The organism is Pseudomonas sp. R19M (assembly GCF_050312585.1).
In the GTDB taxonomy this organism is placed as follows: Bacteria; Pseudomonadota; Gammaproteobacteria; order Pseudomonadales; family Pseudomonadaceae; genus Aquipseudomonas; species Aquipseudomonas palleroniana.
Genome location: NZ_JBNPJV010000073.1, coordinates 1 through 57278 on the forward strand (window position 1 = coordinate 1; position 57278 = coordinate 57278).

Genomic DNA, 57278 nt, shown 5'->3' on the forward strand with positions numbered 1-57278 from the left:
GTCAGTTGACCTCTCTGCTATCGGGAGCAAGCCCCCTCTTGTTTACAGTGGATATCAGGCACCGAATCCGACAATGGCCTTGGTCTCCAGGTACTCCTCAAAACCTTGCACGCCATACTCGCGGCCATTCCCCGAACGTTTATAACCGCCAAAGGGCGCCATCGGGTCCCAGGCCGGATGGTTCAGGTGCACCTGCCCGGCGCGAATGCGCGACGCCACGGCACGCGCAAGCTGGATGTCCTGCCCCTGCACATGCGCGCCCAGCCCGTACACCGTGTCATTGGCGATGGCGACGGCTTCATCGAGGCTGTCATACGCGATGATGCAGAGCACCGGGCCGAAAATTTCTTCCTGGGCGATGCGCATGCTGCTCGCGACATCGGAAAACACGGTCGGGCGGGCATAGAAGCCTTTGTCAAAGCCCGGTACGCGCCCGGGGCCACCGCAGACCCGTTTCGCGCCTTCGGCGATGCCGGCTTCGATCATGCTCTGGACACGCTCGAACTGTGCCTGGTTGGCAATCGGGCCGAGTACGGTGTCCTCCGACTGCGGGTCACCGACGACGATGCCATTGGCGGTGGCCGCTGCCAGCGCTTCGACTTCCGCCAGCCTGCTCCGGGGCACGATCATCCGCGTCGGTGCGCTGCAGGATTGCCCCACGTTGCGAAATGCCGACATCACGCCCAGCGGCACGGCCTTGGCAAAGTCTGCATCGGGCAGCAGCACATTCGGCGACTTGCCGCCCAGCTCCTGGGTCACGCGTTTCACCGTCGGCGCGGCCGCTTGCGCCACCAGCGCGCCGGCGCGGTTGGAGCCGGTGATGGAAATCATATCGATGTCAGCGTGCGCCGCCATGGCGGCGCCTACCTCGTGGCCACTGCCATTGACCAGGTTGAACACCCCGGGCGGCAGGCCGGCATCGTGCACCAACTGGGCGAACAGCAACGCGCTCAGCGGCGACAGTTCGCTGGGTTTGAGCACCACGGTGCAGCCGGCGGCAATCGCCGGGGCAACCTTGGCGGTGATCTGGTACAGCGGCCAGTTCCACGGGGTGATGAGCCCGCATACGCCGATGGGTTCGCGCTCGATCGCGGTGCTGCCTTCCAGCGTCTGGAAGCGATAGTCGGCCAACAGATCACGTGCGACGCGCACGTGTTCGGCCGCCAGTGGCACCTGCATGGCCCGTGCGAAACCTATCGCCGCCCCCATCTCCAGGCACAGCGCCTGGGCCAGCTCTTCCTTGCGTTCCAGGATCAGCGTATGGATCTTGCCCAGTACGCGGGCGCGCTCCGCAGGGGCGCAAGCCGCCCAACCGGGAAACGCCTCACGCGCCGCTGCAACGGCGCGATCGACATCTTCGGCGGTGCCGCGCGCCACCTGCGCCACCTCCTGTTCGGTGGCCGGGTTGATCACCCCGAGGCTGGCCGGAACAGCCGGCGAAACCCACTGGCCATTGATGTAGAACCTGGCCAATACGTGGGCATCGACGCTGGGGTGGTTCGAAGAGTGTGTAGTCATGTTCAACGGGCTCCCTGGAGCGATAACGGGCGTTGCGAACTTATTTCACCGCGTAAACCTTGCGCACATACACCGAGCCGCGCCAGGCACAGGGCGCGCCTTTGGCGACGAACACGGTGTCTCCGGTGTTGACCGTCAGATCGACACCCTCAGCGTCCTGAAGCGTCATGTTGCCTTCGATCAGGTACATCAATTCGTGCAGCTTGTGCGGGCGGCCGTGGCGGGCATAGGGCGTCGAGTCCCAGATGCCGACGCGCAGTTCGGTGCTGGCGTCGTCGAACAGGTTGTTGGCGCGGCATTGCGGCGCAGGGCCGATCAGGATGTGTGTGTCGGGTGCGGCTGACGGGTTGAGCTGGGCACGCGGATCGAGCCAGGTCAGGCCGGGGCGCAGCGGGGCGTCGGCGAGGTCCACGGCGCAGAAGGCCCAGCAGGTGCCTGGAGTCGCCTGCAGGGTGAGGCGGGTGCCACGGCCGATGACCGCGCTGTCGCCGACGCCCAGTTCCAACGTCTGCTCGGCGCTGTGCAGCAGGACTGAGCCTGCGTGAATCACCAGCGTTTCGCTGTGGGGGAAGTCTTCGATCACCGCTTCGCCGCTGAACGCGACCAGGCCGGCAGACACGCCGTCGTCGCTCAGCCAGGCCAGCCGGCGGGTGTCGCCGAAGGGGTCGAGCGTGCTCAGGGCCGCGTTGCGCAAGGGCGTGTCGACAGGACTGCCGTCAGCGCGAGCGAGCATAAGGATACGGGGGGGGAACATGGGCAATACTCCAGGAGAAATCAGCCGACGGCTTGGGTGATCAGGGCAAATGCATGTATGCCTGCGCGGGCTTTGGGCGGTTCACCCTTGGCCATGCGTGCAACCTTGTCGACGCACTTCAAACCGGCCTGCTCGAGCCAGTCGTTGAGGCCGCATTCGGCCGGGATATCGATGCGCACAAAGGCGTCCGGTACCTCGGCCAGCAGCGTGCCGATCAGGTGCTTGGCCTGCTCGAGCGTCTCGGCCACTACCGGGCCGATGCAGCGCCCGCGACCAAAGGGGTACAGCAGTGCAATCGCGCGCAACTGGCCGTCGCGTTCGATGCCTACCGCGTGCTCCACTTGCAGGTCGCGCAGGATCTCGCGGCGGTCCAGGCCGCTACCGGCGCTGGCCAGGTCGATCAGGGCGGCATGATCATCGGCATTCAGCGTGCGGCAGGTTTCGCCTGCGGCCAGAGCGGTCAGTTCGGGAACCTGCACCTGACCTTGATGCTGCTGCACATAGCCAAATTCGACAAACCCCTGGCTGGCATAAAGCGGTGCGCCGGCCAGGGTCGCGTTGAGCAGTGGCGTGCTGGTTCGGCAGGCCTTCAGGGCCATTTCCATCAAGCGTCGGCCGATGCCCTTGCCCTGATAGTCGTCGCTGACGATCACCAGGCCGATCGTTGTGTAATCACCCTGGGGGCAGGCGAACGCCGAGCCGATCAGGCGCTCACTGTCGAGTACCACAAAACCATCGCTGACCCGTTGCAGCATCGCCCAATCTTCCAGGCGGTGTGGCCATTTGAGTTGCACCGACAGGTCATGGGCGGCTGGGAGGTCGGCGACCGTCATTGAGCGATAGAGGTAATCAGGGTGTGGCAGGGCAGCCATGGCGGGCCTCCGTTGAGCACGGGTTGAGGGTCGTTGAAACGCCTGTATCCCACCTGCTTTGCGGGCTGGCAAGAGGGTGCGCAGCATTCGGTAGATTTGCCGTGCGGGAGGGTAACGCCACCATAGTTACTACCAAATCGGAGGGGGTGCTCAGCAGCAAATGCCTCACGGCTGATGGACCTGTCCAGCGCTGTGCACGCAGCGCTTCTTTATAGAAAGGTTGTCCACCACACATTCTGCCGCTGGTCGCCCCCAGCCTTGAGCCTTCGTGCCCAAAAAGGCCCATTAAAGCGCATGAATACGGGCTTCGCCCAAGCCTGGAGCGCGCCGCAAACTCTGCTGGCGCCGGCGGCAAAAACGGTGCTTTGTATTGAGGCGGACGCTTTTTTGACGCCATCTGCTGATTTCACAGTGGTGTAATGAAGCTGTGCTGCAACGAGGCCGACGCGCCGTCAGAGCCGCGAATGCTTGCCACCTTCCACTGACTCCAGGACCGCACCCCCATGAGCTTTCTTCGTCCCAAATTCATTACGTTTGACTGCTACGGTACGCTGACCAACTTCCAGATGGGCCCGCTGACCCGCGAGCTGTTCGCGGACCGCATCGCGCCTGAGCAGATGGATCAGTTCGTCAAGGATTTTGCCGCCTACCGCCTTGATCAGGTGATGGGCGACTGGCGGCCGTACGACGAAATTCTCAAGACCGCCCTGGCACGTACCTGCAAGCGCTGGGGCATCGACTATCGTGAAGAAGGTCAGCTGTATTACGACGCCGTGCCGACTTGGGGTCCCCATGCGGACGTGCCGGCCGGCCTGTCGAAGATCGCCGACAAGATTCCCCTGGTGATTCTCTCCAACGCCATGGACAGTCAGATCATGTCCAACGTCGAAAAGCTCGGTGCGCCGTTTCACAAGGTGTACACCGCCCAGCAGGCCCAAGCCTACAAGCCACGCTTGCAAGCGTTCGAATTCATGTTCGACAACCTCGGCTGCGGGCCGGAAGACATCTTGCATGTGTCGTCCAGCTTCCGTTACGACCTGATGTCGGCCCACGACATGAAGATCAAGCACAAGGCGTTTGTTGCCCGCGGACATGAAGCCGCAGGCAATGCCGCCTTTGGCTACCAGCAGATCACCGATATCGGTGGCTTGCCGGGCCTGGTCGGTCTGTAAACACCAACGTCATCGGCGTACGAGGTTAAACATGGGCAGTGAATCCTATTGGCTCGACACCGCACCCGCCTTCACCGGCGCGCAGTTGGGTGACCTGCCCAGGCAGGTCGACGTGGCGGTGGTCGGTGGCGGGTTTACCGGCCTGTCGGCGGCCAGGGCGTTGGCCATGCGCGGCGCCAGTGTGGTGGTGCTGGATGCCGGGCGGGTGGTCGGCGAAGCCTCGGGGCGCAACGGTGGGCAATGCAATACCGGGGTGGCCCAGGATTATGCCGGGCTGCATGCCAGCCTCGGAGCCGCCAAGGCGCGGGACTATTACCAGGCTTATGAAAGCGCAGTGCAGACCGTGGTGTCGTTGGTGGACCAGGAGCAGATCGCCTGCGACATGGTGCGCAACGGCAAGCTCAAGCTGGCGGCCAAGCCCCTGCATTACGAAGGGTTGGCGCGCACCTGCGAGTTGATCCGCCGTGAAGTCGACGCTGATGTCGAGTTGCTCGACGCCGGCCAGACCCGAGCCGAAGTCCATTCGGCGCAGTTTCACGGCGGCTTGCTGCAACGCAATGGCGTGCAAATGCACATCGGGCGTTTTGGTGTGGGCCTGGCCGAGGCGGCGGCGCGACGCGGCGCGATGATCCATGAGCACACGCTGGTCAATGACTGGAAAGCGCAGGCCGGTGGTTATCAAGTCAACACCGCGCGCGGCTCGCTGCACGCCGGTCAAGTGTTGCTGGCCAGCGGTGCCTGCCAGCACGGTGGGCTTGGCTGGTATCGCCGACGCATCGTACCGGTGGGCAGTTTTGTCATCGTTACCGAAGTGTTGCCCCAGGCGCTCATCGATCAGCTATTGCCGCAGCACCGCGCCTATGTGACCAGCCGCATGATCGGCAATTACTTTCGCCTGACCCCGGATAACCGTCTGCTGTTCGGCGGGCGTGCACGCTTTGCGATGTCCAACAGCGTGTCGGATGCCAAGAGCGGCAAGGTACTGCGGGCCGCGATGCTGAACATGTTTCCGCAGTTGGCCCAGGTGAAGATCGATTACTGCTGGGGCGGCCTGGTGGACATGACCTCCGACCGCCTGCCACGTGCCGGGCAACATGGCGGCGTGTTTCATTCCATGGGCTATAGCGGCCATGGGGTGCAGATGTCAGTGCACATGGGCCAGGTGATGGCCGAGGTGATGGCCGGCAATGCCGCGGCGAACCCGTGGCGTGAACTCGAATGGCCGGCGATACCCGGGCATTTCGGCAAACCCTGGTTCCTGCCGTTCGTGGGCGCCTATTACCGCTTTCAGGACTACTTACACTGAGTTGCCGCTGTTGCCTCACCGTCGTGTGTGTTTCCAGAACGCTCCGGATAACCGTGAGCACTCGAACCTTTTAATTTTCGACAGGTAGCCTTGCCATGACAGACAACAAGACCACGCCCTCGCTCATCTCCGGTGAAGAGAGCCTGCGGGTATTCGAAAGCCTCAATCGCGGCATGTCGCGGCGCAATGCCTTGCAAATGCTCGGCCTCGCCGGTGTAGCGGCGGCCGGTGCGGGCAGCTTGTTCGGTACGGCCGGCAAATTGTGGGCCGATGAAGCACCGGCCGAAGGCAAGGGCAAGCCGGGCGGCAAGATCCGCGTGGCCGGTATGTCCACGTCTACCGCCGACACCCTCGACCCGGCCAAGGGCGCGTTGTCTACCGACTATGCGCGCCAATACATGTTCTACAACGGCCTGACGCGCTTCGATAGCCACATGACCCCGCACCTGGAGCTGGCCGAACGCATCGACAATGTCGACGCCACGCTGTGGACCATCACGCTGCGCAAGGACGTGACCTTTCACAACGGCAAGCCGCTGACGTCCGCCGACGTGGTGTTCTCCCTGAGCCGGCATAAGGACCCGTTGACGGGTTCCAAAGTCATGGCGCTGGTGGAGCAGTTCACCGAGATCAAGGCCAGTGGGCCGAACGAAGTGCAGATCCGCCTCAGCGCGCCCAACGCCGAGCTGCCGTCGATCCTCGCGGTGTCGCACCTCTTGATCGTCCCGGAGGGCACCACCGATTTCAACAAAGGCATTGGCACCGGGCCGTTCACCGTCGGCGAATTCAAGCCCGGTGTGCGTTCGATTGCCGTGCGTAACAAGAACTACTGGAAGCCGGGCCTGCCTTACCTCGATGAGATCGAGTTCATTGCCATCGCCGATGAGCCATCGCGGATCAACGCGCTGCTGTCGGGTGACGTGCACATGATCAACGAAGTCAACCCGCGTTCGACCACGCGCATCAGCGCCAGCCCCAAGCACCGGGTCGTCGATGCGCCGTCGGGCAACTACACCGACTTGATCATTCGTCAGGACCAGATGCCCGGCAAAAGCCCGGAATTCACCCAGGCCATGAAGCTGCTGCTGGACCGCGAACAGATCAAGTCCGCCGTGTTCCGCGGCTATGCGGTTGTCGGCAACGACCACCCGATTTCGCCGGGCGCGCGCTACTACAACAGCGACCTGCCGCAAACCGTATACGACCCGGAAAAGGCCAAGTTCCTGCTCAAGAAAGCCGGCATGGAAAGCATCACCATGCCGCTGGTGGCTTCGCCGGCCGCGACCGGTTCGGTGGACATCGCCGTGTTGTTGCAACAATCGGCCAAACAGGCCGGGCTCAAGCTTGACGTCAACCGCCTGCCCACCGATGGCTACTGGTCCAACCACTGGATGAAGCACCCGTTGAGTTTCGGCAACATCAACCCACGGCCGAACGCCGACGTGATGTTCTCGCAGTTCTTCCAGTCCAAGGCGCCCTGGAACGAGTCGGGCTGGCAGAACGATCAGTTCGACCAGTTGCTGTTGCTGGCCCGTGCCGAAACCGATGACGCCAAGCGCACCCAGATGTACCACGACATGCAGGCGCTGGTGCACGACCACTGCGGCATCGGGGTGCCCGTGTTCATCAGCAACATCGATGGCGTGGACAAGCGTGTGAAGGGCTACGTAGCCAATCCGCTCGGTGGTTTCATGGGCTACATGTTTGCCGAGCAAGTCTGGCTGGACGCTTGAGCACCGCGAGGGCAGGACGATGAATAGCACTACACTGTGGTTGATCGGGCGGCGCATCGGCGCCGGGGCCGTGACGTTGTTGATCGTGTCCATGGTCGTGTTCGCGATCACGGCGGTACTGCCGGGGGATGCGGCGCAACAGTCCCTGGGCCAGTTCGCCACCCCGGAACAGGTGGCGGCATTGCGCCTGAAACTGGGGCTCGACCAGCCCGGTGTGCTGCGCTACCTGCACTGGTTGATGAGCCTGCTCAGCGGTGACCTCGGCATGTCGACCTCCAGCGCCATGCCCGTCAGCGAATTGATGGGCGGCCGGGCCCCCAACACCTTGATGCTGGCGAGTGCCACGGCTTTGGTGTCGGTGCCGGTGGCCATGGTGCTGGGTATCGGTTCTGCCATGGCGCGGGGCGGGCGCATCGACAACATCCTGAGCTTTATCACCCTGGCCATGGTCGCGGTGCCGGAGTTTCTGGTGGCGACCCTGGCGGTGCTGATTTTTGCGGTGAACCTGGGGTGGCTGTCGTCGCTGTCTTATGCGAGTGATATCAGCTCCCCCTGGCAGTTCATGCGCACCTATGCCTTGCCGGTGATGACGCTGTGCTGCGTGATCGTCGCGCAAATGGCGCGCATGACCCGCGCGGCAGTGATCGATCAGCTCGACAGCCCTTATGTGGAAATGGCGCGTCTCAAAGGCGTCGGCCCGATCCGCATTGTGCTGCGCCATGCGTTGCCCAATGCGATCGGCCCGATTGCCAATGCCATCGCCCTGAGCCTCTCGTATTTGCTGGGCGGTGTGGTGATCGTCGAAACCATCTTCAACTATCCCGGCATCGCCAGCTTGATGGTCGATGCCGTGACCAACCGCGACATGGCGTTGGTGCAGGCGTGCAGCATGCTGTTCTGCGCGGCCTATCTGGGCCTGGTGTTAATCGCCGACCTGTGCGCCATCCTGTCCAATCCGAGGCTGAGAAACCAATGAATATGCTCATTGCGAAAGGCAAGCCTGCTTCCTCCGCCCTGGCGTTGGCCAAAGCGTCCAGCGGCCCGTCCTGGCTGGGGCTGCTGGGTGGCGTGGTGTGCCTGGCCTGGTTACTGCTGGCGCTGGTCGGCCCCTGGCTGGCGCCGCACCCGGTGGGCGAAGTGGTGTCTGATAACGTCTTCGACGGCTTCAGCCTGGCTCATCCGTTCGGCACCGACTACCTGGGCCGCGACATGCTCAGCCGCGTGATGGTCGGCGCCCGCTTCACCGTCGGCCTGGCCCTGGTGGCGGCGGTGCTGGCCAGTACCTTGGGCACCTTGTGTGCGCTGGTGTCGGTGGTGTCGCCCAAGTGGCTGGACGAAATCCTCAGCCGCATCATGGATGCCTTCATTTCCATCCCGAGCAAAATGTTCGCGCTGATCATGGTCTCGGCATTCGGCTCGTCGGTGACGCTGCTGATCTGCACGGCGGTGATCAGTTACATCCCCGGCTCGTTCCGCGTCGCGCGCAGCATGGCGGTGAACATCGAGACCCTGGAATACGTGCAGGTTGCGCGTACCCGCGGCGAGGGCCGGCTGTATGTGGCGTGCCGGGAGATTCTGCCGAACATGCTCAACCCGGTATTGACCGACCTGGGGCTGCGTTTCGGCTACATCGTGCTATTGCTTGCCGGCATGAGCTTCCTGGGCCTGGGCGTGCAGCCACCGGACGCCGACCTCGGCTCGCTGGTGCGCGAAAACATCGGCGGCCTCAGCCAGGGTGCGTTGGCTATCGTCATTCCGGCGCTGGCCATTGGCACCTTGACCATCGGCGTGAATCTGTTGATCGACTATCTGTCTTCCCGACGCAGTCGACGTGCGGGAGGCCATTGAAATGACGGAATTGATTCGTGTCGAAGACTTGCGTGTCGTCGCCTGTGGCGAGCACGGCGAAGTGGAAATCGTCAAAGGCGTGAGCTTCTCGCTGGAGCAGGGCCAGGTGCTGGCGTTGATCGGCGAGTCCGGCTCCGGCAAGACCACCATTGCCCTTTCGTTGCTCGGCTACGCGCGACGTGGGTGTCGGTTGTCCGGCGGGGTGGTGCGTGTCGGCGAGCACGACATGCTGGCCGCGAGCGAAAGCCAGTTGCAGAAGCTGCGCGGCAACCGCGTGTCGTATATCGCGCAGAGTGCGGCCGCCGCGTTCAACCCGGCGAAAAAGCTCATCGACCAGGTGGTAGAAGGCGCCCTGATCCACGGGCTGGGTAGCCGCGTCGAGTTGGAGGCCAAGGCGATCGGTCTGTTCCGTGACCTGGCCTTGCCCAACCCGGAGCGCATCGGCCAACGCTACCCGCACCAGGTCTCCGGCGGGCAGTTGCAACGGGTGATGGCGGCGATGGCGCTGATCAGCGACCCCTTGCTGGTGGTGCTCGACGAGCCGACCACGGCGCTGGATGTGACCACGCAGATCGACGTGCTGCGGGCGTTCAAGCGCGTGGTGCGCGAACGCGGCGCGACGGCGGTGTATGTGTCCCATGACCTGGCGGTCGTGGCGCAAATGGCTGACCGTATCGTGGTGCTCAACAATGGCCAGATTCTCGAACAGAGCGCCACCGCGCCGCTGCTCGAGGCCCCGGCGCATGACTACACGCGCAGCCTGCTGGCGGCCGCGCAGCCGGACGCGACGATCCGTCCGCCGTCCGGCATCGCCGAAGACACGCCACTGCTGACCATCAGCGGCCTGACGGCCGGCTACGGCAACAAAAATGCGCAGGGCCTGCCGCTGATCCGTGTGCTCGAAGGCATCGACCTCACCGTGCGCAGGGGCCAGGCGATCGGTGTGATCGGCGAATCCGGCTCGGGTAAGTCGACCCTGGCGCGGGTGGTCGCGGGGTTGTTGCCGCCCGCCCAGGGTGGCCTCACGTTCGACGGCCAGCCGCTCGGAGGCTGCCTTTCCGAGCGCACGCCGGAACAGTTCCGACGCATCCAGATGGTGTTCCAGAACGCCGACACCGCGCTCAACCCGATGCACAGCGTGGACGCCATCATCGGCCGGCCGCTGAAAATGTACTTCGGCCTCAAGGGCAAGGCGTTGCGCGAGCGCACCGAGCAATTGCTTGACCTGGTGCGCCTGCCACGCACCTTGGCCGGCCGGCGCCCCAGCGAGTTGTCCGGTGGGCAGAAGCAGCGGGTCAACCTGGCCCGGGCGCTGGCCGCCGAGCCGGACCTGATCCTGTGCGATGAAGTCACCTCGGCCCTGGATACTGTGGTGGGGGCGGCGATCCTGGAACTGTTGCGTGACCTGCGCCAGGAACTGGGTGTGTCCTACCTGTTTATCAGCCACGACATCTCCACCGTGCGCGCGCTGTGCGATGACATTGTGGTGATGTACAGCGGCCGGAAGGTCCAGGCCGGCAGCCGCCAGACGTTTGCCGAGCCACCGTTCCATCCCTACACCGACCTGTTGATTCACTCGGTGCCGGAATTGCGCCAGGGCTGGCTGGAAACGTGCGGCGCGACCAGCGGCACGTTGCCGCCGGTGGGTGCAAACGCCGGCGGGCTGCAACTGTGCAGCTTCCTCAATCGCTGCCCGATGCGCGTTGACGGCCTGTGCAATAGCGTGCCGCCCAGCCGGCGCGTCTTGGACAATGGCAGTGAAATTCTCTGCCACCATGACGCTGCCCAGTTGCTCAAGACCCAGCAAGGCCGGGTGATTGAAACCTCGGGAGCCTGCGTATGAGTCGGCACCTTGCCCTTTTTGCCCAGCAACGGAGCCAGGTCTGATGAAACCTCGCGTACTGGATATCCTGAAAAAACTGCTGGCGTTCGACACCGTTTCATCGGAGTCGAACATGGCTTTGATCGAGTATGTGCGCGACCTGCTGCTGACTCGCGGCATCGAGTCGCTGATCGTCAAGGACGCCAGCGGGCGCAAGGCCAACCTGTTCGCCAGCACCGGGCCCGAGGGCCAGCCTGGCGTGTTGCTCTCCGGGCACACCGACGTGGTACCGGCGGCAGGGCAGGCCTGGACCTTTCCGGCGTTCGCCGCCACCGTCCAGGACGGGCGGATCTATGGGCGTGGCAGTTGCGACATGAAGGGCTTTATCGCCCTGGCCATTGACGCGATGCTCGAGGCGGCCGATTACCCGTTGAGTCGCCCGTTGCAACTGGCCCTGTCCCATGATGAAGAGATTGGCTGCGTCGGCGTGCGACGCTTGCTGGATGTGCTGCATCTGGCGCCGGTACGGCCGTTTCTGTGCGTGGTGGGCGAGCCGACCAACATGCAATTTGTGCTGGGCCACAAGGGCAAGGGTTCCTACCGCACCTATTGCCGTGGCCTGGAGGCGCACTCGTCGCTGGCGCCTCGTTCGGTGAACGCCATCCATGTGGCTTGCGACTTTATCGCCGCGCTGCGTGAGAGCCAGCAGCAGTTGCAGCACCATGGCGCCCAGGACAGCGATTACGACGTGCCCTACAGCACCGTGCATGTCGGGCAGATTGTCGGGGGCAAGGCGCTGAATATCGTGCCGAACCTGTGCACCCTGGATTTCGAGGTGCGCAACTTGCCGGCCGACGACCTCGAGCAGTTCCTGGAGCAACTGCGCGAGCGGGCCGAAGTGATCGTGCAGGAGGCGAAGAAACTGTCGAGCGTCGCGGCTATCGAGATCGAGACCCTCAACGTCTACCCGGGCCTGGAGACCCATCCCAGCGTCGAAGCGGTGCGCTTTCTCAAGCAGTTTGCCGCGCCGGACACGGGCGCTGCCAAGGTGTCTTTCGGCACCGAAGGCGGCCTGTTCAAGCAGCGCCTGGATGTTCCGGTGGTGGTGTGCGGGCCGGGCTCGATCGAACAGGCGCACAAGCCCGATGAGTTTATCGAGATCAGCCAGATGGAGGCTGGAGAGGTGTTCCTGCACGGCCTGCTCGGTTCATTGAAGGCCTAGCAGAGCCTGCCGTCCTGGGCGCAATTTCAGCAGGCCACGCTGCCCACGCGACGCTTTCGGCATCCTTGTTCGTGGCACCTCCCTAGACTGGAGCGTGTCTCGAACCAGGACCCGACCATGCTCACTACTCGCCTGCAAGACCCCAGCCTCCTTACTGAACTCGCCTATGTCGATGGCCAATGGATCGCCGCCGACAGCGGCGCCACTCTGGACGTTCTCGACCCTGCCACCGGCCAGGTGCTCGCCCGGGTACCGGCCATGGACGCGGTCGACACTCGCCGCGCCATCGAAGCCGCCGAGCGTGCCTGGCCCGCCTGGCGTGCGCGCCCGGCCGCCGAACGCGCCGCGCTGCTGGAGCGCTGGTACCAGGCCATGCTCGATAACCTCGATGACCTGGCGCTGATCATGACCCGCGAGCAGGGCAAGCCGCTCAATGAAGCCAAGGGCGAGATCCGCTACGGCGCAGGCTTCGTCAAGTGGTTCGCCGAAGAGGCGCGCAGGGTCTACGGCGAAACCATGCCGGCACCCAGCGGCGACCGGCGTCTGCTGACGCTCAAGCAGCCGGTGGGCGTATGTGCCGCTATCACGCCGTGGAATTTCCCCAATGCGATGATCACCCGTAAATGCGCGCCGGCCTTGGCCGCCGGCTGCCCGATCATCGTCAAGCCATCGGACCTCACCCCGTTGTCGGCCCTGGCCCTGGCGGTACTGGCCGAGCGCGTCGGCATCCCGGCCGGCGTGTTCAACGTGATCACCGGGCTGCCTGCCGGTATTGGCACGGAACTGACCGGCAACCCGAGCGTGCGCAAGATTTCCTTCACGGGTTCCACCGCCGTCGGCCGCCTGCTGATGCGCCAAAGCGCCGAGCACATCAAGCGGTTGAGCCTGGAACTGGGCGGCAATGCGCCGTTTGTGGTGTTCGACGATGCCGACCTCGAGCAGGCGGTCGCGGGGGTCATGCTCAGCAAGTTTCGTAATGCCGGGCAAACCTGTGTGTGCGCCAACCGCATCCTGGTGCAGGACGGTATTTACGAGCGCTTCGCCGCGCGCCTGGTGCAAGAGGTGAACAAACTCAAGGTCGGCCACGGCCTGGAGGAGGGCGTGAGCATTGGCCCGTTGATCAACCCGGCGGCGGTCACCAAAGTGACGCAGCATATCGAGGATGCCTTGAGCCAGGGCGCGACGTTGTTGTGCGGCGCAATCCCGACTGACGACAGCCCGTTCGTGCAGCCCACGGTATTGGGCGACGCTCACGCAGGAATGCTGCTGGCCAACGAAGAAACATTCGGCCCGGTGGCGCCGCTGATGCGCTTTACCCACGAGGCACAGGCACTGGCCCTGGCCAACGCCACTCCGTACGGCCTGGGCGCCTACTATTTCACCCAGAACCTGGCGCGCTCGTGGCGCTTTGGGGAGGCCCTCGAGTTCGGCATGGTGGGCCTCAATACCGGGATTATCTCGATGGAAGTCGCGCCGTTCGGCGGCATCAAGCAATCGGGGCTGGGGCGCGAAGGCAGCAAGTACGGGCTGGACGAGTACCTTGAAGTCAAAGCTTTTCACATTGGCGGGTTGAACGAGTGAGGCAGGATCCATGAGCAAGGCATTCAGAATCGCCGCCATTGCCGGCGACGGCATCGGTAAGGAAGTGTTGCCCGAAGGGCTGCGGGTAGTGGAGCAGGCCGCCAGGGTTTGGGACCTGAACCTGAGCATCGAAGTGTTCGATTGGGCCCACTGTGATTACTACCTGCAACACGGGCAGATGATGCCCGACGACTGGTTCGAGCAGCTCAAGGACTTCGACGCCATTTACTTCGGCGCCGTGGGCTGGCCGGCCAAGGTCGCGGATCACATTTCGCTGTGGGGCTCGCTGCTCAAGTTCCGCCGCGACTTCGACCAGTACGTGAATATCCGCCCGGTCCGGCTGTTTCCTGGCGTGCCATGCCCACTGGCCGGGCGCGAGCCGGGTGATATCGATTTCGTGGTCATTCGTGAAAACACCGAGGGTGAATACTCATCGGTGGGTGGCAAGATGTTCGAAGGCACCGAACATGAGTTCGTGTTGCAGGAGTCGGTATTCACCCGGCGCGGCGTCGATCGCATCCTCAAGTTCGCTTTCGATCTGGCCCAGAGCCGGCCGCGCAAGAAGCTCACGGCGGCGACCAAGTCCAATGGCATCTCCATCAGCATGCCTTACTGGGATGAACGTGCCGCGCTGATGGCGGCTGACTACCCAGAGGTGACGTGGGACAAACAGCACATCGACATCCTGTGCGCACGCTTCGTGCTGCAGCCGGATCGCTTCGACGTGGTCGTGGCGTCCAACCTGTTTGGCGACATTTTGTCGGACCTGGGGCCGGCGTGTGCGGGCACCATCGGCATTGCGCCGTCGGCCAACCTCGATCCCGAGCGCCGCTTTCCTTCGCTGTTCGAACCGGTGCACGGCTCGGCGCCGGACATCTACGGGCAGAATATTGCCAACCCGATTGCGATGATCTGGTCGGGGGCACTGATGCTGGATTTCCTCGGCAATGGTGATGCGCGCTATCGGGCGGCCCATGACGCCATCCTGCAGGCGATCGAAGCGGTGATTGCCGAGGGGTTGATCACGCCAGACCTGGGCGGCAAGGCGTCGACCCAGGAAGTGGGCGCGGCGATTACCCAGAGGCTGGTGCGCTGACGACGCCCGGGGCCCCTATCCGTTGCCGTGGTAACGGATAGGGGTGCAATCAATAACCTTTGCTGCGATCCACCTCACCCAGCATCGGCTCGCCACACTGATGCCGCCGAATATTTTCCAATAACACCGCAAACGCGCTGTCCGGTTGGGTCATCGCGGCAATATGGGGCGTGAGCAGGATCTGTGGGTGGCCCCAGAACGGATGGTCCGCCGGCGCCGGTTCCTCTTGCACTACATCCAGCACGGCGCCGCTGAGTTGCCCGCTGGCCAGGGCTTGCAGCAAATCCTCTTCCACCAGGTGCCCGCCACGCCCCATGTTGATCAGCGCGGCGCCCTTGGGCAGTTGGGCGAACAGGCGCCGATTGAGAATGCCTTGGGTCTGCTCGGTCAGCGGCAGCACGCACAGCAGGATATCGCACTGGTTGAGGAACGCCGGCAATTGCGCCTCACCGGCAAAACACTCCACACCCGGCAACTGATGAGGGCTGCGTGCCCAGCCCGACAAGGCAAACCCCAACGGCGCCAGCGTCGCGAGGATCTGCTGGGCCTGGGCGCCCAGGCCCATCACACCGACGCGGCGGTTCGCCGCCGGTTGCAACAGGTGCGCCTGCCAGCAGCGCGCCAGCTGTTGCTGGCGGTAGCGCAGCATGTCGCGGTGCAGGCTGAGCACGGCCCAACTGGCGTATTCGCACATGCCGCGGGTGATGCCGGGATCGAGCAAGCGCACCACGGGCAGCTGCGCCGGCAAACGCGCGAGGTCGAGTTGATCCACCCCGGCCGATACCGCAAACAGCACTTTCAGATTGGGCAACAGTTGCTCGAGATCGTCGGGTGCCAGCCAGGCGGCCAGGTAGTCGATCTCGGCGGGGTCGCCGATGTCGGGCCAGGCGCGCCATTCGATGTCCGGTGCGTGCTCGGCAAAAAGTGCCTGCCAGCGCTCGCCGCGTACCGGGTCGGATTTGTAAAGCAGAGCCATGGGCATCTCCGCAGGGTTGAAAGTAGCCCTCATCATCCTCCAGGCACGGCGCAGGATCTGTTGAAACACAGGGGCAAAACAGTTGATCCGAATTTCTCACGGGGCAAGTTCGGTGCAGTTCGTTTCCGCCAGGTCGTACTCTGAGTGGCATCGCAACCGTCTCAGGTTGCCGGTCTCACAATGGGAAATGCCATGAACAGCAGAGTCGACGAAACCCCACATTTGCTCCGCCAGCGCGATCAATTCGTACCTCGCGGCCTGATCACCGCGCACCCGCTGGTGATCGATCGCGCCCAGGGCGCCGAGTTGTGGGACGTGGAAGGCAAGCGCTATCTGGACTTCGTCGGCGGTATCGGCGTGTTGAACATCGGCCATAACCATCCGCAAGTGGTCGCGGCGGTGCATGCCCAGTTGCAGAAAGTCTCCCACGCCTGCTTCCAGGTGGTGGCGTACCAGCCTTATCTCGACCTGGCCCAGCGCCTGTGTGAACTGGTCGGTGGGGAGGATGATTACAAGGCGGCGTTTTTCACCTCCGGCGCCGAGGCGGTGGAGAATGCGGTGAAGATCGCTCGCGCCCATACCAATCGTTCGGCGGTCATCGCCTTTCGCGGCGGTTTCCATGGCCGTACGTTGCTGGGGACCACGCTCACCGGCATGAGCCAGCCGTACAAACAGAACTTCGGGCCATTTGCGCCGGAGGTTTTCCATACCCCTTATCCCAATGCTTATCGCGGCGTGACCAGCGCGCTGGCGCTCCAGGCGCTGGATGAGTTGCTGGCCACCCAGGTTGCCCCGGAGCGCGTGGCGGCGATCATCATCGAACCAGTGCAGGGCGATGGCGGCTTCCTCTCGGCGCCGGCCGAGTTTCTCCAGGCGTTGCGTGCGTTGGCCGACAAGCACGGCATTGTGCTGATCCTGGATGAGATCCAGACCGGTTTCGGCCGCACCGGCACCTGGTTTGGTTTCCAGCACGCCGGGATCCAGCCTGACCTGGTGACCGTGGCCAAGAGCCTGGCCGGCGGTTTGCCGTTGTCCGGCGTGGTGGGCAAGGCCCACATCATGGATGCACCGCTGCCCGGTGGCCTGGGCGGCACCTATGGTGGCAACGCCTTGGCGTGCGCGGCGGCGCTGGCGGTGATCACGGCGTTCGAACAGGAGCAATTACTGGCGCGCAGCCAAGTGCTGGGCGAGCGCCTGCGCCAGGGCCTGCTGGGCTTGCAGGCGCGCTACCCGCGGATTGGTGATGTGCGCGGCACCGGTTTCATGCTGGCGATCGAGCTGATCAAAGATGATTCGGCGCGCACCCCGGATGCCGAGCTGAATCAACGGGTGATCGATGAAGCCCGCGCCGGTGGTTTGTTGGTGATCAAATGCGGCGTGCACCGCAACGTGCTGCGTTTTCTCGCGCCGCTGGTGGCGACCGAGGCGCAGGTCGACGAGGCCGTGCAGATTCTCGATGCGGCCTTGGCACGGGTCTTGAACTGAGCCAGGGCCCGCCTCGGGACCTGATGGCGGCACCGTCCGTGAACCGTTATGGCGCACGGACGACCACACTGCATCATTGGAGGCTTGAACCGCATGGGACTGACCGATTACCGCGCGTTGCTGATCGATTGTGATGGTGTGCTGGTGGATCGCGACTCGGGCGTGCTGGCGGCGTTGCAGCCGCTGCTCGACAGCCGAGGTGGCAAGCCGCCGCCTCGGGAAGAGGTACTGGCCGAGTTCCACACGGTGATCACGGGCCTGTACCCACGTTTTGCCGAGCTTGGCGTCAGCGGCATGTTGTGTTTCGCCCATCGGCAACTGGCTGAGCGCTGGGGGCTGGCGGCCAATTGGGAGGAGGGGATGAGCTTTGCTCGTTCGGCAGGCAACTGGTCGCTGTTCGAAGATGCGCCCGGGGCAATGCTGTACTTGCGCAAGTTCTATCGCCTGCTGGTGCGTGGCGACCGCAATTTCGAAGACCGTGGGCTGTTGTGCGAGCGCCTGGGTATAGAAACCGACGATTTCATCTCACTGGTCGATGCCCAGCAATGGCTTGACCAGCAAGGCCCGCAGGTCCAGCCTGTATTGCATGTGACCCGCCCTTCAGTGGGCGCCGACCTGGCGCTGGATCGCTGCCTGATCGGCCGTCAGCGGGCTCGACAGCCCGTGCCGTGCGCGGCCGACTATTGCATCAACAGCATGGCTGACTTGGTGGCTCAGCATCAGTTGTCGTTACGGCGCTGATCTTGCTAGAAGATTGTCTTACAAACGGCAGTCAAGAGGTACGCAATGGAAGGGCTCGTCAAGCTGGACCGGATCGACATCAGTATTCTGGTGGAATTGCAAAAAGACGGCCGGATGACCAACGTCAGCCTGGCCGATGCCGTTGGGTTGTCTGCAAGCCCGTGCCTGCAGAGGGTCAAGCGGTTGGAGTCAGCCGGGTATATCTCCAGCTACAAGGCGCATTTGAACCTGGCCAAGATCACCGATTCGGTCACGGTATTCACCGAAATCACCCTCAGCGACCACAAGCGTGAAGATTTCGCCAAGTTCGAATCCAACATCCGCCTGGTGGACGAAGTGCTCGAATGCCACTTGATCAGTGGCGGCTACGACTACCTGGTGCGCTTCATGACCCGCAGCATCCAGCACTATCAGGAAGTGGTGGAGGGCTTGCTGGACAAGAACATCGGCATCTCCAAGTACTTCAGCTACATCGTGATCAAGTCACCGGTGTTGAAGGACGGTGTGCCGTTGCGCAAGCTTCTGCGCCACTGACACCGTCCCGCGCAAGACATGGCCGGCGTGCTTGAAGCCGTCCATGCCCTCAAGTGCGTGTGCGCCAGTTCAGAATCAGCAGCGTCAATACCCCTGCCACAATCCCCCAGAACGCCGAACCGATGGAAAACAAGGTAAAGCCTGACGCTGTGACCATAAAGGTGATCAGCGCCGCTTCGCGTTCCTTCGGTTCATTCATGGCGATACTCAGGCCATTGATAATCGAGCCAAACAACGCCAAGGCGGCAATCGACAGCACCAACTCCTTGGGCAAGGCCGCAAACAGCGCCGCCAACGTGGCGCCGAATACGCCCGCTATGCCATAGAACACACCGCACCAGACCGCAGCGGTATAGCGCTTGTTGCGGTCTTCATGGGCGTGGGGGCCCGTGCAGATCGCCGCGCTGATCGCCGCCAGGTTGATGCCGTGGGAGCCGAAGGGCGCCAGCACCAGCGAGGCCAGGCCGGTGGCAGTGATCAGCGGCGAGGCGGGCACGTTGTAGCCGTCGGCTCGCAACACGGCAACGCCGGGCATATTTTGCGAAGTCATCGCCACCACGAACAGCGGGATACCGATGCTGATGGTCGCCGCCAGCGAGAAGTGCGGCGTGGTCCACACAGGTGTCGCCACCTCCAGATGAAAGCCGCTGAAGTCCAGCAGGCCCATCAACCCCGACAGCAGCGTGCCGATGATCAGCGCGGCCAGCACCGCATAGCGTGGTGACAGGCGCTTGATGATCAGATAAGTGAAAAACATCCCCAGTACCAGGCCGGTGCGATGCTGTGCGGCGACAAAAATCTCGCTGCCGATCTTGAACAGAATCCCGGCCAGCAATGCCGCCGCCAACGATGCGGGGATGCGTTTGACCAGCTTTTCAAAGCTGCCGGTCATCCCGCAGATCGTCACCAGCACGGCGCACGTGATGAAGGCGCCGATGGCCTCGCCGTAACTCACGCCACCCAGGCTTGTAATCAACAGCGCCGCGCCGGGTGTGGACCAGGCGATGGTGATCGGTGTGCGGTAGCGCAGCGACAGGCCAATGCTGCACACCGCCATGCCGATGGAGATCGCCCAGATCCACGAAGAAATTTGTGCGCTGGTCAGACCGGCGGCTTGTCCGGCCTGGAACATCAGCACCAGGGAGCTGGTGTAGCCGGTCATCATGGCGATAAAGCCGGCGACGACGGCGGATGCGGAAGTGTCGGCCAGCGGGCGCAAAGGCGCGTGGGTGGCGTTGGACATGTGGGGGGTGTTCCTTTTACCGGAGAAATAGCGGATTCAAGCCTAAACTCAAACGTGACAAGGCATTGCAATACAGCCGACACCGCAAACAGCCGTACAGTGTGTTGGCGTACTGGGTTGTGTACAATGTGCGTTGTTTTTAGGTGATACTTGCCAGCGACCCGTTGTTGCCGTATTACCCTGAAGCTGCCGTATCACCGTTAATTCGCCGCCGTTCTCCAAACCCGAGTGCCCATGAACGAACAGTTGCAACCTCTCAAGAAACAACCGCGTGCCGGCAAGGCCGGTCGCAGCGGAACCCAGGACGATATCGTCTACGCGCATATCTTCGAGGCGATCCTCGAACAACGCCTGGCGCCCGGAACCAAATTGAGTGAAGAAGCACTGGGCGAGATCTTCGGCGTGAGCCGCACCATCATTCGTCGTGCACTTTCGCGCCTGGCCCATGAAGGCGTGGTGCTGTTGAGGCCCAATCGCGGTGCGGTGGTGGCCAGCCCGAGTGTGGAAGAGGCGCGCCAGGTATTCCTGGCCCGGCGTCTGGTGGAGCGTGCGATCACCGAGTTGGCGGTGCAGCACGCCACTGCCGATCAGTTGGCCGAGTTGCGTCAGATGGTCAATGACGAGCGCGACAGTTTCTCCCGTGGCGACCGTGGCGCGGGCATCCGCCTCTCCGGTGAATTCCATCTGAAGCTGGCCGAAGCGGCGAAGAATGCGCCGCTGATCAGCTTCCAGCGCAGCCTGGTGTCCCAGACTTCATTGATCATCGCCCAGTACGAAAGCGGCAACCGCTCGCACTGTTCCTATGATGAGCACACCCAGTTGATCGACGCGATCGAAGCGCGCGACGCGACGCTGGCGGTGAACCTGATGATGCACCACATGGATCACATCGACAGCAAGCTCAACCTCGATGAAGAGAGCGCATCGGATGACCTGCATGCGGTGTTCTCGCATTTGCTGCAGACCAAGAAGCCGGGGCGCTCCTCCATAAAGCTGTAAACCCAATCACATGTGGGAGGGAGCAAGTCCTCCCACACTGTCGTGGGGTGTTGGTGGAGTCAGCGTTGGTGCACCAATTGACCGGCTGCATACGTCTGCAACACCGTGCGGTCATCCCCCAGCGTCATCAACACAAACAACGTCTCGGCAATGTGATTGGCCTGCTTCAGGCGATAGCTCAGCAGTGGCGTGGCGTTGTAGTCCAGTACCAGGAAGTCCGCATCGGTGCCCGGTTGCAAGGTGCCGATCTTGTCTTCCAGGCGCAGTGCGCGCGCGCCGCCCAGGGTCGCCAGGTACAGCGACTTGAACGGGCTCAACCGCGCCCCCTGCAGTTGCATGACCTTGTAGGCTTCGTTCAAGGTTTGCAGGAGTGAGAAGCTGGTGCCGCCGCCGACGTCCGTGCCCAGCCCCACATTCAACTTGTGTTTCTCGGCCATCGGCAGGTTGAACAAGCCGCTGCCGAGGAAGAAGTTCGACGTCGGGCAGAACGCCACCGCCGAGCCGGTCTCGGCCAACCGTGCGCACTCTTCATCGCACAGATGCACGCCATGGGCGAACACCGAACGTTCACCCAGCAGCTTGTAGTGGTCGTACACGTCCAGGTAGCCGTTGCGCTCCGGGAACAGCGCTTTCACCCATTCGACTTCCTGCTTGTTCTCACTGATGTGAGTCTGCATGTACAGGTCCGGGTATTCGCCGAGCAGCTGGCCGGCCAGCGCCAATTGCTCCGGTGTGCTGGTCGGCGCGAAGCGCGGCGTGACGGCATAGTGCAGGCGGCCTTTGCCATGCCAGCGTTCGATCAACGCCTTGCTTTCCTGGTAGCCGGATTCGGCGGTGTCGGTGAGGTAGTCCGGCGCATTGCGGTCCATCATCACTTTGCCGGCGATCATGCGCAGGTCGAGCTTTTCCGCTGCTTCAAAGAACGCATTCACCGACTGCGGGTGCACGCTGCCGAACACCAATGCGGTGGTGGTGCCGTTGCGCAGCAGTTCCTTGATGAAAATATCGGCGACTTCCTCGGCGTGCGCCTTGTCGGCGAACTGGCTTTCGCACGGGAAAGTGTAGGTGTTGAGCCAGTCCAGCAGCTGCTCGCCATAGGCGCCGACCATGCCGGTTTGCGGCAGGTGAATATGAGTGTCGATCAGGCCGGGAGTGATCAGCGCATCCTGGTAATGGGTGATGTCGATATCGGCGGGCAGGGTCGGCAGCAGGTCGCCGGCATGGCCGAGCGCGCTGATCTTGCCGTTTTCGATCACCAGCAGGCCGTCTTCGAAATACTCATAGGAGGCTTCGATCCCGACTTCAGCGGGGTCGGCGATGCTGTGCAGGAGGGCGGCACGGTAGGCTTTGCGAGTCAAAGGCATGGTCATCTCAATGCTTGGCAAAAGGAGTCGAAGCTTGGCTGCGACGGGACGCCGGCAGCAGCTTGGCAATGGGTTCGGCGCTCGCGGTGTGCTGGCCGAAATGGGCGTTATAGGTGGCGATGATTTCACCGGCGATGGAGATGGCGATCTCTGCCGGCAGCTTGCCCTTGACCTCGGTGAGGCCCATGGGGCAGCGCATGCGTTGCAGTTGTGCGGTGTCGAAGCCCCGATCACGCAGGCGGTGTTCGAACTTGACGCGTTTGGTCTTCGAACCGATCAGGCCGAAATACGCAAAGTCATTACGCTTGAGCAGGGCGGCGGTCAGTTCCAGGTCCAGCGCATGGTTATGGGTCATGACGATGCAGTAACTACCCACCGGCAGGTCGGCAATTTCGTCCACCGGCTCTTCGCTGACGATTTTACGCACGCCCTGGGGGATGTGCTGCGGAAACTCCTGATCACGCGAATCGATCCAGCGCACCCGGCACGGCAGGCTCGCCAGCAACGGCACCAGCGCACGGCCGACATGGCCGGCGCCGAACACCGCGATCTGCGCCTGCACCTGGCCCATGAGTTCGAACAGCAGCACCGTCACGCCGCCGCAGCACTGGCCCAGGCTCGCGCCCAGGCTGAAGCGTTCCAGATGAGTGTTCTGCTGACCCCGCACGAGCATGTCGCGGGCGATCTGCATGGCCTTGTATTCCAGGTGCCCGCCGCCGATGGTGTCGAAGCTCTGCGCGGCGCTGATCACCATCTTGGAGCCGGCATTGCGCGGCGTGGAGCCGAGCTCTTCGATGATGGTCACCAGCACGCAGGGTTCACCCTGGTTCTGCAGGTCGGCGAGGGCGCTGATCCAGTTGTTCATAGTCACCTCCAGTCAGATCGTTCCCACGCTCTGCGTGGGAATGCATACCGTGACGCTCGGCGTCACAAGAGCGGACGCCAAGCGTCCAGGGTGGCATTCCCACGCAGAGCGTGGGAACGATCAGGCCAGTTCAGTCTCCTGCGTCTTCGCAGTGGTCAACTGCCGCATCTGCTCACACCCCCACAACACCCGCTCCGGTGTCGCCGGCGCATCGATCTGCGGCTGATGGCGATAATCACCCAGGCTCGCCACGGCATCCTTGATCGCACACCACGAGGCAATCCCGAGCATAAATGGCGGCTCACCCACGGCCTTGGAGTGGAACACCGTGTCCTCCGGGTTCTTGCGGTTTTCCACCAGCTTCACCCGCAGGTCCAGGGGCATGTCGGCCACCGCCGGGATCTTGTAGCTCGCCGGGCCGTTGGTCATCAATTTGCCCTTGTTGTTCCACACCAGCTCCTCCATGGTCAGCCAGCCCATGCCCTGGATAAAGCCGCCTTCCACCTGACCGATGTCGATAGCCGGGTTCAACGAGGCCCCCACGTCGTGAAGGATGTCGGTGCGCAGCATCTTGTATTCGCCGGTCAGGGTGTCGACGATCACCTCACAGCAGGCCGCGCCGAATGCGAAGTAGTAGAACGGCCGGCCGCGCGCCTGGCTGCGGTCGTAGAAGATTTTCGGGGTCTTGTAGAACCCGGTGCTCGACAGCGACACCTGGGCGAAGTACGCCTGCTGGATCAGCGCCTCGAAGGTCAGGATCTGATCGCGCACCCGCACATGGCCGTTGTGGAAGGCCACATCCGCTTCGCTGACGTCGTATTTGCGCGCCGCAAATTCCACCAGGCGCTGCTTGATGGTTTCGGCCGCGTTCTGCGCGGCCTTGCCGTTCAGGTCGGCACCGCTGGAAGCCGCCGTCGGTGAGGTATTCGGCACCTTGTCGGTGTTGGTGGCGGTTATCTGCACACGGCCGATATCCACTTGGAACACTTCGGCCACCACTTGCGCGACCTTGGTGTTCAAGCCCTGGCCCATCTCGGTGCCGCCATGGTTCAAGTGGATGCTGCCGTCGGTGTAGATGTGGATCAGCGCACCGGCCTGGTTGAGAAAGCTGGCGGTGAACGAAATGCCGAATTTCACCGGCGTCAGCGCCAGGCCTTTTTTCAGGATCGGGCTGTGGGCGTTGTACAGCCGGATCGCTTCGCGGCGTTCGGCGTATTGGCTGCTGGCCTCAAGTTCGGCGGTCATTTCTTCGAGCATGTTGTGCTCGACCGTCTGGTAGTAATGGGTGACGTTGCGCTCGGTCTTGCCGTAGTAGTTGGCCTTGCGCACGGCCAGCGGGTCCAGCGCCAGGTGGCGGGCGATGGCGTCCATCACTTCCTCGATGGCGACCATGCCTTGCGGGCCGCCGAAGCCGCGATAGGCGGTGTTGGAGGCAGTGTTGGTCTTGCAGCGGTGGCCGTTGACCATGGCATCGCCCAGGTAATAGGCGTTGTCGGCGTGGAACATGGCGCGATCGACAATCGAGTTGGACAGGTCCGGCGAACAGCCGCAGTTCCCCGCCAGTTCCAGGTTGATGCCCTGCAAGCGGCCACTGTCATCAAAGCCCACGTCGTATTCGATGTAGAAGGGGTGACGCTTGCCGGTCATCAGCATGTCTTCCACACGCTGCAGGCGCATCTTGGTCGGCTGGCCGGTCAGGCGCGCGACCACCGCGCACAGGCACGCCGGGCTGGCGGCCTGGGTTTCCTTGCCACCGAAACCACCGCCCATGCGGCGCATGTCGACGACGATTTTGTTCATCGACACGTCCAACACCTCCGCCACCAGCTTTTGCACTTCGGTGGGGTTTTGCGTGGAACAGTAGACGATCATGCCGCCGTCTTCGGTGGGCATGACCGATGAGATCTGGGTTTCGAGGTAGAAATGTTCCTGACCGCCGATATGCAACGTGCCCTGCAGGCGGTTTTTCGCAGTGGCCAGCGCGCCTGCCGAATCACCCCGTTGGTGGGTGTGGCTGTCGAGCACGAAATGCTGTTTGCGAAACGCTTCGACCACGTCCAGCACCGGCTCCAGGTCTTCGTATTCGATGATTGCCGCCATCGCCGCCTTGCGGGCGGTCTCCAGATCGCGGGCGGCGACGGCCAGGACCACCTGGCCGACGAACTGCACCGTATCGATCGCCAGCAGCGGGTCGCCGGGCATCAGCGGGCCGATGTCTTTGAGGCCCGGTACGTCTTCGTGAGTGATGACGATGCGCACACCGTCAAAGGCGTAGCAAGGGGCGGTGTCGATGCTCAGAATCCTGGCGTGGGCACGGTCGGACATGCGCGCATACAGGTGCAACTGGTTGGGGAATTCCAGGCGGTCATCGATGTACTGCGCTTCGCCGCTGACGTGTTTGGCGGCGCTGTCATGCTTGACGCTGCGGCCAACCCCGGAGGTGAGGTCCTGGGCAAACAGCTCGGCGAGTTCGGCCTGGGTTTTAACGACGGCGTGATGGTTAGACATAAGCGGTCACCCGAGTCTCGATGTGCGGCGTTTGCAGTTCGATGAAGTATTTGCGCAGCAGGTTCTGTGCGCTGAGCAGGCGGTATTCCTTGCTGGCGCGGAAGTCCGAGAGCGGGGTGAAATCCTCGGCCAGGGCGGCACAGGCTTTTTCCACGGTGGCGGCATTCCAGGTGGCGCCGACCAACACCGCTTCGCAGCTTTTCGCCCGCTTGGGCGTGGCGGCCATGCCGCCGAACGCGACGCGGGCCTGGCTGATCACACCGTTGTCGAGCTTGAGATTGAAGGCGGCGCAGACGGCGGAAATATCATCGTCCAGGCGCTTGGACACCTTGTAGGCACGAAACAGCGTGTGGCCCTTGGGTACGATGATTTTCTCGATGAATTCGCTGTCCTGGCGGGCAGTGACGCGATAGTCGATGAAGTAATCCTCCAGGGCCAGGGTGCGGCGGGTTTCACCCTTGCACAACACGATCTGCGCGCCCAGTGCGATCAGCAGCGGGGGTGAATCGCCGATTGGCGAGGCATTGCCGATATTGCCGCCCAGGGTGCCCTGGTTGCGGATCTGCAAGGACGCGAAGCGGTGCAGCAGCTCACCGAAGTCCGGGTACTCATGGTGCAGCGCGCTATAACAATCGGACAACGCGGTGGCCGCGCCGATTTCCAGGCGGTCGTCGAACGACTCGATACGCTTCATCTCTTCAATGTTGCCGACATAAATCATCACCGGCAGGGTGCGGTGGAACTGGGTGACTTCCAGTGCCAGGTCGGTGCCGCCGGCCAGCAGGCGGGCTTGCGGATACGCGTCGTAGAGGTCGGCCAGGTCAGCCACGGTCAGCGGTACCAGGCAGCGCTTGTCGCCGCTGTTGAGTTCAGCGGTTTGCGTTGGCGCGATGGCTTTGAGGCGGGCGATGGTCTCGGCTTCGCGGCTGTCGAACTGATCCGCAGGTTTGTTGCAGCACGCCTGCTCGGCGGCCGCCAGGATCGGGCGGTAGCCGGTGCACCGGCACAGGTTGCCGGCCAGGGCTTCATGGGCTTTCTGGCTGTCGGGCGCATCGCTGTTCTTTTGCAGCGCGAACAACGACATCACAAAACCTGGGGTGCAAAAGCCGCATTGCGAGCCATGGCACTCGACCATGGCCTGTTGCACGCTGTGCAGTTGGCCTTGGTGCTTGAGGTCTTCTACGCTGATCAGTTGCTTGCCGTGCAGTGACGAAACAAAGGTCAGGCATGAGTTGAGGCTGCGATAACGGATCTGCTCGGCACCTTGAGCATCGGTATGCAGTTCGCCGACCACCACGGTGCAGGCACCGCAGTCGCCACTGGCGCAGCCTTCCTTGGTACCGGATTTGCCCAGATGCTCACGCAAATAGTTGAGCACGGTCAGGTTGGGGTCCAGGGCGTGCTCGCTACGGAGTTCCTGGTTGAGTAAAAACTGGATCACGGAAGGCCTCGCAGACTCATTATTGTTGTTAACCGCTTTGCGCCGAATCTAGTCATGTCTGACTTTTCGGTCAATGATTTTCTGACCAGAAGGTCAAGAAACTTCGGTCACAACACTTTCAATTATGGTCCAATCTTCTGGGACCGGTGTTTTTCGGGGCTTGTGGGCTTTGAGGCTTGCGTGTTTCATGCCAAATTCGCCTTGGTGGACATAGCGCCATCAATGGGCCAATGCGCTACACTGCCGCGCTTGTATTGACAGAAGATTCTGAAGGGAAAACATGACGTTCAAGGCGCCGGACAGTCTCGCCGAGCAAATTGCTCACCACCTCGCCGAACGTATCATTCGCGGCGATCTCAAGCCTGGGGAGCGAATCCAGGAACAGAAAGTCACGCTGGCGCTCAATGTCAGCCGTGGTTCCGTGCGCGAAGCCTTGCTGATCCTCGAACGCCGTCATCTCATCGCGATCCTGCCGCGCCGTGGCGCACACGTCACCGAACTCACCGCGCACAAGGTGCAGAGCCTGTGCACGCTGATGGGCGAAATGTACATCCTGCTCGGCAATGCGGTTGCCGAAGGCTGGCAGACCCAGGCCGACATGGCGCCATTCCTGCAAATCCAGCAACGCCTGGAGGGCAGTTATGCGCGGGGGGACATCCGCGCCTTCGTCGAAGAAAGCTTCAATGTGATGCGTGCCGCGTACCCGTTTGCGAACAACCCGTACCTGCAGGAAACCGTCGAAAACCTGCAACCGGCGATGAACCGTGCGTATTACCTGGCCCTGGATCAGCGCAAGGCGTCCATGAGTGAATACCTGGTGCTGTTCGAGCAATTGCTCGCCGCAGTGCTGGCGCGTGATCTGGTACAGATTCGCCTGGTGTTGTCGGCCTACTGCCAGCGCAGCAGCTCGCTGGTGATCGCTGCGTTGGCGGACGCCTAAGCGTGCGGCTCAAGTGCATCAAGTTGGCGGGGTTCAAATCCTTCGTCGACCCGACCACGGTGAACTTCCCCAGTAATATGGCGGCGGTGGTCGGGCCCAATGGTTGCGGCAAGTCGAACATCATCGACGCCGTCCGTTGGGTGATGGGCGAGAGCTCCGCGAAGAACTTGCGCGGCGAGTCGATGACCGACGTCATCTTCAATGGCTCCACCAGCCGCAAGCCGGTGAGCCAGGCCAGTATCGAGCTGGTGTTCGACAACTCCGACGGCACCCTGATCGGCGAGTATGCGGCCTATGCGGAAATCTCCATCCGCCGCAAAGTGACCCGCGACAGCCAGAACAGTTACTTCCTCAACGGCACCAAATGCCGGCGCCGCGACATTACCGATATATTCCTCGGCACGGGCCTGGGCCCGCGCAGCTACTCGATCATCGAACAGGGCATGATCTCCAAGCTGATCGAAGCCAAGCCTGAAGACTTGCGTAACTTTATCGAGGAAGCGGCCGGCATCTCCAAGTACAAGGAGCGCCGCCGCGAGACCGAAAACCGTATCCGCCGCACCCATGAAAACCTCGCCCGCCTGACCGACCTGCGCGAAGAGCTGGAGCGCCAGTTGGAGCGCCTGCACCGCCAGGCCCAGGCCGCCGAGAAGTATCAGGAATACAAGGGCGAGGAGCGCCAGCTCAAGGCGCAACTCTCGGCCTTGCGTTGGCAGGCGTTGAATGACCAGGTCGGCCAGCGCGAAGCGATCATCGGCACCCAGGAGATCAGCTTCGAAGCCCTGGTGGCCGAACAGCGTAACGCCGACGCCAGCATCGAACGCCTGCGTGACGGGCACCATGACCTGTCCGAGCGCTTCAATCTGGTGCAAGGCCGGTTTTATTCGGTGGGCGGTGATATCGCCCGCGTCGAGCAGAGCATCCAGCATGGCCAGCAGCGTCTGCGCCAATTGCAGGACGACCTGAAGGAAGCCGAACGGGCGCGCCTGGAGACCGAATCGCACCTGGGACATGACCGTACCTTGCTGCTGACCCTCGGCGAAGAGCTGGACATGCTCACCCCCGAGCAGGAAATCACCAGCGCCGCCGCCGAAGAAGCTGCCGCGGCCCTGGAAGAGTCCGAAACCACCATGCATGGCTGGCAGGAACAGTGGGATGCGTTCAACCTGAAGTCCGCCGAGCCGCGCCGCCAGGCCGAGGTCCAGCAGTCACGCATCCAGCAACTGGAAGCCAGTATGGAGCGCCTGGCCGAGCGCCAGCGCCGGATGCAGGAAGAGCGCGCCTTGCTCGCCGCCGACCCGGAAGACGCGGCGATCATGGAGCTCAGCGAGCAACTGGCTGAAAGCGAAATGACCCTGGAAGAGCTGGAGGCCAGCGAAGAACAACAGGTGGAGCGCCTGGAGCAACTGCGCCAGCAACTGCAACAGGCGACCCAGGCCCAGCAGCAGGCGCAGGGCGATTTACAGCGGCTCAACGGTCGCCTGGCGTCCCTTGAAGCCCTGCAGCAAGCCGCGCTGGATCCGGGCACCGGTACTGCCGAGTGGCTGCGCGAGCAACATCTGGCCGAGCGCCCGCGCCTGGCTGAAGGCTTGAAGGTTGAAGCGGGTTGGGAGCTGGCGGTGGAAACCGTGCTCGGCGCCGACCTGCAAGCCGTACTGGTCGATGATTTCGGCGGCTTCGACCTGGCCGGTTTCGCCCAGGGCGATCTGCGTTTGCTCAGCCCGGCAGCCGATGGCGTGCGTGTGCCGGGCAGTTTGTTGGATAAGGTTGAGGCGGCGATTGATCTGGCGCCCTGGCTGGGCCAGGTCAAACCGGTGGACTCCCTGGAGCAGGCCCTTGCCTTGCGTGGTCAGTTGGCGGCCGGCGAAAGCCTGATCAGTCGCGACGGTTACTGGGTCGGTCGCCACTTCCTGCGCGTGCGCCGCGCCAGTGAAGCGCAGAGCGGCGTTCTGGCCCGTGGTCAGGAGATCGTCAACCTGATCGCCGAGCGTGAAGAGCGCGAAGCCACCCTGGAAAGCCTGGAAACCGAATTGCAAACCCTGCGCGCCACCCAGCGCCAACAGGAGACCGGCCGCGAGCATTTACGCCGTCTGTTGCAGGATGAAGCGCGCCAGCAAGGCGAGTTGAAAGCCCAGCTCTCGGCGAGCAAAGCCAAGGCGGAGCAACTGACCCTGCGCCGCACCCGCCTTGATGAAGAAGTGGCCGAGATTGGCGAGCAGCGTGCCCTGGAGCACGAGCAGATCGGCGAAGCGCGCCTGCAATTGCAGGAGGCGCTCGACAGCATGGCACTCGACACCGAGCAGCGCGAACTGCTGCTGGCCCAGCGCGACAGCCTGCGCGAACGCCTCGACCGCGTGCGCCAGGAAGCGCGGCAGCACAAGGACCACGCGCACCAATTGGCGGTTCGCCTCGGCTCCTTGCGCACCCAGCACGATGCCACGCGCCAGGCCCTTGAGCGCCTGGAGATGCAGTCCGAACGGCTCACCGAAAAACGCGAGCAACTGAGCCTCAACCTGGAGGAGGGCGAAGCCCCGCTGGAAGAGTTGCGGCTCAAGCTCGAAGAGTTGCTCGACAAACGCATGAGCGTTGACGAAGAACTCAAGACCGCCCAGATCGCCCTGGAGGACGCCGACCGCGAGCTGCGCGATGCGGAAAAACGTCGGACCCAGGCCGAGCAGCAATCCCAGCTGATCCGCAGCCAGCTCGAACAGCAGCGCATGGAATGGCAAGCCCTGACCGTGCGCCGCAAGGCCCTGCAAGATCAACTATTGGAAGATGGCTACGACCTGCACGGCGTGCTCAACACCCTGGACGCCCAGGCTAACGAAAAAGACGCGGAAGAAGAACTCGAGCGCATTGCCGCACGTATTCAAAGGCTCGGCGCGATCAACCTCGCGGCCATCGATGAGTATCAGCAGCAGTCCGAGCGTAAACGTTATCTGGATGCCCAGGATGCCGATCTGGTCGAGGCCCTGGACACGCTGGAAAACGTGATCCGCAAGATCGACAAGGAAACCCGCAACCGCTTCAAAGATACCTTTGATCAGATTAATGGCGGTTTACAGGCCTTATTCCCGAAAGTTTTCGGTGGTGGCAGCGCTTACTTGGAACTGACGGGCGAAGATCTACTCGATACAGGGGTGACGATCATGGCGCGGCCTCCGGGCAAGAAGAACAGCACCATCCATTTGTTGTCCGGTGGCGAAAAGGCCCTGACGGCATTGGCCCTGGTGTTTGCCATCTTCAAGTTGAATCCGGCGCCGTTCTGCATGCTCGATGAGGTTGATGCCCCGCTGGATGACGCTAACGTGGGACGTTACGCCCGACTGGTTAAAGAGATGTCGCAGACGGTGCAGTTCATCTATATCACCCACAACAAGATCGCCATGGAAATGGCGGATCAATTGATGGGGGTGACGATGCACGAACCCGGGTGTTCTCGCTTGGTGGCCGTGGATGTGGAAGAAGCAATGGCGATGGTGGAATCTTAAACCTCGTCATGAGGGATAATTCTTAGCGCTGCGTAGGATGATTTACCGGTCTGGCGAAAGTGGCAAATGGACATATTTGTTCAAGGCATTTTGACAGACGGTGTAAAGTTATCTTTGGTCGTGCTAGTTTAATGTCAATTTTTCGTATGCGTGGGCAAAACGTCAGTCAGAACATAGAGTTGGCGCCACGTTTTAAAGCGGTTTGCACGTTGCTAAGCCCCTTATTTTTCAGCATTTTTTATTAGAGGCACGGGATTACATGGAAATCGGTCTGCGCGAGTGGCTGATCGTCATCGGCATTATTGTCATTGCCGGTATTCTTTTTGATGGCTGGCGCCGCATGCGCGGTGGCAAGGGCAAGCTCAAGTTCCGTCTGGACCGCAATCTGTCCAATTTGCCTGACGACGACGGCAACGCCGAGCTGCTGGGGCCGCCCCGTGTGCTGGATACCCATAAAGAGCCGCAGCTGGACGAGCACGACCTGCCGTCGATGAGTGCGCCGGTGCGTGAAGCCCGCGAGCCATCTTCCAAGCGCGGCAAGCGCAACGCCGCCGCGGTCGCCGAGCCGCATCAGGGCGACCTGAACCTCGATGTCGACGATGGCCCGAGCTTCAGCAGCCGTGACGGCGATTTCCCGGATGAGACTGCGACCAAAAGCAGTGCTCCACGCCAGTCGGTCAACGATCAGCCGGCCGCTGAGGAAGTCTTGGTGATCAGCGTGATCTGCCGTGACGCTGCTGGCTTCAAAGGCCCGGCGCTGTTGCAGAACATCCTGGAAAGCGGCCTGCGTTTTGGCGAGATGGATATTTTCCACCGTCACGAAAGCATGGCCGGTAATGGCGAAGTGCTGTTTTCCATGGCCAATGCGGTCAAGCCAGGCACCTTTGATCTGGACGATATCGACCTGTTCAGCACTCCGGCGGTGAGTTTCTTCCTCGGTTTGCCAGGCCCGCGTCATCCGAAACAAGCGTTCGACGTGATGGTGGCTGCGGCGCGCAAGCTGTCCCAGGAACTCAACGGCGAGCTCAAGGATGACCAGCGCAGCGTCCTGACGGCCCAGACCATCGAGCACTACCGTCAGCGCATTGTCGAGTTCGAGCGTCGCGCCCTGACACAGAAGCGCTGAGGTCCGATCTTAAGCGTTGCCTGTAGAATCCGTGCACTAACATATTGAGCAGCTTCGGCTGCTCTTTTGCTTTATGAGAGAACACCCATGACCGCCGCCCATACCCGTATCCTCGAATTGCGCGCTGAACTGGATCAGCACAACTACCGCTACCACGTCCTCGACGAGCCGAGTATTCCGGACGCCGAGTACGACCGCTTGTTCCATGAGCTCAAGGCCCTGGAGGCCGAGCATCCGGAACTGGTGACGCGTGATTCACCGACGCAGCGGGTCGGCAGTGCGGCGTTGTCGGCGTTCACCCAGGTCAGGCATGAGATCCCGATGCTCAGCCTGGGCAACGCGTTCGATGAATCCACCATGCTTGAATTCGATCGCCGGGTCACCGAGGGCCTCGATCTGCCGGTGGGCGATCTGTTTGGGGGCGGCGCGGCGGTGGAGTACAGCTGTGAACCGAAACTGGATGGCCTGGCGGTCAGCCTGCTTTATCAAGACGGCGAATTGGTGCGCGGCGCAACCCGTGGCGATGGCACCACTGGTGAAGATATCAGCGTCAACGTGCGCACCGTGCGCAATATCCCGCTGAAGCTGCACGGCAGCGGCTGGCCGGCGACCCTGGAAGTGCGCGGCGAAGTGTTCATGTCCAAGGCCGGTTTCGAGCGTCTCAACGCATCGCAACTGGAAGTGGGCGGCAAGACCTTCGCCAACCCGCGCAACGCCGCCGCCGGCAGCCTGCGCCAGCTGGACTCGAAGATCACCGCCAGCCGTCCGCTGGAGTTCTGCTGCTACGGTGTGACCACCGATATCAGCGACACCCATATCGGCAACCTGCAGCAACTGCAGAAGTGGGGCATGCCGATCAGCCGCGAGTTGAAGCTGGCCAAGGGCATTCAGGATTGCCTGGATTACTACCGCGATATTGGCGAGCGTCGTAACAGCCTGCCCTATGAAATCGACGGTGTGGTGTTCAAGGTCAACAGCATTGCCTCCCAGCGTGAACTGGGTTTCCGCGCCCGCGAGCCGCGCTGGGCCATCGCTCATAAATTCCCGGCCATGGAAGAGTTGACCGAGCTGCTCGACGTGGAATTCCAGGTCGGCCGCACCGGTGCGGTGACACCGGTGGCGCGCCTGAAACCGGTGAAGGTGGCCGGTGTGACCGTGTCCAATGCGACCTTGCACAATATGGATGAGGTGGCGCGCCTGGGCCTGATGATCGGCGATACGGTGATTATCCGTCGTGCCGGGGATGTGATCCCGCAGGTGGTTTCGGTGGTACTTGAGCGTCGCCCGGAAAACGCCCGCGCCGTGCAGGTGCCCGAGAGCTGCCCGGTGTGTGGCTCCCATGTGGAGCGCACGCAGTTGGTCAAGCGCAGCAAAGGCAAGGAGACCGTCAGCGAAGGCGCGGTGTACCGCTGCGTCGGCCGCCTGGCCTGTGGGGCGCAGCTCAAGCAGGCGATCATTCATTTTGTTTCGCGGCGTGCCATGGATATCGATGGCCTGGGCGACAAGACCATCGAGCAACTGGTGGATGAAAAACTCATCGGCTCGCCCGCCGACCTCTACAAACTCAAGTACGAGCAGATCATCGACCTGGAAGGCTTTGCCGACATCTCCAGCAAGAAGCTGATCACGGCCATTGAAAACAGCAAGACGCCGACCTTGGCGCGCTTCATCTACGCCCTGGGCATTCCCGACGTGGGCGAGGAGACCGCCAAGGTACTGGCGCGCTCCCTGGCGTCCCTGGAGCGGGTGCAGAAAGCCTTGCCGGAGGTGTTGACGTACCTGCCGGATGTCGGCCTGGAGGTGGCGCATGAAATCCATAGTTTCTTTGAAGACAGCCACAACCAGGACGTGATCGGCGCGCTGCTGTCACCGCAGGAGTGCGGCCTGCAATTGCAGGATCAGGGCGAGCTGAGCGCTGAATTCGCGGCCAGCACGACCTTGGGCGGTCTGCTCGACAAACTTCACGTGCCGAGCGTCGGCCCGGGGGCGGCGCAGAAACTGGCGGACAAATTCGGCACCCTTGAGGGCGTGATCAAGGCCGACTGGCTGGATATGCGCCAGGCACTGCCCGAGAAGCAAGCCAAGGCGGTGCGCGATTTCTTCGATAACGCAGGCAACGCCACGCATGCCCTGGCCATTGAGCAGCAGCTCAAGGACTTCGGCATGCATTGGCAGAGCGAGAAGAAGGTCATCGAAGGCTTGCCGGAAGCCGGCCATACCTGGGTGCTGACGGGCTCCCTGGAGCTGATGAGCCGCGATGTGGCCAAGGACAAGCTCGAAAGCCTTGGCGCCAAGGTTGCGGGTTCCGTTTCGGCGAAAACCCACTGCGTGGTCGCGGGGCCAGGCGCCGGTTCGAAATTGGCCAAAGCCAGTGAGTTGGGCTTGAAAGTGCTGGATGAGGCAGCCTTCGTTGCGTTCCTGGCCAAGCACAACATCCCAGTCTGAAAACGTGGCTTGTAGTGAGCGGGCTTGCCCCGCGCTGGGCGGCGCAGCCGCCCCAAACCAGGCACCTCGGTCTATCTAAAACACCGCAACGTCCCTATCGGGCCCAGCTTTGTAGTGAGCGGGCTTGCCCCGCGCTGGGCGGCGCAGCCGCCCTAAACCCAGGCACCTCGGTCTTTCTGCAACACCGCGGCGTCCCTGTTGGGGCGGCTGCGCCACCCAGCGCGGGGCAAGCCCGCTCACTACAGGCGACAGTGTAGGAAAGTGGAACGATCTCAACCCGCAAATGATCTAGTCTCAGTCACCCAGGGAGAGATCGCCATGTTCCGCTACTTCGAGCAACTCAGTTCACGCATTGCGGCGCCCTTCGTGGCCAATACGTCTCGCGATAGCAAGGTGTGGCAGTGCCGTTGCGGTCAGTCATTGTTCTTTCGCAACAGCCAATGCCTGGCCTGCCAGGCGCTGCTGGGTTATGAACCCCGGCAAAGTCGCCTGGCCTCGCTGCACCCCGGCCCCGTGGAGGGCACGTGGCTACAGGATGACCATCCCGACGCCGGCGCCTTCCGTCGCTGTGCCAACCTCGATACCCCCGCCGCCTGCAACTGGTTGATCCCGGCCCACAGCACCGCGCCGCTGTGCGTGGCTTGCAGCCTGAACCGCACCATCCCCGATCTTTCGGTTGCGGAAAACCCCGAGCGCTGGCGCAAAGTGGAAACCGCCAAGCGGCGCCTGGTGGCGCAACTGATCAGCCTGGGCCTGCAAGTCGTGCCCAAAAGCGTCGATGAAGACACCGGCCTGGCCTTCGATTTCATCGGCATCGACCTGGAAGGCAACGCGCCCATGACCGGCCACGCCAACGGCTTGATCACCCTAGACATCAAGGAGGCCGACGATGCCCACCGCGAACAAGTCCGGGTACAGATGCGCGAGCCTTATCGCACCCTGCTGGGCCATTTTCGCCATGAAGTCGGCCATTACTACTGGGAGCGCCTGATTGCCAATTCCCATTGGTTGCCTGCTTTTCGCCAACTGTTCGGTGACGAACGCGCCAGTTATGCCGAAGCCCTCGACCAGCACTACCAGAACGGGCCGCGCCCGGGCTGGCAGCTCACCTGTGTCAGCGCCTACGCCACCATGCACCCCTGGGAAGATTGGGCGGAAACCTGGGCGCACTATCTGCACATGATGGACGCCGTCGACACCGCCCTCGGCTTCGGCATGCGCGCGCGTGAGATGGAACTGGATTACCAGCCATTCCCGCTCACCACCCTCTACGACCCCGAGCACCCTGGCGGCCCGGCATTCCTGGCGTTCGTCAACGCCTGGATCGAACTGGCCGGCATGCTCAACGAGCTGTCGCGCAGCATGGGCCAGCCGGATTTCTATCCCTTTGTGTTGCCGCCGGCGGTGATCGCCAAGCTGCACTTTATTCATCTGGTGATTCAGGAGGAGGGTGGCCGGGCGGATGAGGTGTTGCAGGCACAATGATCAGCCAATAGGGGAGGGGGCTGGTGGCTAGGGCAAGTGCTTGAAGCCCTTAATATTTTTAATCCGGAACCAACAGTTGTAACTTCCGATGAGATCGGTACAATGGCGCGGCTTGCCGAGAGGCAGGCGTCGTTATGGTGACCCCATCGGTCCCCCCGCAACGATTACCCGTTAACCTGGTCAGGCCCGGAAGGGAGCAGCCACAGCGGGAACATTGTGTGCCGGGGTGTGGCTGGTGGGGTTGCCTCCATAACGCTCTTTCTCCTAATGCCTTCGGGCAGCACCGCATCAAATTCAATTCAAAAAATGCTTTCACGCCATCTGCCATCGAGCAGTCCATGGCGGCATACTCCAGTGCCTGGCATTTGGAGACAGTACCCGTGGAAAAAGTCGACGACCTCACTCGCGAAAAATTGCGCGAGTGGCAGATGCGGCGCCTGGAAATCAAGGACCGTATTCAATCGCATCCGGAACAGACCCTGGAATTATCGAAGGTGCTGGACCTCATGGATGACGAGCACGCTGAAATCCTGAGCCAGGCCGAGATAATCCAGGTCGCGCAGGCGACTCCCGCCGCCGAGCCGACGCCGCCCGTACTGAGCGGCGCGTACACCCTGCAATTGAATGTGGCCGCGCAGAGCACCGAGGATTTGCGCAGGTTGTTCGAGATGGCGGTTTTCGAACTGCAGCAGCAGATCAATACAGCCGGTGCAGCGGGGCGGTATCCCGGAGGCATGGCGGGATCTCTGGGCGAGTATCGCTTTGAGCTGGGTGTTCAGGTTGAACCCGGCGAAGCCTGACGCCAGCGACGCTGTGAGGAAGTATGCAACCGGAACATTTTGATTTATCCAGCCCGGTGTTCCTGCCGGTCACTGACGAAACCTGCGCCGCCTTGCTGGGGGCCGAGGGCGCCAAGGCGCTGGTCGGCCTGACGGACCCGGAGCTGGCGGCGGTGCTGGTCATCCAGAACCTGGCCCAGGCCACGCAAAAAGACCTGACCTGTACGGGCGCCGAGCGCATCCTGGCCAAGTTGATCGGCTGGGCGGTGGACACACAGGCAGAGGGCGCAGCCACATTGCTGTCCGAAGCACAGCGGTTGTTCGACCCGCGCAAACTGTACTTTGGCTGCAACGCGCTCAAGAGCATCAACCTGCGCCTTTTATCGGCTGAAGAAGTCCAGGCGCAAGATTACCTGCTGCCCAGCGGCCAATGGGATATGGACTACAAGGTCCGTCACCTGCGCGGCAATGATCCGTTCAGCCAGCAGATGATTACGCCCCGGCATCGTGAACGTTGGCTCAGCCCGGCCCAGGACAAGCTGGTGCGCACGTTTCGCGCCAATCTCAATGAAGACCTGCACGTTCAAGGTTACGCCGGCGTCGGCAAGAGCCATCTGCTGGGTGCCCTGATCGAGTGCCTGCGCCCTGCTCAGACGTTGATACTGGCGCGCACGGGGGCAAAGCTGGCAACGCTGCGCGAGCGCATGGGGTTGCCCCGCGACAGCAAGGCCGGTTCCACTTTTGCCGCTTTCGCTAAGGCGTTGTTGCACGGCCCACGACCGCCCGTGGCGAATACATCGACCAGGTTACCCACCCGGCAGGCGGTGGCCCAGGCACTGGATATCTACGGTTGGCGCGGGCATGACGGCCAGACGACCGTGGATGTCTGCCTCAAGGTGTTGGAAAACTATTGCCACACCGCTCATCACAGCCTGTCGGCCCGGCACTTCCCGCATTTCAAGCAAGCGCTGAGCGGCGTGGATGCACAGGTGCTGCTGGAATATTCAAGCCGTGTGTGGACCTACCTGGAAAGCAACCCGCAATGGGCCAGCCAGACCGGCTTCGCCACCTTGTTGCTGATCAAGCGCGCCAGCCTCGCCGGTTGTGTGGTGCCACCCCGTTACACCCATGTACTGATCGATGAAAGCCAGGACATCCCGGCGTCGTTGCTGCAGATCATCGAACGTGGTCGTCAGGTGCTGATTACCCTCGGTGATGAATACCAATTGGCCAGTGGCGTGATGGTGAGGCGAAAGCGCGAGGTCCGGCAAAGCGACATCAGCTACTCCGTGCGTTCGGGGCGCAATGTCGAGCGTCTGGTCAACCCGTTGATCAGCGTGCACTCGCAAAAGTGCAAGACGCCTTTCGAGGGCGCACGCGATGCCGACGTCGGCATCGAGCACTACCCGCAAGGTTTCGTGCCGCCGGAAGGCTGTGTGGTGTTGACCGCATCCTATTGGGACACCATGAAGTGGGCGATCCAGCTGCACCAGGCCAACTGTCCCTTCGGTTTGCCGAGCAACGCGGCGCAGCAGGATCTGGAACGCTTCATGATCAGCGTCATCGGTTTGTTCAAACCGGACTTCTACAGCGACGAACACAACGAAAAAGGCGCGCACGCTTATTTCGCCGATATGGGCGACTGGCAGCAGGTGCGTGAGGCCAGCCAGTTCGATGAGTCGTTCCGGTGGGTCGAGGGCCAGCTGGAAAAAGGCTTCAATGTCGCGGATGTCACGCGTTTGAATCGTCTTGGCGGCGGTCCCGGCACACGTTGCCTGTTAATGCGGGCGCTCGAAGCGGGCGGGATGGAATTCGAACGGGTGCTGCTAACCCCCGAATTGCTGACCAACGTCCCGTTCAAGGATGCCTACGCGTTCGACCAGCGCCTCTGCGAGGTCTATATAGCGATTTCCCGGGCCAGGTCGCAGCTTTACCTGCCCTACGATGTGGTCGAATGGATCGATTACCAGAGCGGCCAGAAGTTTCGCGAGAGCCATGGTTGCTGACGGATTAAGTGTGGCTGATTCACAACTTTCCAATCCGCCTCTGGACAACCTAAAACCGCCTTGTTAGTTTTCGCCAGCCGCTTGTTTCAGAATATGACAAGGGTATGGACTTGATATTGAAGTGCTATCACTTCTTTAACTAACAAGGATGTCTGTCATGAAAAGCCTGCAAGGTTTGCCTCCACTTATCAGTGCTTCGGTAGGTGCTCCCGGTAAAGCCCGCAACTTGCCCGCCGATGTGCAGTGCGTCCAGTATTTATTCAATCTGATCATTCCCAAAATGGGTTTTCCGCTGGCCGAAAACGGCAAGTGCGATGGCCAGTTGGTGCAGTGCATCAGCCAGTACCAGTTCCGTCATCTCAAGTATGCCCACCCCGATGGTGTGATCGACCCCACCGGTCGTACCTTCAACAGCCTCATCGAAGAAGCGGTGAAGGTGCCGGTCAAAGCCTTTCCGGGCGTGCGCATTCCGAGCTTTCTCAATGTGTTCGGCAACAACCAGGGGGACGCCGTGCAGGCCACGGTCAACGTCTATCTGGACCGCATGCGCGCGATGGTCGAGGCCGAGCGGCGTAACCGCCAGTTGATGCTCCAGGCCACGTGCGACGGGGGCATGACCCTCAGTGATACCGACTTCCAGAACGCCGCCACGCAGTTGGGTGGCGGCATTTCGGTGAATATCATCAAGGCCTTTGCCACGGTGGAATCCGGCGGACGTTCGGGGTTTGGCCCGGCCAAGTTGCCGGTGATCGCCTTCGAAGGGCACCTGTTTCGCAAGTACACCAAGCACATCTACGACCAGGCGCACCCGCTGCTGTCTTACCCCTACAAGAAAAAGGCCGGACCGCAGTGGCAGGCCAATAACAAGGACCAGACCAAGGCTTGGGAAACCATGGCCACCGCCTTCGCGCTGGATCAGGAAGCGGCGTTGATGTCGGCGTCCTGGGGTATGTTTCAGATCATGGGCTTCAACTACGCGTCATGCGGTTACAAGACGGTGTTTGAATTCGCCGCGGCATTGAAAGTGAATGCCGGTAACCAACTAAAGGCGTTCCTCGGTTTTTGCAGCAAGAGCCCGGCGTTGATGAAAGCCATGAAGGCCAAGGACTTTACCGGCATGGCGCGCAACTATAACGGCGAGGACTACGGCAACTACGACGTGCTGATGCAAAAAGCCTACGAGAAACTGGAAGGGAAAAAATAAGATGATGCGTTTTCTAGCGATGGGTGTGTTGTCGTTGTGCGCCGTGGTACCGGCCTTTGCCGGTTCGCCCGCATTGCATTCAGGCAAGTACGAAGGGCTGATGCTGGCTGTGACGCCTGAGCACCAGGTTGAAGGCTACTACTCAGAAGCCATGGGCGAGGGCGTGACCCGCAGCTGTGCGTTCTACCTGCAAGGCAAGCCCGCTGCGCTGACGACCTGGCTCGACAACGCCTACCCTGGCAGCGTGGCACCCTCGTCGGACGGTGTGACCCTGACCGTGGCAGAAGGCCGCCAGCACCCTGGCTGCCTCAATGTGCTGATGCCGGAGATCGCCACCGGCCTGGACCTGACCCAGACCGCCAACACGAAATGGATCGGCCTGGTGAAGGTGTCCGCCGACAAGGCTTACCTGCTCAAGACCCCCAGCGCCAAGGCGACCAAGCGCCCGTATATCGTCAAGAATGACGTGGTCGGCGTGCTGGCGTTCAAGGATGGTTGGGCGCAAGTCGAGTTCATCAATGCCGACGATCGTTCGTTCACCGGCTGGATCAGCCAGGACCAGTACGCACGCCTGGCCGCCCCGAAGAGCTGACACAGACCCAATGGCGTCAGCCAAAGGTTTCCCGCAGTAACCCGGCGAAGGCATCTCGCGCCAGATGCCGTTGGGTGTCCTTGTGCCAGAACAGCAGGTTGTCCACCGCCTGCAGTTCCTCGAACCGGTACGACGCCAGCTGATTGGCCTGCTCATAGCGGGCCAGGATGCCCTCCGGCGCCAACGCCACGCCAATCCCCGCACTCACGCAACCGATGATGGTGCCCCAACTGGCATAGCTGGCGATGCTCGGCTTGAAGTCGTGGGGTTTGACCCAGTTTTCCAGTGCGGCGCGGTAGGGGCAGCCGGGTGGCCACACCAGCAGGGTGCGTCCGGCCAAGTCCTTGGCGCTGCTGATCGGTTCGCTGGACGCGCTGGCGATCAGCACCAGGCGTTCGCTGTAGACCACGCTGTGTTCGAGCTTGGCGCGCTTGTTGCCGCTGGCCACCAGCGCCACATCGAGGCGGTGGTGTTGCAGGTCGTCCAGCAGTTGCGCCCAGGCGCCGGTGACCAGTTCCAGGCTGACCTCGGGATAGCGCCGGTGGTATTCCGCCAGCAAGGGCGGCAGGCGCCCGCTGGCGCTGGATTCCACGGCACCGATGCGCAAGGTGCCACGGGGAATCGCGTTGACGTCCACCGCGCGTTTGGATTCTTCCACCAACGCCAGGATGCGCTCGCAGTACTCCAGGAAGATTTCACCGGCGGCGCTGATCGCCAGGCCACGTCCGGCGCGGATGAACAGCGGCGTGCCCAACTCGCTTTCCAGTTGCTTGATGCGCGTGGTGATGTTGGACGGCACACAGTGCAGTTGCAGGGCGGCCTGGGCCACGCTGCCGGTTTGCGCCACGGCTCGCACCATTTTCAGTTGGGCCAGTTCCATTGCTCAGTTCCAGTGATTTCAGAAGTCAGAAACGGTTAATTGTCCTGCGTCCCGTGCCAGCCAAGACTGAGTGCATTCCTACTCAGTTTGCGGATGTCGTCAATGAATACCCCGTCACCCTTCAAGCTTACGCTAGTCATCGCCAGCGTCATCCTTTGCTGGGCCTACTCGCCGATCGGCATACACATGGGGCTGCACAGCTACAGCCCTGGCCAATTGGCATTGCTGCGGTTTCTGATCGCGTCGGTCTTCATGGGCGGCGTTGCGCTGGCAGTGGGTATTGATCGGCCGCGCCTGCGCGACCTGCCGTGGCTGCTGGTGCTGGGCTTTTTTGGCGTGTTCCTGCATCACACCAGCCTCAACAACGGGCAGCAGTGGGTGACGGCGGCGGCGTCCAGTGTGCTGGCTCAGTCGGCGCCTTTGTTCAGTGTGTTGATCGCAGCGTTCTGCTTGAAGGAGCGTGTCAGTGCCTGGCGTTGGGGCTGTGTGCTGTTGGGGTTGGTCGGCGTGTTGATGGTGATCTGGGGCGATGCGGGGGTGGGGGAGATCGATCCGCGTGGCTTGCTGCTCCTGTTGGCGGCCGTTTCGTGGAGCGTCTATTTCGCTATCCAGAAACACTATGCGCACCACTACAGCCCGCTGACCATGGCGTGCTACATGGTGTGGTTCGGCACGTTGATGCTGGGCGTGAACCTGCCGGGCCTGCCGGCCGCGGTGATGCAGGCGCCGTGGCCGGAGAACCTCTCGGTGCTGGTACTGGGTATTTTCCCCAGCGCCCTGGCGTACCTGGCCTGGGGCTATGTGTTGAAGCATGTCGACGTCAGTCGCGCAGCGGTGGCGATGTACCTCATCCCACCGGTGGCGATGGTGATGGCGGCAACGCTGCTGGGCGAGCACATTGCGTTGCAGGTGATGCTCGGCGGGGTGGTCGTATTGGCCAGCGTGGCTGCCATCAGCCTGGAAGGGCGCTGGGGCTCAGTCACTCAGGCAGAACGCCCGCAGCCGATGGCCATCGAGGTCCTGGGCGACAAAGGTGTAGCCGAAATCCATGGCGGTCGGTGACTGGATGATCGTCGCGCCGCGTTCCAGCCAATGCTCGTGCAGGGTATCGACGGCTGCTTTGTCAGGCAGCGAGAAGCCTACTTCGCCACCGCCCCCGGTGAGCTGGGCGGCCGGCTCTACGGTGTGCCGCGACCACAGGCCCAGCTTGACGCCGTTGTCGAGGATGAATAGAGCGAACGTCGGGCCCAGCTCTACCGGCGGCTTGTCCAGCAAGCGGCTGTAAAAGTTGGCGCTGGTGGCGGGACTGTCGACGTACAGCAGGAAATAGTGACCGACGGTGTTCATGCAGGCTCCTTGAGCACGGGGGGATAAGTGAAACCGAGTCTATAAGACCGTGCTGTCAGTTCTTGTCAGGAGCGTGTCGAGCCTGTTGCAGGGCCTGCCAAGCCTGCCAAATCAGATTAGACGAGCGTGCCGGATGCAATTTCCCCCTTGCTCCGCTAGCATTACCGGCCTCTGCTCTCCAGTTGCGACGGTTTTCGATGAGTTATCAGGTTCTTGCACGTAAATGGCGTCCGCGCTCGTTCCGCGAAATGGTCGGCCAGACCCATGTGCTCAAGGCTCTGATCAATGCCTTGGACAGCCAGCGGCTGCACCACGCCTACCTGTTCACCGGTACACGTGGGGTGGGGAAAACCACCATTGCGCGCATCATCGCCAAATGCCTGAACTGTGAAACCGGCATCACCTCGACACCCTGCGGCACCTGCTCGGTGTGCCGGGAAATCGATGAAGGGCGTTTCGTCGACCTGATCGAGATCGACGCCGCGAGCCGTACCAAGGTCGAAGACACCCGCGAGCTGCTCGATAACGTGCAGTACGCACCGAGTCGTGGCCGCTTCAAGGTCTACCTGATCGACGAAGTGCACATGCTTTCCAGCCATTCCTTCAACGCCTTGTTGAAAACCCTGGAAGAGCCGCCGCCCTACGTCAAATTCATCCTGGCCACCACCGACCCGCAGAAGCTTCCTGCAACGATTTTGTCGCGGTGCCTGCAGTTCTCCCTGAAAAACATGACCCCCGAGCGGGTGGTCGAGCATTTGACCCACGTGCTGGGCGTCGAGAACGTGCCGTTCGAAGACGACGCGCTGTGGCTGCTCGGTCGCGCTGCCGATGGTTCGATGCGCGATGCCATGAGCCTTACCGACCAGGCCATCGCCTTTGGTGAAGGCAAGGTCATGGCCGCCGATGTGCGCGCCATGCTTGGCACCCTCGACCACGGCCAGGTCTTCGATGTGCTGCACGCGCTGATCGAAGGCGACGCCAAGGCGTTGCTCGAAGCCGTGCGCCATCTGTCGGAACAAGGCCCGGACTGGAACGGCGTGCTCTCGGAAATCCTCAATGTGCTGCACCGGGTCGCCATTGCCCAGGCGCTGCCTGAAGGCGTCGACAACGGCCACGGCGACCGCGACCGCGTGCTGGCCCTGGCCCAGGCATTGCCGGCCGAAGATGTGCAGTTCTACTACCAGATGGGCCTGATCGGCCGTCGGGACCTGCCCCTGGCACCGGACCCGCGTGGTGGTTTTGAGATGGTCCTGCTGCGGATGCTGGCCTTCCGGCCCGCGGACTCGGCAGACGCGCCGAGACAGCCGCTAAAGCCAGTGGGGATCAGCCAGGCCACAGTTGATTCCGCCAAACCAGTGGCTGGCGCGGCGGTGGTCGCGCCAGTGGTTGCTGCGCCCGCGCCGGTTGTGCCGGTTCATGAACCTGAGCCTGAACCTGTGCCCGCTTCGGTAGCTGAACCTGAGCCGGAACCGGAACCTGTCGTCGAGCCCGAGCCCGAGCCGGTCGTCGACCTGCCCTGGAATGATCCGGTGGAAGCCGAGATGGCGCCGGCCGTGGAGCCCGTGCTGGAAACTACCGGCGAACAGCCGGAACTGACGCCGATGCCCACGCCGACCCCGGACAGCGTGGTGCCCGACGCCCCTGAGTGGGTCAGCGCGCCGGTTCCCGAGCCGACCGTGGCCCAGGTAGATGCCGCCACGCCAGGCATGGACCTCGACGACGAACCGCCGCTGGATGAAGACTACATTGAGCCGGATATGGATTCGGCCTACAGCTACCTGGATGACCTGGCCAGCGAACACACTGCCGAGCCGGCCCCGGAGCCCGAAGCCGAGCCCGCTGCGGCACCGGCCACCGGCCTGGCGTTGCAATGGCTGGAGTTGTTCCCGAAATTGCCGATTTCCGGCATGACCGGCAGTATCGCCGCCAACTGCACGCTGATCTCCATCGAAGGCGATCACTGGCTGCTGCACCTGGACCCGGCCCATAGCGCGCTGTTCAATGCCACACAGCAGCGTCGCCTCAACGATGCCCTGAACCAGTACCATGGGCGTACGCTGACGATCAGCATCGAGTTGATCAAGCCCGAGCAGGAAACGCCGGCGCAGGCCGCCACGCGTCGGCGTATCAACCGCCAGCGCGAAGCGGAAGACTCGATCCATGGTGATCCGCTCATCCAGCAAATGATGCAACAGTTCGGCGCAGTCGTTCGCCAAGATACAATTGAACCTGTCGAAGCCCCGGTGCCCCAGGCATCCTGACACCGGGCTACTAAATTGATCCACGTACTTTGAGGTGATTCCCATGATGAAAGGTGGCATGGCCGGCCTGATGAAGCAGGCACAGCAGATGCAGGAAAAGATGGCCAAGATGCAGGAAGAACTGGCCAACGCCGAAGTCACCGGTAAAGCCGGTGGCGATATGGTCAGCGTGGTGATGACCGGTCGTCACGACATCAAGCGCGTGAGCATCGACCCAAGCGTATTGCCAGGTGTCGGCGAAGATGACCTGGAAATGCTCGAAGCGTTGTTCGCCGCCGCCGTCAATGACGCGGTGCGCAAGATCGAAGCCAACAGCCAGGACAAAATGTCCGGCGTGACCGCCGGCATGCAACTGCCTCCGGGCATGAAGCTGCCGTTCTGATCGGGCGGCGTTAGCTAGACTCCAATGCCAGGCCGCGTGCCTGGCATTTTTGTTTGTGTGATCCGATCGAACCCTGGCGGGGTGCGCAAGGTCTGCACCCTATACCGACGCACTCGATAAAGGAGCCCCCTCATGCCTCAAGAACCGGTCCTGAACCAGCGCATTGTCCTGGTTTCTCGCCCCCAAGGCGCGCCGACGCCGGAAAACTTCCGCCTGGAACGCGTGACCCTGCCGGATTTGGCGGACGGCCAGGTGCTGTTGAAGACGCTGTACCTGTCCCTCGACCCTTACATGCGTGGACGCATGAGCGACGCACCGTCCTACGCAGCACCGGTAGAAATCGACGAGGTAATGACCGGTGGCGCCGTCAGTCGTATTGAGCAGTCGCGTAATCCCAAATTCGAGGTGGGCGATCTGGTGGTCGGCTCTACCGGCTGGCAGAGCCACAGCATTTCCGACGGTCGCAACCTGATACCGGTGCCCAAGGGCCTGGCGAGCCCATCGATGGCGTTGGGCGTACTGGGGATGCCGGGCATGACCGCTTATATGGGATTGATGGATATCGGCCAGCCCGCGCCTGGCGAGACACTGGTCGTGGCGGCGGCGTCCGGCGCGGTGGGTTCGGTGGTGGGGCAGGTGGCCAAGCTCAAGGGCTTGCGTGTGGTGGGGATTGCCGGTGGCGCGGATAAATGTCGCTATGTGGTAGACGAGTTGGGCTTTGATGCCTGTATCGACCACAAGAGCGAGCACTTTGCCGATGAGCTGGCCCAGGCGTGCTTCAAGGGCGTGGACATCTACTTTGAAAACGTCGGTGGCAAGGTTTTCGATGCGGTGGTGCCGCTGCTCAACCCCAAGGCACGTATTCCGCTGTGTGGCCTGATCGCCGGCTATAACGCCCATGAGGCGCCAAGTGGGCCGGATCGCCTGCCGGCATTGCAACGGACCTTGCTCACCAAGCGCGTACGTATCCAGGGCTTTATCGTGTTCGACGACTATGGCGACCGCCAGCCCGAATTCCTCAGTGCGATGGCGCCGTGGGTGCGCGACGGCAAGATCAAGTTCCGCGAGGACGTGGTCGACGGGCTGGAGCAGGCCCCCGAGGCCTTTATTGGTTTGCTGGAAGGGCGCAACTTCGGCAAGTTGGTGGTGCGCCTCGCGCAGGATTGACCATTTGACGCTAATCCGGGGCGCGGGTATAAACCGCGTCTCGTTGTTTTGTCGGACCCATTGCCCATGAGCTTCAGCCCCCTGATTCGCCAACTGATCGACGCCTTGCGTACCTTGCCGGGCGTGGGTCAGAAAACCGCCCAACGCATGGCGCTGCAATTGCTGGAGCGTGATCGCAGCGGCGGTACCCGGTTGGCCCAGGCCCTGAGCCAGGCCATGACGGGTGTGGGGCACTGTCGCCAGTGCCGCACCCTTACCGAGGAAGAACTCTGCCCGCAATGTGCCGATCCACGCCGTGACGACACGCTGTTGTGTGTGGTGGAAGGGCCGATGGACGTGTACGCGGTGGAGCAGACCGGTTACCGCGGGCGCTACTTCGTGCTCAAGGGGCACTTGTCACCCCTGGATGGCCTGGGGCCGGAAGCCATCGGCATTCCGCAACTGGTGGCGCGCATTGAAGAGCAAGGCACTTTCACCGAAGTGATCCTGGCCACCAACCCGACGGTGGAAGGTGAGGCCACGGCGCACTACATCGCGCAGCTGCTGACCAATAAAGGCCTGGTCACCTCGCGTATTGCCCATGGCGTACCGTTGGGTGGTGAGTTGGAACTGGTGGATGGCGGCACCTTGGCGCACTCCTTTGCCGGTCGCAAGCCCATCGCCCTCTAAAGAACAACGCAGCGCAACTTGTGGGAGGGGGCTTGCTCCCGATAGCGGTGGTACAGTCGATACCTGATTGACTGAACCACCGCTATCGGGAGCAATCCCCTTCCCATAATGGTTTTGCATTGCTGGCAGTATTTGCGTCCGGCTTGATAACCAAGCAAGCGCTTGGTAAGTTCGCTCTACCTCTGCGTGGAGTTTGCCGATGTCTGCCTATCAGGACTATTTCGACCCCAGCCACCTCTTGGTCCGCGACAGCGTGCGCCGTTTTGTCGAGCGCGAGATGTTGCCGGGCATCGAGCAATGGGAGGAAGCCGCAAGCTTTCCCCGCGAGTTGTACCTCAAGGCAGGTGCTGCGGGGATTCTGGGCATCGGTTATCCCGAAGCGCTTGGCGGCAGCCATGAGGGTGACCTGTTCGCCAAGGTGGCCGCCAGTGAAGAGTTGATGCGCTGCGGCTCTGGCGGGGTAGTGGCCGGGTTGGGTTCGCTGGATATCGGCTTGCCACCCGTCGTCAAATGGGCCAGGCCAGCACTGCGGGAGCGTGTTGTACCGCAGGTGTTGTCCGGCGAGAAGATTATCGCCCTGGCCGTAACCGAGCCGAGCGGCGGTTCTGATGTGGCCAACCTGCAAACCCGTGCGGTCCGTGAGGGCGAGCATTACCGCGTCAGCGGCAGCAAAACCTTTATTACCAGTGGCAGCCGCGCCGACTTCTACACCGTCGCCGTACGTACCGGCGGGCCGGGCTTTGGCGGTATCAGCCTGTTGCTCATTGAAAAAGACACCCCAGGTTTCACGGTCGGTCAGCCGCTGAAGAAAATGGGCTGGTGGGCGTCGGACACGGCAGAACTGTTCTTCGACGATTGCCGGGTACCAGTGAGCAACCTGATCGGCGCCGAGAATATGGGGTTTGCCTGCATCATGGGCAACTTCCAGAGCGAACGCCTGGCCCTGGCGTTGATGGCCAATATGACCGCGCAACTGGCACTGGAGCAAAGCCTTGAGTGGGCTGCCCAGCGCGAAGCATTCGGCAAGCCCATCGGCAAGTTTCAGGTGCTCAAGCATCGGTTGGCGGAAATGGCCACTGCCGTGGAAGTGTCCCGCGAGTTCACCTATCGCCAGGCGGCCAAGATGGCCGCCGGCAAGAGTGTGATCAAGGAGATTTCCATGGCCAAGAACCTCGCCACCGACACGGCCGACCGCGTCACTTATGACGCGGTGCAGATCCTCGGTGGCCAGGGTTACATGCGTGGCAACCTGGTGGAGCGGCTGTACCGCGACAACCGCATCCTGTCCATCGGGGGTGGCACTCGCGAAGTGATGAATGAAATCATCAGCAAGCAGATGGGGCTTTGATCAGCGCTCGGTCAATGCGAACTGGGTCAGGCAGAACGTCGGAATGCCCATGTCTTCCAGGCGCTGTGAGCCGCCCAGCTCCGGCAGGTCGATGATCGCCGCGGCTTCGAAGATCTTCGCGCCCATGCGACGCACCAGGTTGGCGGCAGCGATCAGGGTGCCGCCGGTGGCGATCAAATCATCGAACATCAAGACCGAGTCGCCTTCGCACAGACTGTCGGCATGCACCTCCAGAAAGGCTTCACCGTACTCGGTCTGGTAACCCTCGGCCAGCACATCGGCGGGCAGCTTGCCTTGCTTGCGGAACAGGATCAGCGGTTTGTTCAACTGGTAGGCGATGATCGAGCCGATCAGAAAGCCCCGCGCATCCATCGCGCCGATATGCGTGAAGTCGGCTTCTACGTAGCGATGGGCAAAGCTGTCGGCCACCAGGCGCAGGGCGCGGGGGGATTGGAACAGCGGCGTGATGTCACGAAAGATCACCCCAGGTTTGGGGAAGTCGATGACAGGGCGGATCAGGGATTTGATGTCGAACGAATCGAAGGTCATCGTCGAAGAGTCCTGGGAGCGGAAAACGGACTCGAAGTATACCTGCGGCCCCGCCGATTGGCGCGGCCGCAGGTGGCTGGATCAACTCTCCAGCGCCCCCCCGGCCAGCGAACACAGCTGGATCGGGTCAAGGATGTGCACTTCCTTGCCCTCGGCGGCGATCAGCTCGTTCTGCTGGAAGCGGGTAAACACCCGGGACACGGTTTCCACCGCCAGGCCCAGGTAGTTGCCGATTTCATTGCGCGACATGCTCAAGCGGAACTGGTTGGCCGAGAAGCCACGGGCGCGGAAGCGTGCCGACAGGTTGACCAGGAAGGTAGCGATGCGTTCGTCGGCGGTTTTTTTCGACAACAGCAGCATCATTTGTTGATCGTCGCGAATCTCGCGGCTCATCACGCGCATCAACTGGCGACGCAGTTGCGGCAGTTGCAAGGCCAATTCATCCAGACGCTCGAAGGGGATTTCGCATACCGACGTCGTCTCCAGAGCCTGGGCCGATACCGGGTGAATCTCGGTGTCCATGCCGGACAACCCCACCAATTCGCTGGGCAGGTGGAAACCGGTGATTTGTTCTTCGCCGCTGTCGCTCAGGCTGAACGTCTTCAACGCCCCCGAACGTACTGCATAGACGGAGTCAAACTTGTCGCCCTGGCGAAACAGAAACTCGCCCTTTTTCAGCGGGCGGCCGCGTTTAACGATGTCGTCCAGCGCATCCATGTCTTCCAGATTCAACGAAAGTGGCAGGCACAGGGGAGCCAGGCTGCAATCCTTGCAATGGGCCTGGCTGTGAGCGCGCAGTTTAACTGGCTCGGACATTTCTTAAATCCTTGTGGGAAATCACACATAAGACGTAAGGGTAACGCACCGAGGGTAGCTGAGGCCAGCGTGTACAAAAAAGCGGCAGCGGTATACAGGTTTTTGTATCGCTGCCGATACATTGTTGTCTCTCAACGAGCAGGAGCTCAGATCATGTCCGTCAGCAGTGTCCAGAACCCACAGATTAATGTGGCTGCAGTGTCGGTCTGGAAGGCCGCCGATGCCTCCAAGGACAAAGACGCCGCCTCCAAGGCACCCACCGCGCCAGAAACCGCCGAACCCAAGACCACCGAGGGGGTAAAGGTGGTCATCTCCGGAGAGGCGATGGGCGCATCGAAGGCCGAGCAATCGGACAATAGCGATATCGACAACAGCAGCCTGAGCGATAGCGTCAAGCAGTTGCTGAAAATGATCCGTGAACTCAAAAAGCAGCTTGCCGAAAAAATGGCCGAAATGGCAGCGGTCATGGCCGATAATTCCATGACGCCTGAGGCGCGCCTGGTGAAGGTGGGCAACCTGCAGGCTGGCGTGTCGGCATTACAGGCTGGCTTGACCTTGGCCCAGACCGCTTTGGCCAAGGCCATGAAGGACCAGCCACCGTCGGCTCAATTGGAAGCCATGAGCCTGGCCTCGCGCTAACCGGGCTCAGATGACCCGCGAGAATCGCTGCCTGTTCTGGTGCTCCAGATAGGCATCGAACACCATGCACACCGAGCGCACCAGCAAGCGTCCGGCCGGCAGCACGCGAATGCTGTGGGCATCCAGTTCGATCAGGCCGTCTGCCGCCATGGTCTCCAGCTGTGGCCACAGCTCAAGGAAATAGCCGCGAAAATCAATGTTGAAGGCCTGTTCGATCTGCTCGAAGTCCAGGCTGAAGTTGCAGATCAACTGCTGAATCACCTGGCGTCGCAAGCGGTCGTCGGTGGTGCAGACCAAGCCACGGCTGGTTGCCAGTTGCGCGCCGGCCAGGGCGTTCTGGTACTGGTTCAAATCGCTGCCGTTCTGGCAGTACAGGTCGCCGATCTGGCTGATCGCCGATACCCCCAGCCCGATCAAGTCGCAATGGCCGTGGGTGGTGTAGCCCTGGAAATTGCGCTGCAACCTGCCTTCCTCCTGGGCAACAGCCAATTCGTCATCCGGCAGGGCGAAGTGGTCCATGCCGATGTAGCGGTAACCGGCCTGGGTCAATTGCTCGATGGTGGTTTGCAGCATCAGCAGTTTTGCCGCAGGCGAGGGCAGGTCGTCGGTGTTGATGCGCCGCTGCGGCATAAAGCGCTCGGGCAGGTGCGCGTAGTTGAACACCGACAGGCGATCCGGTTGCAGACTGATCACTTCTTCCACGGTGCGTGCGAAGTTCAACGGCGTTTGCTTGGGTAAGCCGTAGATCAGATCAATGTTGATCGAACGAAACTGCAAGGTGCGCGCGGCGTCGATCACTGCGCGGGTTTCTTCTAGGCTTTGCAGGCGGTTGACCGCCCGTTGCACCTCCGGGTCAAGGTCCTGCAGGCCAATGCTCACGCGGTTGAAACCCAGTTCACGCAACAGGCCCATGGTGGCCCAGTCGGCTTCGCGAGGGTCGATCTCGATGCCGTAGTCGCCCGAGTCATCATCGAGCAAATTGAAGTGCTGGCGCAGGTGTGTCATCACCTGGCGCAGTTCGTCGTGGCTGAGAAAGGTCGGGGTGCCGCCGCCGAAATGCAGCTGCTCCACGGGCTGTTTCGGGTCCAGGTGACAGGCCACCAACTGGATTTCCTGCTCCAGGCGTTGCAGGTAGGCTTGGGCGCGGCCACGATCCTTGGTGATCACCTTGTTGCAAGCGCAGTAATAGCAAATGTTCGCGCAGAACGGCACGTGGATATACAGCGATAAGGGGCGGGCGGCTTTGCGGCTTTCGCGCAGGGCATGCAGCAGGTCGAAGGTGCCAACCTGGCTGTCGAATTGTACGGCGGTGGGGTAGGACGTGTAACGCGGCCCCGCCAAGTCGTAGCGGTGAATCAGATGTGTGTCCCAACGAATGGCGTCGAGCATGCGGGCGGTCCCCCGGATAGGCTAGTGGGCCGAGTCTAGGGGCGAGCCGCAGGTGGCATGTTGATTTGCATCAACGGGGAGCGGCGCTATGCCACATGGCCGTTAATGGCCCATCAACCAGTGCTGATGCGGGCCAGGCAGGGTCCATAAGCCAAACACAATTACCCATACGCCACCGGCCACACGCACGCTGCGTTTGCGCAGCCAGGCGGTGACGCGTTCGGCCGCCAGGCCGGTCGCCAGCAACACCGGCCAAGTGCCCAAGCCAAACGCCAGCATCAGCAGTGCACTGTCCAGCGCATTGCCCTGGCTCGCCGCCCACAGCAGGGAGCTGTAGACCAAGCCACACGGCAACCAGCCCCAGAGCGCGCCCAGCAGCAGGGCACGGGGCAGGCTGGACACCGGCAGCAAACGGCTGGCGACGGGCTGGATATAGCGCCACAGGCCGCGTCCGAGGCTTTCGATGCGGGTCAGGCCGCTCCACCAGCCGGCCAGATACAGGCCCATGCTGATCAGCAGTAGCCCGGCAAGCACGCGCATGAACATCGCCGCGGGGCTGTTGGCCAGCGCCCAGCCGGCCAGGCCGATCAACAACCCGGCCGTCGCGTAGCTGAGGATGCGCCCCAGGTTGTAGGCCAGCAGCAGGCGGAACCTGCGGCCGCGTTGGTGCTTGGGAATCGCCAGGGTCAGCGCACCCATCAGCCCGCCACACATGCCCAGGCAATGGCCGCCACCGAGCAAACCGAGGATCAGCGCCGAGACCAGCAGGGGGGCCAGCTCAAGCATGGGGAGGGTCTTTGGGCGGTTGTTCCGGGCCGTTCGCTTCGTCGATGGCGGCCAGGTGGTTCGGGTCCTGATCGTCGAACAGCACGCTGTGGGCCGGGCCGTCGAGGTCTTCGTACTGGCCGCTGTCCACGGCCCAGAAGAAGATGTAAATGGCCACGCCCACTAAGAGCAGCGCCGCCGGGATCATCACGTATAGAGCTGGCATCTGCACTCCATGCCCGCAGGCCTCAAACCGGCAGCGGGCGGGTTACCAAAGGGGCGCCGGCTGGCTGCGCATTCGGCAGACGAGCCAGGCGCAGCGCATTGAGCACCACAGTCAAGGAACTGAGGGACATGCCGATCGCGGCCCAGATCGGGGTGATCCAACCCAGGGCGGCAAACGGCAGCATAAGGCCATTGTACAGCCCGGCCCACAGCAGATTCTCGATGATGACCCGCCGGGTACGCCGCGCCAGGCTAAAGGCTTGCACCAGGGCATCGAGGCGGTTGGACAGTAGCACGGCGTCGGCGCTGGTTTTCGCCAGGTCCGTGGCCGACCCCATGGCCACGCTGATATCGGCGGCGGCCAGCACCGGTACATCGTTGACGCCATCACCCAGCATCAGCACGGTGCGGCCTTCCTGGTGCAAGCGTTGCAGCACCCGCAGCTTGTCATCCGGGCGCAGGCCGCCGTGTGCTTCGTCGATGCCCAGGTCGGCGGCGACGCTGGCGACCATTGGCGAACTGTCACCGGACAGCAACAGCGTGCGCCAGCCACGGGCCTTGCACGCAGCCAGCAGGGACGCTGCATCGCTGCGCAAGCGGTCATCCAGCACGAACCAGGCCAGGGCGCCATGGCTGTCGCCCAACAGCAGCCATTGGCCGGCTGCGTCCGGTGCCTCAGGCAGCGGGCACCCACTCAGTTCGCAGACAAAGGCGGCCTGGCCGATGCGCAAGCGGCGTTCGCCCACGCGCCCCTCCAGCCCCAGCCCTGGGGCACTGATGACCTCTTCAGCGGCCAACGGCGCGCGCCCGAAGGCTCGGGCGATGGGGTGTTCGGAGCGGTTTTCGAGGGCGGCGGCGAGGCTCAGGCAGTCATCGCTGTTCAACGCGCCCACGGGACGTATGGCACGTAACGCCAGGCGACCTTCGGTCAGGGTGCCGGTCTTGTCGAAAATCACCGTATCGATCTGGTTCAAACCCTCCAGTACATGGCCGCGGGTCAGCAGCAGCCCGAGTTTGTGCAGGGTGCCGGTGGCGGCGGTGAGGGCGGTCGGGGTGGCCAGCGACAGCGCACAAGGGCAGGTCGCCACCAGCATTGCCAGGACGATCCAGAACGCCCGCGTCGGGTCCAGTTGCCACCACGCCAGGCCGATCAGCAGCGCGGCGACCAGTGAGCACAACAGGAACCACTGCGCCGCGCGGTCGGCGATTTGCGCCAGGCGCGGTTTCTCGGCCTGGGCGCGCTCCAGCAGGCGCACGATGGCCGACAGGCGGGTGTCATGGCCCAAGGCGCGCACCTCGACGGTCAGCGCGCCTTCGACGTTAAGCGTACCGGCGGTGACGGTGTCACCGGTAAAGCGCGATTGCGGCAGGTATTCGCCGGTCAGCAGCGATTCGTCGATGCTCGACTGACCCTCGAGAATCACCCCGTCGGCCGGCAGGACGGCGCCCGGATGTACCAATACCCGATCACCCAACACCAACTCACTGAGCAGGATGCGCTCGCTCTGCCCATCGCTGTTCAGGCGCAGGCACGAGGCGGGCAACAGGTTGACCAACTGCGCGGTGGCGGCGGCGGTGCGCTCGCGAGCGCGGCGCTCCAGATAGCGGCCGGCCAGCAGGAACAGCGCGAACATGCCCACCGCGTCGAAATACAGTTCGCCGGAGCCGGTAATCGCGGTCCAGATGCCCGCCAGGTACGCGCCGCCAATCGCCAGGGACACCGACACATCCATGGTCAGGTGACGTGTACGCAAGTCGCGCAGGGCGCCCTTGAAAAACGGCGCGCAGCTGTAGAACACGATGGGAGTTGTGAGAAACATCGCCACCCAGCGCAGGATCACATGCAGTTCCGGGCTCAAATCGATGTTGAATTCAGGCCAGGTCGCCATGGTTGCCATCATCGCCTGGAACCACAACAAACCGGCCACCCCCAACTGACGCAGGGCCAGGCGGTTCTCGCCAGCCAATTGCTCGGCTGCGCGGTCGGCCTGATAGGGGTGGGCGGCATAGCCGATATGACGCAGTTCACTGAGCAACCGGCTCAACGGCAATTGACCGTCGGCCCAGCGGACCTGCAAGCGATGGTTGGACAGGTTCAGCCGCGCCTCCGCCACAGCGGGCAGGCTGCGCAGGTGTTTTTCGATCAGCCAGCCACACGCGGCGCAACTGATGCCTTCCATCAACAGGGTGGCTTCCGCCAGTTCGCCTTCGTGGCGGACAAAGGGCTTTTGCACGTCGGCGCGGTCGTACAGCGCCAATTCGTCCACGAGTTGCACCGGCAACGCCTCGGGGTTGGCCGAGGCTTCGCTGCGGTGCTGGTAGTAGCTTTCCAGCCCACCGGCGACGATGGCTTCGGCCACCGCCTGGCAGCCTGGGCAACACAACTCACGGGGTTCACCCAGGATCTGCGCGGTAAACCGGCTGCCCGCCGGGACGGGCAGGGCGCAGTGGTAGCAGGGGATGGGGCTGGTCATGGTCGGGTTACTGGTCTTCAGCACCTTGCAGCGGTTCGTCACCCAACAGCAGGTCCTTGTCGTGGCTGACCTGCTCTTCTTCGAACAGGCGCCAGGTCTTGTCACCTTCTACGCCGAGCAGTTCCACGAAGCGTCGGCCGTCGACCTTGTCGGTGACCTGACCGATGTAGCGCCCGGGTTCGCTGTCGCTACGGGTCAGGATGATCTTGCGGTCCTTCTGCGGTTGGGTTGGCGAAATCAGGTTCAACTCCAGCGTATTCGGGTTGCTGTTGCCGGTCAGGCGCAGGTCGACTTCGCCAGTCAGCTCGTCCAGGTGCACCGATGCACGCAGTTGCAGGGTCTGCGCCAGTTGTTCGCGATCCAGGGAGCGGTTGATGCCTTTGCCGGCCTCGTAATAGTTGTCGTTGACCAGGTTGTCGGGGTTTTTCACCGCGATAGTCACCATGGACAGGGTCAAGGTCACCGAGCAGGCCAGGATGCCAATGATGATCCAGGGCCAGAGGTGCTTGTACCAAGGGCTTGCGGCAGTTGCTGCGGGCATTGTGGCGCTCTCTTTTAACGGGCTTTTTGTTTATCGGACCTGGGGGCCGATGAATCGGCTCTTGGCTTCAACGTGGACGCTGTCGTCATCGGCATCCTTGAGGATGAATTTCACCTCGTTGGTGCTAGACGGCAGTTGCTCGGGGGCGCTGGACAGTTCCACCGGCATGCTGAAGATATCCCCGGCGGCAACTTTGATCTCGCGGCGGCCTTGCAGCTTGAGGTCCGGCAGGCCCGCTGCGTCGAGCACGTAGGTGTGGTCGCGCTGGTCTTTGTTCATGATCTTCAGGCTGTAGACGTTTTCGATGCGGCCTTCGGCGTTTTCGCGGTAGAGCACGCGGTCTTTGCTGACGTCGAAGCCCACCAGCGAGCGCATGAAAAATGCCGTGACCAGCAGGCTGATCATCGCCAGCAGGACCAGGGCGTAGCCGATCAATCGTGGGCGCAGCTTGTGAGTCTTCTGCCCGGACAGGTTGTGCTCGGTGGTGTAGCTGATCAGGCCACGTGGGTAGTCCATCTTGTCCATGATGTTGTCGCACGCGTCGATACAGGCGGCGCAACCGATGCATTCGATTTGCAGGCCGTCGCGGATGTCGATCCCGGTCGGACAGACCTGCACGCACATCGTGCAATCGATGCAATCGCCCAGGCCCTGGGCCTTGTAGTCGACGCCTTTTTT

48 protein-coding genes and 1 other RNA gene (1 of these 49 running past the window's edge) are annotated in these 57278 nt (G+C 62.3%); 30 read left to right on the plus strand and 19 right to left on the minus strand.

Going from position 1 to position 57278, the window contains the following annotated elements:
* Positions 1-54: 54 nt before the first annotated feature.
* Genes ACQRBT_RS15390 through ACQRBT_RS15400 form a run of 3 tightly spaced genes read right to left on the minus strand, consistent with a single transcriptional unit; the run spans position 55 to position 3144 of the window.
* On the minus strand, positions 55-1518 hold the full coding sequence (locus tag ACQRBT_RS15390; RefSeq protein ID WP_411985203.1) for an aldehyde dehydrogenase family protein: 1464 nt from the start codon (positions 1516-1518) through the stop codon (positions 55-57).
* A gap of 40 nt (positions 1519-1558) precedes the next feature.
* Positions 1559-2272 carry a cupin domain-containing protein gene (locus ACQRBT_RS15395; RefSeq protein WP_412047104.1) on the minus strand — a complete coding sequence of 238 codons (714 nt, stop codon included), beginning with the start codon at positions 2270-2272 and terminating at the stop codon, positions 1559-1561.
* 20 nt (positions 2273-2292) lie between these two features.
* On the minus strand, positions 2293-3144 hold the full coding sequence (locus tag ACQRBT_RS15400; RefSeq protein ID WP_412047105.1) for a GNAT family N-acetyltransferase: 852 nt from the start codon (positions 3142-3144) through the stop codon (positions 2293-2295).
* Positions 3145-3647: 503 nt separating this feature from the next.
* On the opposite strand from ACQRBT_RS15400, the gene ACQRBT_RS15405 reads away from it, so the two are divergent.
* From ACQRBT_RS15405 to ACQRBT_RS15445, 9 genes are all read left to right on the plus strand, one after another.
* The gene (locus ACQRBT_RS15405; protein ID WP_412047106.1) at positions 3648-4316 is read left to right on the plus strand and encodes a haloacid dehalogenase type II; all 669 of its coding nucleotides are present in this window, start codon (positions 3648-3650) and stop codon (positions 4314-4316) included.
* Between the two features lie 31 nt (positions 4317-4347).
* Positions 4348-5622: an NAD(P)/FAD-dependent oxidoreductase gene (locus tag ACQRBT_RS15410; RefSeq protein ID WP_412047107.1), complete on the plus strand. Its 1275-nt coding sequence runs from the start codon at positions 4348-4350 to the stop codon at positions 5620-5622.
* Positions 5623-5717: 95 nt separating this feature from the next.
* Positions 5718-7355 (plus strand): ABC transporter substrate-binding protein, encoded by a 1638-nt coding sequence (locus tag ACQRBT_RS15415; RefSeq protein ID WP_412047108.1) that lies wholly within the window; start codon positions 5718-5720, stop codon positions 7353-7355.
* A gap of 19 nt (positions 7356-7374) precedes the next feature.
* Positions 7375-8331: an ABC transporter permease gene (locus tag ACQRBT_RS15420; RefSeq protein WP_090369320.1), complete on the plus strand. Its 957-nt coding sequence runs from the start codon at positions 7375-7377 to the stop codon at positions 8329-8331.
* Positions 8328-9203 (plus strand): ABC transporter permease, encoded by an 876-nt coding sequence (locus ACQRBT_RS15425; protein WP_060756190.1) that lies wholly within the window; start codon positions 8328-8330, stop codon positions 9201-9203. Before ACQRBT_RS15420 ends, ACQRBT_RS15425 begins: the two co-directional genes overlap by 4 nt.
* Before the next feature lies 1 nt (position 9204).
* Entirely contained in the window at positions 9205-11046 is a 1842-nt protein-coding gene (locus ACQRBT_RS15430; protein ID WP_412047109.1) for an ABC transporter ATP-binding protein, read from the plus strand.
* Between the two features lie 43 nt (positions 11047-11089).
* Positions 11090-12247: an acetylornithine deacetylase gene (argE, locus tag ACQRBT_RS15435; RefSeq protein ID WP_412047110.1), complete on the plus strand. Its 1158-nt coding sequence runs from the start codon at positions 11090-11092 to the stop codon at positions 12245-12247.
* Between the two features lie 117 nt (positions 12248-12364).
* Entirely contained in the window at positions 12365-13828 is a 1464-nt protein-coding gene (locus tag ACQRBT_RS15440) for an NAD-dependent succinate-semialdehyde dehydrogenase (RefSeq protein ID WP_412047111.1), read from the plus strand.
* A 10-nt stretch (positions 13829-13838) separates the two neighbouring features.
* Positions 13839-14924: a tartrate dehydrogenase gene (locus ACQRBT_RS15445; protein WP_412047112.1), complete on the plus strand. Its 1086-nt coding sequence runs from the start codon at positions 13839-13841 to the stop codon at positions 14922-14924.
* A 49-nt stretch (positions 14925-14973) separates the two neighbouring features.
* Here ACQRBT_RS15445 and ACQRBT_RS15450 read toward each other — a convergent pair whose 3' ends face one another.
* Positions 14974-15900, minus strand: a complete 927-nt coding sequence (locus ACQRBT_RS15450; protein ID WP_412047113.1) for a 2-hydroxyacid dehydrogenase — start codon at positions 15898-15900, stop codon at positions 14974-14976.
* 192 nt (positions 15901-16092) lie between these two features.
* On the opposite strand from ACQRBT_RS15450, the gene gabT reads away from it, so the two are divergent.
* The 3 genes from gabT (at position 16093) to ACQRBT_RS15465 (ending at position 18660) form a co-directional block, all read left to right on the plus strand.
* Positions 16093-17385 carry a 4-aminobutyrate--2-oxoglutarate transaminase gene (gabT, locus tag ACQRBT_RS15455; RefSeq protein WP_412047114.1) on the plus strand — a complete coding sequence of 431 codons (1293 nt, stop codon included), beginning with the start codon at positions 16093-16095 and terminating at the stop codon, positions 17383-17385.
* A gap of 93 nt (positions 17386-17478) precedes the next feature.
* Positions 17479-18126: a 2-haloalkanoic acid dehalogenase gene (locus ACQRBT_RS15460; RefSeq protein ID WP_161549060.1), complete on the plus strand. Its 648-nt coding sequence runs from the start codon at positions 17479-17481 to the stop codon at positions 18124-18126.
* 45 nt (positions 18127-18171) lie between these two features.
* Positions 18172-18660 carry an Lrp/AsnC family transcriptional regulator gene (locus ACQRBT_RS15465; protein WP_003230384.1) on the plus strand — a complete coding sequence of 163 codons (489 nt, stop codon included), beginning with the start codon at positions 18172-18174 and terminating at the stop codon, positions 18658-18660.
* A 49-nt stretch (positions 18661-18709) separates the two neighbouring features.
* Here the strand turns inward: ACQRBT_RS15465 and ACQRBT_RS15470 are convergent, their stop codons facing one another.
* A complete protein-coding gene (locus tag ACQRBT_RS15470) occupies positions 18710-19903 on the minus strand; it encodes a benzoate/H(+) symporter BenE family transporter (RefSeq protein ID WP_412047115.1) in 1194 nt (397 codons plus the stop codon).
* 234 nt (positions 19904-20137) lie between these two features.
* Here ACQRBT_RS15470 and ACQRBT_RS15475 point away from each other — a divergent pair, with 234 nt between their 5' ends.
* Positions 20138-20902, plus strand: coding sequence for a GntR family transcriptional regulator (locus ACQRBT_RS15475; RefSeq protein WP_060756181.1), 765 nt, complete (start codon positions 20138-20140; stop codon positions 20900-20902).
* A gap of 59 nt (positions 20903-20961) precedes the next feature.
* On the opposite strand, the gene guaD is transcribed toward ACQRBT_RS15475, so the two are convergent.
* The 4 genes from guaD to xdhA all read right to left on the minus strand — a co-directional run bounded on the left by guaD (position 20962) and on the right by xdhA (position 27080).
* Positions 20962-22266, minus strand: a complete 1305-nt coding sequence (gene guaD / locus ACQRBT_RS15480) for a guanine deaminase (RefSeq protein WP_412047116.1) — start codon at positions 22264-22266, stop codon at positions 20962-20964.
* 7 nt (positions 22267-22273) lie between these two features.
* Positions 22274-23131 (minus strand): xanthine dehydrogenase accessory protein XdhC, encoded by an 858-nt coding sequence (gene xdhC / locus ACQRBT_RS15485; protein WP_412047117.1) that lies wholly within the window; start codon positions 23129-23131, stop codon positions 22274-22276.
* Positions 23132-23251: 120 nt separating this feature from the next.
* Positions 23252-25639, minus strand: a complete 2388-nt coding sequence (gene xdhB / locus ACQRBT_RS15490; protein WP_412047118.1) for a xanthine dehydrogenase molybdopterin binding subunit — start codon at positions 25637-25639, stop codon at positions 23252-23254.
* Positions 25632-27080, minus strand: coding sequence for a xanthine dehydrogenase small subunit (gene xdhA, locus ACQRBT_RS15495; protein ID WP_412047119.1), 1449 nt, complete (start codon positions 27078-27080; stop codon positions 25632-25634). The genes xdhB and xdhA overlap by 8 nt, the downstream gene beginning before the upstream one ends.
* Before the next feature lie 280 nt (positions 27081-27360).
* On the opposite strand from xdhA, the gene ACQRBT_RS15500 reads away from it, so the two are divergent.
* The 10 genes from ACQRBT_RS15500 (at position 27361) to ACQRBT_RS15545 (ending at position 41148) form a co-directional block, all read left to right on the plus strand.
* Complete coding sequence (locus ACQRBT_RS15500; protein ID WP_161549065.1) at positions 27361-28020, plus strand: GntR family transcriptional regulator; 660 nt, start codon at positions 27361-27363, stop codon at positions 28018-28020.
* A 2-nt stretch (positions 28021-28022) separates the two neighbouring features.
* Positions 28023-31511 (plus strand): chromosome segregation protein SMC, encoded by a 3489-nt coding sequence (smc, locus tag ACQRBT_RS15505; protein WP_060756176.1) that lies wholly within the window; start codon positions 28023-28025, stop codon positions 31509-31511.
* 259 nt (positions 31512-31770) lie between these two features.
* The gene (gene zipA, locus ACQRBT_RS15510) at positions 31771-32637 is read left to right on the plus strand and encodes a cell division protein ZipA (RefSeq protein ID WP_090369351.1); all 867 of its coding nucleotides are present in this window, start codon (positions 31771-31773) and stop codon (positions 32635-32637) included.
* Positions 32638-32724: 87 nt separating this feature from the next.
* A complete protein-coding gene (gene ligA, locus ACQRBT_RS15515; RefSeq protein WP_412047120.1) occupies positions 32725-35082 on the plus strand; it encodes an NAD-dependent DNA ligase LigA in 2358 nt (785 codons plus the stop codon).
* 318 nt (positions 35083-35400) lie between these two features.
* Positions 35401-36567, plus strand: coding sequence for a zinc-binding metallopeptidase family protein (locus ACQRBT_RS15520; RefSeq protein WP_412047121.1), 1167 nt, complete (start codon positions 35401-35403; stop codon positions 36565-36567).
* A gap of 144 nt (positions 36568-36711) precedes the next feature.
* Positions 36712-36808, plus strand: an RNA gene (gene ffs, locus ACQRBT_RS15525) — signal recognition particle sRNA small type.
* A 97-nt stretch (positions 36809-36905) separates the two neighbouring features.
* Positions 36906-37367, plus strand: a complete 462-nt coding sequence (locus tag ACQRBT_RS15530; protein WP_234016663.1) for a hypothetical protein — start codon at positions 36906-36908, stop codon at positions 37365-37367.
* Positions 37368-37390: 23 nt separating this feature from the next.
* Positions 37391-39352, plus strand: a complete 1962-nt coding sequence (locus ACQRBT_RS15535) for a hypothetical protein (protein ID WP_412047122.1) — start codon at positions 37391-37393, stop codon at positions 39350-39352.
* A gap of 157 nt (positions 39353-39509) precedes the next feature.
* Positions 39510-40556, plus strand: a complete 1047-nt coding sequence (locus tag ACQRBT_RS15540) for an N-acetylmuramidase family protein (RefSeq protein WP_060756171.1) — start codon at positions 39510-39512, stop codon at positions 40554-40556.
* Position 40557: 1 nt separating this feature from the next.
* Entirely contained in the window at positions 40558-41148 is a 591-nt protein-coding gene (locus ACQRBT_RS15545) for a hypothetical protein (RefSeq protein ID WP_161549070.1), read from the plus strand.
* A gap of 16 nt (positions 41149-41164) precedes the next feature.
* On the opposite strand, the gene ACQRBT_RS15550 is transcribed toward ACQRBT_RS15545, so the two are convergent.
* Positions 41165-42028 carry a LysR family transcriptional regulator gene (locus tag ACQRBT_RS15550; RefSeq protein WP_090369365.1) on the minus strand — a complete coding sequence of 288 codons (864 nt, stop codon included), beginning with the start codon at positions 42026-42028 and terminating at the stop codon, positions 41165-41167.
* Between the two features lie 102 nt (positions 42029-42130).
* On the opposite strand from ACQRBT_RS15550, the gene ACQRBT_RS15555 reads away from it, so the two are divergent.
* The gene (locus ACQRBT_RS15555) at positions 42131-43090 is read left to right on the plus strand and encodes a DMT family transporter (protein ID WP_060756168.1); all 960 of its coding nucleotides are present in this window, start codon (positions 42131-42133) and stop codon (positions 43088-43090) included.
* Here the strand turns inward: ACQRBT_RS15555 and ACQRBT_RS15560 are convergent.
* Positions 43004-43375, minus strand: coding sequence for a VOC family protein (locus ACQRBT_RS15560; protein ID WP_161549071.1), 372 nt, complete (start codon positions 43373-43375; stop codon positions 43004-43006). The genes ACQRBT_RS15555 and ACQRBT_RS15560 overlap by 87 nt on opposite strands.
* Positions 43376-43572: 197 nt before the next feature.
* Here ACQRBT_RS15560 and dnaX point away from each other — a divergent pair, with 197 nt between their 5' ends.
* The 5 genes from dnaX (at position 43573) to ACQRBT_RS15585 (ending at position 49202) form a co-directional block, all read left to right on the plus strand.
* Complete coding sequence (gene dnaX, locus ACQRBT_RS15565) at positions 43573-45636, plus strand: DNA polymerase III subunit gamma/tau (protein ID WP_412047123.1); 2064 nt, start codon at positions 43573-43575, stop codon at positions 45634-45636.
* A 43-nt stretch (positions 45637-45679) separates the two neighbouring features.
* Positions 45680-46018, plus strand: coding sequence for a YbaB/EbfC family nucleoid-associated protein (locus ACQRBT_RS15570; protein WP_003193199.1), 339 nt, complete (start codon positions 45680-45682; stop codon positions 46016-46018).
* Between the two features lie 132 nt (positions 46019-46150).
* Positions 46151-47185 carry an NADP-dependent oxidoreductase gene (locus ACQRBT_RS15575; protein WP_198763562.1) on the plus strand — a complete coding sequence of 345 codons (1035 nt, stop codon included), beginning with the start codon at positions 46151-46153 and terminating at the stop codon, positions 47183-47185.
* Between the two features lie 66 nt (positions 47186-47251).
* Positions 47252-47854 (plus strand): recombination mediator RecR, encoded by a 603-nt coding sequence (gene recR / locus ACQRBT_RS15580; protein WP_060756164.1) that lies wholly within the window; start codon positions 47252-47254, stop codon positions 47852-47854.
* Between the two features lie 199 nt (positions 47855-48053).
* Positions 48054-49202 (plus strand): acyl-CoA dehydrogenase family protein, encoded by a 1149-nt coding sequence (locus ACQRBT_RS15585; protein ID WP_412047124.1) that lies wholly within the window; start codon positions 48054-48056, stop codon positions 49200-49202.
* On the opposite strand, the gene ACQRBT_RS15590 is transcribed toward ACQRBT_RS15585, so the two are convergent.
* Together ACQRBT_RS15590 and fnr are read right to left on the minus strand one after the other, a co-directional pair.
* Positions 49203-49751, minus strand: coding sequence for an adenine phosphoribosyltransferase (locus ACQRBT_RS15590; protein WP_090369375.1), 549 nt, complete (start codon positions 49749-49751; stop codon positions 49203-49205).
* 81 nt (positions 49752-49832) lie between these two features.
* Positions 49833-50567 carry a fumarate/nitrate reduction transcriptional regulator Fnr gene (fnr, locus tag ACQRBT_RS15595; protein ID WP_060756161.1) on the minus strand — a complete coding sequence of 245 codons (735 nt, stop codon included), beginning with the start codon at positions 50565-50567 and terminating at the stop codon, positions 49833-49835.
* A 153-nt stretch (positions 50568-50720) separates the two neighbouring features.
* Between fnr and ACQRBT_RS15600 the strand changes: the two genes are divergently transcribed.
* A complete protein-coding gene (locus ACQRBT_RS15600; protein ID WP_060756160.1) occupies positions 50721-51206 on the plus strand; it encodes a hypothetical protein in 486 nt (161 codons plus the stop codon).
* Between the two features lie 6 nt (positions 51207-51212).
* On the opposite strand, the gene hemN is transcribed toward ACQRBT_RS15600, so the two are convergent.
* The 6 genes from hemN to ccoG form a co-directional block, all read right to left on the minus strand.
* On the minus strand, positions 51213-52595 hold the full coding sequence (hemN, locus tag ACQRBT_RS15605; protein ID WP_412047125.1) for an oxygen-independent coproporphyrinogen III oxidase: 1383 nt from the start codon (positions 52593-52595) through the stop codon (positions 51213-51215).
* 102 nt (positions 52596-52697) lie between these two features.
* Positions 52698-53381, minus strand: coding sequence for a sulfite exporter TauE/SafE family protein (locus ACQRBT_RS15610; protein WP_060756158.1), 684 nt, complete (start codon positions 53379-53381; stop codon positions 52698-52700).
* Entirely contained in the window at positions 53374-53586 is a 213-nt protein-coding gene (gene ccoS / locus ACQRBT_RS15615) for a cbb3-type cytochrome oxidase assembly protein CcoS (protein WP_005790284.1), read from the minus strand. Before ccoS ends, ACQRBT_RS15610 begins: the two co-directional genes overlap by 8 nt.
* Positions 53587-53608: 22 nt before the next feature.
* On the minus strand, positions 53609-56059 hold the full coding sequence (locus ACQRBT_RS15620; RefSeq protein WP_412047126.1) for a heavy metal translocating P-type ATPase: 2451 nt from the start codon (positions 56057-56059) through the stop codon (positions 53609-53611).
* Between the two features lie 7 nt (positions 56060-56066).
* Positions 56067-56600, minus strand: a complete 534-nt coding sequence (locus tag ACQRBT_RS15625) for a FixH family protein (protein ID WP_060756157.1) — start codon at positions 56598-56600, stop codon at positions 56067-56069.
* A gap of 30 nt (positions 56601-56630) precedes the next feature.
* A protein-coding gene (ccoG, locus tag ACQRBT_RS15630) for a cytochrome c oxidase accessory protein CcoG (RefSeq protein WP_060756156.1) crosses the window boundary here: on the minus strand, positions 56631-57278 show its final stretch. Its footprint extends 768 nt past the window's final position; only the last 648 of its 1416 coding nucleotides appear in the window; the start codon falls outside the window, past its right edge — the gene reads right to left on this strand; its stop codon occupies positions 56631-56633.

Excerpts from the sequence above, each read along its gene's own strand:
- ACQRBT_RS15430 (WP_412047109.1), top strand. The coding sequence starts at position 9,205 with ATGACGGAATTGATTCGTGTCGAAGACTTGCGTGTCGTCGCCTGTGGC.
- argE (WP_412047110.1), top strand. The coding sequence starts at position 11,090 with ATGAAACCTCGCGTACTGGATATCCTGAAAAAACTGCTGGCGTTCGAC.
- dnaX (WP_412047123.1), top strand. The coding sequence starts at position 43,573 with ATGAGTTATCAGGTTCTTGCACGTAAATGGCGTCCGCGCTCGTTCCGC.
- ACQRBT_RS15585 (WP_412047124.1), top strand. The coding sequence starts at position 48,054 with ATGTCTGCCTATCAGGACTATTTCGACCCCAGCCACCTCTTGGTCCGC.
- ACQRBT_RS15465 (WP_003230384.1), top strand. The coding sequence starts at position 18,172 with ATGGAAGGGCTCGTCAAGCTGGACCGGATCGACATCAGTATTCTGGTG.
- ACQRBT_RS15530 (WP_234016663.1), top strand. The coding sequence starts at position 36,906 with ATGGCGGCATACTCCAGTGCCTGGCATTTGGAGACAGTACCCGTGGAA.
- ACQRBT_RS15420 (WP_090369320.1), top strand. The coding sequence starts at position 7,375 with ATGAATAGCACTACACTGTGGTTGATCGGGCGGCGCATCGGCGCCGGG.
- ACQRBT_RS15570 (WP_003193199.1), top strand. The coding sequence starts at position 45,680 with ATGATGAAAGGTGGCATGGCCGGCCTGATGAAGCAGGCACAGCAGATG.
- ACQRBT_RS15550 (WP_090369365.1), bottom strand. The coding sequence starts at position 42,028 with ATGGAACTGGCCCAACTGAAAATGGTGCGAGCCGTGGCGCAAACCGGC.
- ACQRBT_RS15445 (WP_412047112.1), top strand. The coding sequence starts at position 13,839 with ATGAGCAAGGCATTCAGAATCGCCGCCATTGCCGGCGACGGCATCGGT.
- ACQRBT_RS15545 (WP_161549070.1), top strand. The coding sequence starts at position 40,558 with ATGATGCGTTTTCTAGCGATGGGTGTGTTGTCGTTGTGCGCCGTGGTA.
- ligA (WP_412047120.1), top strand. The coding sequence starts at position 32,725 with ATGACCGCCGCCCATACCCGTATCCTCGAATTGCGCGCTGAACTGGAT.
- ACQRBT_RS15475 (WP_060756181.1), top strand. The coding sequence starts at position 20,138 with ATGAACGAACAGTTGCAACCTCTCAAGAAACAACCGCGTGCCGGCAAG.
- ACQRBT_RS15555 (WP_060756168.1), top strand. The coding sequence starts at position 42,131 with ATGAATACCCCGTCACCCTTCAAGCTTACGCTAGTCATCGCCAGCGTC.
- ACQRBT_RS15560 (WP_161549071.1), bottom strand. The coding sequence starts at position 43,375 with ATGAACACCGTCGGTCACTATTTCCTGCTGTACGTCGACAGTCCCGCC.
- guaD (WP_412047116.1), bottom strand. The coding sequence starts at position 22,266 with ATGCCTTTGACTCGCAAAGCCTACCGTGCCGCCCTCCTGCACAGCATC.
- ACQRBT_RS15395 (WP_412047104.1), bottom strand. The coding sequence starts at position 2,272 with ATGTTCCCCCCCCGTATCCTTATGCTCGCTCGCGCTGACGGCAGTCCT.
- ACQRBT_RS15390 (WP_411985203.1), bottom strand. The coding sequence starts at position 1,518 with ATGACTACACACTCTTCGAACCACCCCAGCGTCGATGCCCACGTATTG.
- fnr (WP_060756161.1), bottom strand. The coding sequence starts at position 50,567 with ATGTCCGAGCCAGTTAAACTGCGCGCTCACAGCCAGGCCCATTGCAAG.
- ACQRBT_RS15520 (WP_412047121.1), top strand. The coding sequence starts at position 35,401 with ATGTTCCGCTACTTCGAGCAACTCAGTTCACGCATTGCGGCGCCCTTC.
- ACQRBT_RS15620 (WP_412047126.1), bottom strand. The coding sequence starts at position 56,059 with ATGACCAGCCCCATCCCCTGCTACCACTGCGCCCTGCCCGTCCCGGCG.
- ACQRBT_RS15460 (WP_161549060.1), top strand. The coding sequence starts at position 17,479 with ATGGGACTGACCGATTACCGCGCGTTGCTGATCGATTGTGATGGTGTG.
- gabT (WP_412047114.1), top strand. The coding sequence starts at position 16,093 with ATGAACAGCAGAGTCGACGAAACCCCACATTTGCTCCGCCAGCGCGAT.
- ACQRBT_RS15625 (WP_060756157.1), bottom strand. The coding sequence starts at position 56,600 with ATGCCCGCAGCAACTGCCGCAAGCCCTTGGTACAAGCACCTCTGGCCC.
- hemN (WP_412047125.1), bottom strand. The coding sequence starts at position 52,595 with ATGCTCGACGCCATTCGTTGGGACACACATCTGATTCACCGCTACGAC.
- ACQRBT_RS15535 (WP_412047122.1), top strand. The coding sequence starts at position 37,391 with ATGCAACCGGAACATTTTGATTTATCCAGCCCGGTGTTCCTGCCGGTC.
- ACQRBT_RS15600 (WP_060756160.1), top strand. The coding sequence starts at position 50,721 with ATGTCCGTCAGCAGTGTCCAGAACCCACAGATTAATGTGGCTGCAGTG.
- ACQRBT_RS15610 (WP_060756158.1), bottom strand. The coding sequence starts at position 53,381 with ATGCTTGAGCTGGCCCCCCTGCTGGTCTCGGCGCTGATCCTCGGTTTG.
- ccoS (WP_005790284.1), bottom strand. The coding sequence starts at position 53,586 with ATGCCAGCTCTATACGTGATGATCCCGGCGGCGCTGCTCTTAGTGGGC.
- xdhC (WP_412047117.1), bottom strand. The coding sequence starts at position 23,131 with ATGAACAACTGGATCAGCGCCCTCGCCGACCTGCAGAACCAGGGTGAA.
- ACQRBT_RS15440 (WP_412047111.1), top strand. The coding sequence starts at position 12,365 with ATGCTCACTACTCGCCTGCAAGACCCCAGCCTCCTTACTGAACTCGCC.
- ACQRBT_RS15415 (WP_412047108.1), top strand. The coding sequence starts at position 5,718 with ATGACAGACAACAAGACCACGCCCTCGCTCATCTCCGGTGAAGAGAGC.
- ACQRBT_RS15500 (WP_161549065.1), top strand. The coding sequence starts at position 27,361 with ATGACGTTCAAGGCGCCGGACAGTCTCGCCGAGCAAATTGCTCACCAC.
- ACQRBT_RS15425 (WP_060756190.1), top strand. The coding sequence starts at position 8,328 with ATGAATATGCTCATTGCGAAAGGCAAGCCTGCTTCCTCCGCCCTGGCG.
- ACQRBT_RS15590 (WP_090369375.1), bottom strand. The coding sequence starts at position 49,751 with ATGACCTTCGATTCGTTCGACATCAAATCCCTGATCCGCCCTGTCATC.
- ACQRBT_RS15470 (WP_412047115.1), bottom strand. The coding sequence starts at position 19,903 with ATGTCCAACGCCACCCACGCGCCTTTGCGCCCGCTGGCCGACACTTCC.
- zipA (WP_090369351.1), top strand. The coding sequence starts at position 31,771 with ATGGAAATCGGTCTGCGCGAGTGGCTGATCGTCATCGGCATTATTGTC.
- ACQRBT_RS15540 (WP_060756171.1), top strand. The coding sequence starts at position 39,510 with ATGAAAAGCCTGCAAGGTTTGCCTCCACTTATCAGTGCTTCGGTAGGT.
- xdhB (WP_412047118.1), bottom strand. The coding sequence starts at position 25,639 with ATGTCTAACCATCACGCCGTCGTTAAAACCCAGGCCGAACTCGCCGAG.
- ACQRBT_RS15450 (WP_412047113.1), bottom strand. The coding sequence starts at position 15,900 with ATGGCTCTGCTTTACAAATCCGACCCGGTACGCGGCGAGCGCTGGCAG.
- ACQRBT_RS15575 (WP_198763562.1), top strand. The coding sequence starts at position 46,151 with ATGCCTCAAGAACCGGTCCTGAACCAGCGCATTGTCCTGGTTTCTCGC.
- ACQRBT_RS15400 (WP_412047105.1), bottom strand. The coding sequence starts at position 3,144 with ATGGCTGCCCTGCCACACCCTGATTACCTCTATCGCTCAATGACGGTC.
- ACQRBT_RS15410 (WP_412047107.1), top strand. The coding sequence starts at position 4,348 with ATGGGCAGTGAATCCTATTGGCTCGACACCGCACCCGCCTTCACCGGC.
- recR (WP_060756164.1), top strand. The coding sequence starts at position 47,252 with ATGAGCTTCAGCCCCCTGATTCGCCAACTGATCGACGCCTTGCGTACC.
- ACQRBT_RS15405 (WP_412047106.1), top strand. The coding sequence starts at position 3,648 with ATGAGCTTTCTTCGTCCCAAATTCATTACGTTTGACTGCTACGGTACG.